General features: G+C 28.6%; 50 protein-coding genes, 1 riboswitch and 1 other annotated feature (2 of these 52 cut by a window edge). Of the genes, 11 read left to right on the plus strand and 39 right to left on the minus strand.

Translation table 11 applies throughout. From position 1 onward, the window contains the following. The 3 genes from BR69_RS0119095 to BR69_RS20905 form a co-directional block, all read right to left on the minus strand. Positions 1 to 2,297, minus strand: the 5' portion of a protein-coding gene (locus tag BR69_RS0119095; protein WP_027634632.1) for a sigma-54-dependent transcriptional regulator. It extends 454 nt beyond the left edge of the window; the window shows 2,297 of its 2,751 coding nt (coding positions 1-2,297); its start codon is at positions 2,295 to 2,297; its stop codon lies off the left edge, out of view. 84 nt (positions 2,298 to 2,381) lie between these two features. After that, positions 2,382 to 3,758 (minus strand): aldehyde dehydrogenase, encoded by a 1,377-nt coding sequence (locus BR69_RS0119100; protein ID WP_027634633.1) that lies wholly within the window; start codon positions 3,756 to 3,758, stop codon positions 2,382 to 2,384. A gap of 259 nt (positions 3,759 to 4,017) precedes the next feature. Further along, the gene (locus BR69_RS20905) at positions 4,018 to 4,752 is read right to left on the minus strand and encodes a DUF3298 and DUF4163 domain-containing protein (protein ID WP_051623699.1); all 735 of its coding nucleotides are present in this window, start codon (positions 4,750 to 4,752) and stop codon (positions 4,018 to 4,020) included. Positions 4,753 to 4,870: 118 nt separating this feature from the next. Between BR69_RS20905 and BR69_RS0119110 the strand changes: the two genes are divergently transcribed. Next, positions 4,871 to 5,869, plus strand: coding sequence for an anti-sigma-I factor RsgI family protein (locus BR69_RS0119110; protein ID WP_027634634.1), 999 nt, complete (start codon positions 4,871 to 4,873; stop codon positions 5,867 to 5,869). A 33-nt stretch (positions 5,870 to 5,902) separates the two neighbouring features. Here the strand turns inward: BR69_RS0119110 and BR69_RS0119115 are convergent, their stop codons facing one another. After that, entirely contained in the window at positions 5,903 to 6,130 is a 228-nt protein-coding gene (locus tag BR69_RS0119115) for a glutaredoxin family protein (RefSeq protein ID WP_027634635.1), read from the minus strand. A 533-nt stretch (positions 6,131 to 6,663) separates the two neighbouring features. Between BR69_RS0119115 and rluF the strand changes: the two genes are divergently transcribed. Next, a complete protein-coding gene (rluF, locus tag BR69_RS20910) occupies positions 6,664 to 7,482 on the plus strand; it encodes a 23S rRNA pseudouridine(2604) synthase RluF (protein WP_034850157.1) in 819 nt (272 codons plus the stop codon). A 19-nt stretch (positions 7,483 to 7,501) separates the two neighbouring features. Here the strand turns inward: rluF and BR69_RS0119125 are convergent, their stop codons facing one another. The 3 genes from BR69_RS0119125 to BR69_RS0119135 form a co-directional block, all read right to left on the minus strand. Next, positions 7,502 to 8,356: a polysaccharide deacetylase family protein gene (locus tag BR69_RS0119125; protein WP_027634636.1), complete on the minus strand. Its 855-nt coding sequence runs from the start codon at positions 8,354 to 8,356 to the stop codon at positions 7,502 to 7,504. Positions 8,357 to 8,367: 11 nt separating this feature from the next. Continuing rightward, on the minus strand, positions 8,368 to 9,273 hold the full coding sequence (locus tag BR69_RS0119130; RefSeq protein WP_051623701.1) for an alpha/beta hydrolase: 906 nt from the start codon (positions 9,271 to 9,273) through the stop codon (positions 8,368 to 8,370). A 79-nt stretch (positions 9,274 to 9,352) separates the two neighbouring features. Further along, entirely contained in the window at positions 9,353 to 9,943 is a 591-nt protein-coding gene (locus BR69_RS0119135; RefSeq protein WP_027634638.1) for a class D sortase, read from the minus strand. A 681-nt stretch (positions 9,944 to 10,624) separates the two neighbouring features. Here BR69_RS0119135 and ispF point away from each other — a divergent pair. After that, positions 10,625 to 11,098, plus strand: a complete 474-nt coding sequence (gene ispF, locus BR69_RS0119145; RefSeq protein WP_027634640.1) for a 2-C-methyl-D-erythritol 2,4-cyclodiphosphate synthase — start codon at positions 10,625 to 10,627, stop codon at positions 11,096 to 11,098. Between the two features lie 65 nt (positions 11,099 to 11,163). On the opposite strand, the gene BR69_RS0119150 is transcribed toward ispF, so the two are convergent. The 8 genes from BR69_RS0119150 to BR69_RS0119185 form a co-directional block, all read right to left on the minus strand. After that, the gene (locus BR69_RS0119150) at positions 11,164 to 11,547 is read right to left on the minus strand and encodes a response regulator (RefSeq protein ID WP_027634641.1); all 384 of its coding nucleotides are present in this window, start codon (positions 11,545 to 11,547) and stop codon (positions 11,164 to 11,166) included. A gap of 152 nt (positions 11,548 to 11,699) precedes the next feature. Beyond that, complete coding sequence (locus BR69_RS20915) at positions 11,700 to 12,722, minus strand: sensor histidine kinase (protein WP_051623702.1); 1,023 nt, start codon at positions 12,720 to 12,722, stop codon at positions 11,700 to 11,702. A gap of 153 nt (positions 12,723 to 12,875) precedes the next feature. Continuing rightward, positions 12,876 to 13,958, minus strand: coding sequence for an AI-2E family transporter (locus tag BR69_RS0119160; protein ID WP_027634642.1), 1,083 nt, complete (start codon positions 13,956 to 13,958; stop codon positions 12,876 to 12,878). A gap of 229 nt (positions 13,959 to 14,187) precedes the next feature. After that, positions 14,188 to 14,682 carry a hypothetical protein gene (locus BR69_RS20920; protein ID WP_051623703.1) on the minus strand — a complete coding sequence of 165 codons (495 nt, stop codon included), beginning with the start codon at positions 14,680 to 14,682 and terminating at the stop codon, positions 14,188 to 14,190. A gap of 15 nt (positions 14,683 to 14,697) precedes the next feature. Then, a complete protein-coding gene (locus BR69_RS0119170) occupies positions 14,698 to 14,982 on the minus strand; it encodes a hypothetical protein (RefSeq protein WP_027634643.1) in 285 nt (94 codons plus the stop codon). Continuing rightward, complete coding sequence (locus BR69_RS0119175) at positions 14,958 to 15,500, minus strand: RNA polymerase sigma factor (protein WP_027634644.1); 543 nt, start codon at positions 15,498 to 15,500, stop codon at positions 14,958 to 14,960. The genes BR69_RS0119170 and BR69_RS0119175 overlap by 25 nt, the downstream gene beginning before the upstream one ends. A 7-nt stretch (positions 15,501 to 15,507) precedes the next feature. After that, a complete protein-coding gene (locus tag BR69_RS0119180; RefSeq protein ID WP_027634645.1) occupies positions 15,508 to 16,545 on the minus strand; it encodes a DUF4097 family beta strand repeat-containing protein in 1,038 nt (345 codons plus the stop codon). A gap of 483 nt (positions 16,546 to 17,028) precedes the next feature. After that, a complete protein-coding gene (locus tag BR69_RS0119185) occupies positions 17,029 to 17,304 on the minus strand; it encodes a cysteine-rich small domain-containing protein (RefSeq protein ID WP_027634646.1) in 276 nt (91 codons plus the stop codon). A gap of 227 nt (positions 17,305 to 17,531) precedes the next feature. Between BR69_RS0119185 and BR69_RS0119190 the strand changes: the two genes are divergently transcribed. Continuing rightward, a complete protein-coding gene (locus BR69_RS0119190) occupies positions 17,532 to 18,749 on the plus strand; it encodes an MFS transporter (RefSeq protein ID WP_027634647.1) in 1,218 nt (405 codons plus the stop codon). Positions 18,750 to 18,838: 89 nt separating this feature from the next. Here BR69_RS0119190 and BR69_RS21735 read toward each other — a convergent pair whose 3' ends face one another. The 7 genes from BR69_RS21735 to BR69_RS0119220 all read right to left on the minus strand — a co-directional run bounded on the left by BR69_RS21735 (position 18,839) and on the right by BR69_RS0119220 (position 24,430). After that, positions 18,839 to 19,354: a hypothetical protein gene (locus BR69_RS21735; RefSeq protein ID WP_150112299.1), complete on the minus strand. Its 516-nt coding sequence runs from the start codon at positions 19,352 to 19,354 to the stop codon at positions 18,839 to 18,841. A gap of 333 nt (positions 19,355 to 19,687) precedes the next feature. After that, positions 19,688 to 20,314 carry a cyclase family protein gene (locus BR69_RS0119195; protein ID WP_027634648.1) on the minus strand — a complete coding sequence of 209 codons (627 nt, stop codon included), beginning with the start codon at positions 20,312 to 20,314 and terminating at the stop codon, positions 19,688 to 19,690. Positions 20,315 to 20,327: 13 nt separating this feature from the next. Beyond that, positions 20,328 to 21,038, minus strand: coding sequence for an ABC transporter ATP-binding protein (locus BR69_RS0119200; protein ID WP_027634649.1), 711 nt, complete (start codon positions 21,036 to 21,038; stop codon positions 20,328 to 20,330). Beyond that, positions 21,023 to 21,778 (minus strand): ABC transporter permease, encoded by a 756-nt coding sequence (locus BR69_RS0119205; protein WP_034850158.1) that lies wholly within the window; start codon positions 21,776 to 21,778, stop codon positions 21,023 to 21,025. Before BR69_RS0119205 ends, BR69_RS0119200 begins: the two co-directional genes overlap by 16 nt. Beyond that, positions 21,756 to 22,754 carry an ABC transporter substrate-binding protein gene (locus tag BR69_RS0119210; RefSeq protein WP_027634651.1) on the minus strand — a complete coding sequence of 333 codons (999 nt, stop codon included), beginning with the start codon at positions 22,752 to 22,754 and terminating at the stop codon, positions 21,756 to 21,758. The genes BR69_RS0119205 and BR69_RS0119210 overlap by 23 nt, the downstream gene beginning before the upstream one ends. A gap of 199 nt (positions 22,755 to 22,953) precedes the next feature. Then, the gene (gene mntR / locus BR69_RS0119215) at positions 22,954 to 23,421 is read right to left on the minus strand and encodes a transcriptional regulator MntR (RefSeq protein WP_027634652.1); all 468 of its coding nucleotides are present in this window, start codon (positions 23,419 to 23,421) and stop codon (positions 22,954 to 22,956) included. Positions 23,422 to 23,491: 70 nt separating this feature from the next. Further along, positions 23,492 to 24,430 carry a dipeptidase gene (locus BR69_RS0119220; protein ID WP_027634653.1) on the minus strand — a complete coding sequence of 313 codons (939 nt, stop codon included), beginning with the start codon at positions 24,428 to 24,430 and terminating at the stop codon, positions 23,492 to 23,494. Positions 24,431 to 24,585: 155 nt separating this feature from the next. Here BR69_RS0119220 and BR69_RS0119225 point away from each other — a divergent pair, with 155 nt between their 5' ends. After that, on the plus strand, positions 24,586 to 25,137 hold the full coding sequence (locus BR69_RS0119225) for a hypothetical protein (RefSeq protein WP_027634654.1): 552 nt from the start codon (positions 24,586 to 24,588) through the stop codon (positions 25,135 to 25,137). A gap of 250 nt (positions 25,138 to 25,387) precedes the next feature. Here the strand turns inward: BR69_RS0119225 and BR69_RS0119230 are convergent, their stop codons facing one another. After that, positions 25,388 to 28,582 carry an SNF2 helicase associated domain-containing protein gene (locus BR69_RS0119230; protein ID WP_027634655.1) on the minus strand — a complete coding sequence of 1,065 codons (3,195 nt, stop codon included), beginning with the start codon at positions 28,580 to 28,582 and terminating at the stop codon, positions 25,388 to 25,390. Between the two features lie 324 nt (positions 28,583 to 28,906). Here BR69_RS0119230 and BR69_RS0119235 point away from each other — a divergent pair, with 324 nt between their 5' ends. Both BR69_RS0119235 and feoB read left to right on the plus strand, forming a co-directional pair. Next, positions 28,907 to 29,131, plus strand: a complete 225-nt coding sequence (locus BR69_RS0119235) for a FeoA family protein (protein ID WP_027634656.1) — start codon at positions 28,907 to 28,909, stop codon at positions 29,129 to 29,131. A 19-nt stretch (positions 29,132 to 29,150) separates the two neighbouring features. Further along, a complete protein-coding gene (gene feoB, locus BR69_RS0119240) occupies positions 29,151 to 31,259 on the plus strand; it encodes a ferrous iron transport protein B (protein ID WP_027634657.1) in 2,109 nt (702 codons plus the stop codon). 157 nt (positions 31,260 to 31,416) lie between these two features. On the opposite strand, the gene BR69_RS0119245 is transcribed toward feoB, so the two are convergent. The 10 genes from BR69_RS0119245 to BR69_RS0119295 form a co-directional block, all read right to left on the minus strand. Then, on the minus strand, positions 31,417 to 32,037 hold the full coding sequence (locus BR69_RS0119245; protein WP_027634658.1) for a class I SAM-dependent methyltransferase: 621 nt from the start codon (positions 32,035 to 32,037) through the stop codon (positions 31,417 to 31,419). An 11-nt stretch (positions 32,038 to 32,048) separates the two neighbouring features. Next, complete coding sequence (locus tag BR69_RS0119250) at positions 32,049 to 33,152, minus strand: iron ABC transporter substrate-binding protein (RefSeq protein WP_027634659.1); 1,104 nt, start codon at positions 33,150 to 33,152, stop codon at positions 32,049 to 32,051. A 36-nt stretch (positions 33,153 to 33,188) separates the two neighbouring features. Beyond that, a complete protein-coding gene (locus BR69_RS0119255; protein ID WP_207640789.1) occupies positions 33,189 to 33,968 on the minus strand; it encodes an ABC transporter ATP-binding protein in 780 nt (259 codons plus the stop codon). Beyond that, entirely contained in the window at positions 33,968 to 34,972 is a 1,005-nt protein-coding gene (locus tag BR69_RS0119260; protein WP_242840724.1) for a FecCD family ABC transporter permease, read from the minus strand. The genes BR69_RS0119255 and BR69_RS0119260 overlap by 1 nt, the downstream gene beginning before the upstream one ends. A 616-nt stretch (positions 34,973 to 35,588) precedes the next feature. After that, entirely contained in the window at positions 35,589 to 36,053 is a 465-nt protein-coding gene (locus BR69_RS0119265; RefSeq protein WP_027634662.1) for a nucleoside deaminase, read from the minus strand. Between the two features lie 137 nt (positions 36,054 to 36,190). Next, positions 36,191 to 38,074 carry a ribosomal protection-like ABC-F family protein gene (abc-f, locus tag BR69_RS0119270; protein ID WP_027634663.1) on the minus strand — a complete coding sequence of 628 codons (1,884 nt, stop codon included), beginning with the start codon at positions 38,072 to 38,074 and terminating at the stop codon, positions 36,191 to 36,193. A 955-nt stretch (positions 38,075 to 39,029) separates the two neighbouring features. Beyond that, positions 39,030 to 41,669, minus strand: coding sequence for a magnesium-translocating P-type ATPase (gene mgtA, locus BR69_RS0119280; protein ID WP_034850159.1), 2,640 nt, complete (start codon positions 41,667 to 41,669; stop codon positions 39,030 to 39,032). Between the two features lie 155 nt (positions 41,670 to 41,824). Then, positions 41,825 to 41,947, minus strand: coding sequence for a hypothetical protein (locus BR69_RS22360; RefSeq protein WP_278246113.1), 123 nt, complete (start codon positions 41,945 to 41,947; stop codon positions 41,825 to 41,827). A 123-nt stretch (positions 41,948 to 42,070) separates the two neighbouring features. After that, a riboswitch (M-box (ykoK) riboswitch) is annotated at positions 42,071 to 42,226 on the minus strand. 274 nt (positions 42,227 to 42,500) lie between these two features. Further along, positions 42,501 to 43,883, minus strand: a complete 1,383-nt coding sequence (locus tag BR69_RS0119290; RefSeq protein ID WP_051623704.1) for a sensor histidine kinase — start codon at positions 43,881 to 43,883, stop codon at positions 42,501 to 42,503. Positions 43,884 to 43,886: 3 nt separating this feature from the next. Then, the gene (locus tag BR69_RS0119295; protein WP_027634666.1) at positions 43,887 to 44,570 is read right to left on the minus strand and encodes a response regulator transcription factor; all 684 of its coding nucleotides are present in this window, start codon (positions 44,568 to 44,570) and stop codon (positions 43,887 to 43,889) included. A gap of 223 nt (positions 44,571 to 44,793) precedes the next feature. Here BR69_RS0119295 and BR69_RS0119300 point away from each other — a divergent pair, with 223 nt between their 5' ends. Further along, positions 44,794 to 46,623 (plus strand): urease accessory protein UreH domain-containing protein, encoded by a 1,830-nt coding sequence (locus tag BR69_RS0119300; RefSeq protein ID WP_027634667.1) that lies wholly within the window; start codon positions 44,794 to 44,796, stop codon positions 46,621 to 46,623. 230 nt (positions 46,624 to 46,853) lie between these two features. Further along, positions 46,854 to 47,116: a binding site (T-box leader), on the plus strand. A gap of 179 nt (positions 47,117 to 47,295) precedes the next feature. Continuing rightward, positions 47,296 to 48,504: a tyrosine--tRNA ligase gene (gene tyrS, locus BR69_RS0119305; protein WP_027634668.1), complete on the plus strand. Its 1,209-nt coding sequence runs from the start codon at positions 47,296 to 47,298 to the stop codon at positions 48,502 to 48,504. A 53-nt stretch (positions 48,505 to 48,557) separates the two neighbouring features. Here the strand turns inward: tyrS and BR69_RS0119310 are convergent, their stop codons facing one another. After that, on the minus strand, positions 48,558 to 50,276 hold the full coding sequence (locus BR69_RS0119310; RefSeq protein WP_027634669.1) for a methyl-accepting chemotaxis protein: 1,719 nt from the start codon (positions 50,274 to 50,276) through the stop codon (positions 48,558 to 48,560). A 286-nt stretch (positions 50,277 to 50,562) separates the two neighbouring features. On the opposite strand from BR69_RS0119310, the gene BR69_RS0119315 reads away from it, so the two are divergent. Further along, entirely contained in the window at positions 50,563 to 51,930 is a 1,368-nt protein-coding gene (locus BR69_RS0119315) for an MATE family efflux transporter (RefSeq protein WP_027634670.1), read from the plus strand. A 219-nt stretch (positions 51,931 to 52,149) separates the two neighbouring features. Here BR69_RS0119315 and BR69_RS0119320 read toward each other — a convergent pair whose 3' ends face one another. Beyond that, positions 52,150 to 52,725, minus strand: coding sequence for a manganese efflux pump MntP (locus BR69_RS0119320; protein ID WP_027634671.1), 576 nt, complete (start codon positions 52,723 to 52,725; stop codon positions 52,150 to 52,152). Between the two features lie 747 nt (positions 52,726 to 53,472). On the opposite strand from BR69_RS0119320, the gene BR69_RS21320 reads away from it, so the two are divergent. After that, the gene (locus BR69_RS21320) at positions 53,473 to 54,000 is read left to right on the plus strand and encodes a GNAT family N-acetyltransferase (protein WP_051623705.1); all 528 of its coding nucleotides are present in this window, start codon (positions 53,473 to 53,475) and stop codon (positions 53,998 to 54,000) included. A 101-nt stretch (positions 54,001 to 54,101) separates the two neighbouring features. Here BR69_RS21320 and BR69_RS0119330 read toward each other — a convergent pair whose 3' ends face one another. The 4 genes from BR69_RS0119330 to BR69_RS20930 all read right to left on the minus strand — a co-directional run. Continuing rightward, positions 54,102 to 54,557 carry an AraC family transcriptional regulator gene (locus tag BR69_RS0119330; RefSeq protein ID WP_027634672.1) on the minus strand — a complete coding sequence of 152 codons (456 nt, stop codon included), beginning with the start codon at positions 54,555 to 54,557 and terminating at the stop codon, positions 54,102 to 54,104. A 396-nt stretch (positions 54,558 to 54,953) separates the two neighbouring features. Next, entirely contained in the window at positions 54,954 to 56,144 is a 1,191-nt protein-coding gene (mtnK, locus tag BR69_RS0119335; protein ID WP_027634673.1) for an S-methyl-5-thioribose kinase, read from the minus strand. An 8-nt stretch (positions 56,145 to 56,152) separates the two neighbouring features. Continuing rightward, positions 56,153 to 56,320 carry a hypothetical protein gene (locus BR69_RS21915; RefSeq protein WP_160169970.1) on the minus strand — a complete coding sequence of 56 codons (168 nt, stop codon included), beginning with the start codon at positions 56,318 to 56,320 and terminating at the stop codon, positions 56,153 to 56,155. Between the two features lie 48 nt (positions 56,321 to 56,368). Continuing rightward, positions 56,369 to 57,671: the 3' portion of a B12-binding domain-containing radical SAM protein gene (locus BR69_RS20930; protein ID WP_051623706.1), read on the minus strand. Its footprint extends 368 nt past the window's final position; the window shows 1,303 of its 1,671 coding nt (coding positions 369-1,671); its start codon lies beyond the right edge, outside the window; it ends in the stop codon at positions 56,369 to 56,371.

The raw sequence follows: 57,671 nt of genomic DNA on the forward strand, positions 1-57,671 counted from the left end.
CCAACTACCGATATTATTTTATAGTCTTCCTCATATCTATCTACCTGTTTTATAAAGTCTTCCCTATCTAATATGTTTAATGGAATAATATCCACAAGGCTTTTCTTATTTATTTGTACTTCTATTATTTGTTTTAATCTTTCTGATGCACCTTCACCCGTAAAGCATGCTGTTATTATAAGTAGCTTTTTATTGCTACTTCTCTCATAAGACAGTTGTATTCCGTATCTACAAAGTTCTACACAAGACTCATATATACTACTTAAATCCCTACCTGTAAGAGCCTTTCTAGTAGCCTCTAAAACCACAGGAGTACTTACCATATCTACTGTCTTAACATCTATTCCAGTTTCTTCTGAAATCATATCACCAAAGTTTGTTAATGAACCCATATCTACCAGTAAGAGTACTCCCTTTTCGTGATACATTTCTTGTACCTTTGATTTAACAACTTCATACATCTCTTCTGCTTTCATACTAAGGGGCATATCTAAGGCTTTTGTAAAATCCTCATCTATTAAAGAGTTAGCCACACTAACCATACTACTAGCTGTAGAATTACCGTGCATTATAACTAAAACAGATACCTTCCCAGTCTTTTTTACATCTATATCATATGGCTTAGATGATAGGAACATAGTTAAATATCCTATTTCATCTAAAGGAACTGTTATATGAAACTCCTTATCAATTATACTTGCAAGTTCCATAGCTACCATAAATTCTTCTGAATACTGGGCTCTTATTACATTTAATTTAGGATGGTAAACCTTATTTCCCTGTTTTATTCTCTCAATACTTCCTTGAAGATGAAGGGCTAATCCAAAATACACCTTCTCATCAAAGTCTCTATTAAGTCTTTCTTCTCCAAGCTTTAATAGTTTTTCTACTAGCTCTACTATTTTAGGGTCTACTATTTTACACAGCTCTTCTTTTCTAATCTTTTGAGGTAAGTCTTTTATATAATTTTTAAAGAATTCATCTATATCTATATTTAAAATCTCATTTATTTCTTTTTCCTCTATACCTTGGCTTTTAAGAGAATCTAATTTCTTTTCTATGTAATCATAAAAGTGTTCTTGATTATTATAGTTTTGAGAATCTCCTATGGTTTCAAGTATAAACTTTTCATCTGCATAGAAAAATCTAAGAACATCCCCCTTATTTTTTAGTAGATTTTCAACTTCCTCCCTATAGTCCTTGATCTTCATTAGCCCTTTCTTTACTCCAGCATGTAAATCCCCTTGCTCTATTAAAATATAATCCCTTGAATTAGTTTTATAGTTTAGAAAGGCTTTAGCACAAGACAATTGAATATCACTTTTTAATTGACCTATATTACCAGAACAATCGTATAATAAAAAGGATATTAAAGCATTCTTATTTATATAAATAGTTTTTGAAAGCCTCTTTGATTCTGACTTTATAAACTCTTCTAGTAAGTAATACCTCTCCTTTAAACTTCTTTCTCTCAAGGATGGAAGTGTTATTGTCATTGGTATTCTTCTTGTAAAAGTTTTAAGTAAGTAAGACTTAGGTTCTTCTGTAGTCGCTGCTATTATCTGAGCTTCTACCTTAATTGTTTTATCAGTTTCTCCCATAGGCCTAAGCATTCCCTTATCTATATAAGTAAAAAGCATCTCTTGCCCTTGAGGAGCTAACCTATGAATCTCATCTAAAAATAAAATTCCTCCATGAGCCTTTTTTAAAAGCCCTATTCTATCACTATCAGCTCCTGTATAAGCACCTTTTTTAACTCCAAATATCTGTGACATGACAAGTTGTGGATTATCTACATAGTCTGCACAATTGAATCTTATAAAAGGCGCATTATCCTCTATCATATTAGCTTCTTTTGCAAATTTATACATAAGTTCTGCAAACATAGACTTTCCTACTCCCGTTTCTCCTAAAATAAGAGTATGAAGTCCTCTAGGAGGATATAATATAGCTGCTTTTGCTTGTTGAATTGGCACCTGAAGACTAAGACCTGCTCCAACCATTAAGTCTAAGCTGTTAGATGCCTTAGTTATATTATTCTTAGTTTTAATATTTCCTTCATCAATGGATTCTATTTTATCCTTAAATTTTTTATCTTCCTCTAAGAAAGCTTTATATAGTACAGGTCTTCCCTCTATTTTTTCTACCTTATTCATACTATATAACTTATTTAAGTATCTACTTGCATTTGCCCTATCTAAGTTTAAATAATCACTTAAATCTACTGCTGAAATTCCTGATTTATTTTTTAAGGTTAATTCCCTTAATGCGTTGTATATTTCATCTATTTTTGCCATTACTCTCCCCCCTATAAAGTGATTCAACTTAATTTAAACCTTACCCTTAATAAAAATAATAATAAAATAAATTTAAAACATTTCCTACTTCATAATCTTCTTTAATAAAGAAATTTTATTTTTAAATGGTGGGTATCTAACATCTATATCAATAATATTACTCTTTTTTATTATTGACTTATAATGACTAAAGGTCTCAAAGCTTGCCTTTCCATGGTAGGCTCCCATACCACTTTCTCCAACCCCTCCAAAGGTTATATTAGAAGATGCCACATGTATCACTGTATCATTTATACACCCTCCCCCTGAAGTGGTTCTTTTCATTATATTATTCTGTCTTTCTTTTGATGTTGAAAAATAATATAAGGCTAAAGGCTTTGGCTTTTCCTTTAATAAGGATATTACCTCTTCTATATCATTAAAATCAATTACTGGCATTATAGGTCCAAAAATTTCATCCTTCATAACTTTAAAGTTCCAGGTTACTTTGTCTATAATAGTAGGAGCTATGTATCTATCTACTTCATAGCTCTCTCCTCCACATATTATATCTCCTTCTCCTAAGTATTCAGTGAGTCTACTCCACTGCTTATTAGTTATTATTTTAGGATACTCTGGATTATTTTTAGGGTTTTCACCATAAAATTTCTTTATATAATAACGCATCTTTTCTAAAAGTTTATGTTTTATATCCTTATGAGCCAAAAGATAATCAGGGGCAACACAGGTTTGTCCTGCATTTAAAAATTTTCCCCATACAATTCTTTTAGCCGCCAAGTCTATATCCGCATCCTTGTCCACAATACATGGACTTTTTCCACCTAGCTCTAAGGTTATTGGAGTTAAATGTTTTGATGCCTTCTCCATAACTATTTTCCCCACATTAACACTACCAGTAAAGAAAATATAATCATACTTTTCGTCTAATATTTTAGAAATATCTTCTCTTCCTCCAAAGGGTTTAACTACTTCTACATATCTTGGATCAAAAATCTCTTTTATAATAGAGCATATAACCTTAGTTGTTTCCACTGAATAAGCTGATGGCTTAATCATAACACAATTACCTGCAGATATAGCTCCAATTAAAGGTGCCATAGTAAGCTGGAAAGGATAATTCCATGGAGACATTATAAGAATCACACCATAAGGCTCTTTATAAACATAGCTTGAAGATAAAAAATGCATTAGTGGGGTTCTTTTTCTTTCTGGCTTACCCCAAGCTTTTAATTTTCTTATTGTAAGATTAAGCTCCTCAAGAACTATTCCTATTTCTGTAGCATAAGCCTCAAATTTTGACTTACCTAAATCTTTGTTTAGAGCTTCTAATATTACATCTTCCTTATTTTTTAGAACTTCCCTAAGTTTTTTTAGCATGGAAATTCTAAAATCAATACTTAATGTATTACCCTCATTAAAAAACTTTCTTTGACTATTTAAAATTTCTTTTATCTCACTCATAAATAATCTCCTATATTAATTATTTATATATACTTTATTAATTTACTAAATCTATTAAAATTCCTTCTTAATTTTATAATATAGCCTAATAAATACTTTTTCATCATTTAAAATCCTATTAAATTATAAACAAATTTACTAAGTCTTAAAGAAAGCTTCCATTAATTTAGTTAAAATTCCCCTCTTTAATAGAGTGTAACTAAATCGCTTTTTATTATTTATTCTCTTTATATAAGAGATACCACCTCAAGGAGTAAATTTAAATAATACTTTTTAAAGAGAGTTTAATACCACTTTCCACATCCTTTAAAGGTATTTTAAACTTTGGGAACCCGCTAGCATATGGTGTAATTTCATATAGTTGAAAATACACTACCATATTCTCCTTCTCTATATAAAAATTTGTATCTTCATTTATACCATGAAAAGAGTCTTGAAAAAAGCTTTCTTTATCTTTTCCTATTTCTTTTTTTATTATATTATTTATTATCTTTTCATAATCATAATTGTCTTTAAAAATATCCTTTAATTTCAATACATCTCCCGTTTTAGCATCTATGTTATAGTTTTTTCTATATGTTATGCCATGAGCCCCGCCAGTATAAGAATAATGGTCTACAAGTAAACTTAAAAACTCCCCATTATTATAAGGTATAGTAAAATTAACTAATGCCTCATAAACATTAGCTTCCTCATTATATCCTATATATTCCTTTTCTTCTTCTGATAATAACTTTATTTTATTTCCAAATTCCACGGCTTCCTTCTCTATGTTTTCATTAATAGCTTTTTCCTTATCCTTATTCTCTAACCCACTTATATTAGGTATACTAAGAAACATATCTAATACTTTGGTTTTTCCTTTTATGTTGTTTCCTACAACCCCTATCTTTCTATTTGTAGCCTCTACATTTATTATTGTTATATTTAAAAATATAATCATAATAACTAATAAAATTTTTATGGCTCTTCCCTTACTTTTACTACACTTCATTCCCTCACCTCCACTAATTAATAGTATTATCTTCCTAAATAAAAAATATCCACTCTTGATTTAAATCCCAGTACCCTTTAACATTAAAGTATATGTATGTAATGGAGGTGATTATGTTATGAAGATTTTATCACTATATGAAAATAAGTATAGCTTTTCTTATAAGAACAAAATTCACGTACTAAGTAAGGATATAGATGAAATTCGAAAGAAGGAAGTGTACTTTTTTCATAAAGAACTTAAAGTCTATGGTTTTAATATAAAAGATTTATCTGTAGATAAACCTAATCTTACCACAAGAAATGAACTGCTAAACATAGCATTTTTTATAAAAAATAATGAGAGTATTTTAAGCTTTCTAGAAAGCAAAAGGACTCTCCCTATAAAAAAATTATCCTTTGAGACTGGTCAGACCCCACTATTCATTAATAAATGGCAAGGATATATAACTGCATATCTTATAATAATTAATAATAAAAGATATCATAATATGAGAAACTACTTAAATACTAATGAATATGAAGACGTTACTGAGGATGTTAATTATGAAATGAAGGAAAATAATATAACTGGATTAAATTTAATGGTTAATAAAAATAACTCTTGTTTTATATTAACCTCCTATGGATTATTTTTAAATATACTTCCTCATACATCCTGTGAAGTTGGGGAGATAATAACAGGTAAGAAAGGTAGAAGCCTTAAACATATAATAAAGTTAGGCATAATAGTATCAATAGTATTATTAATAGCCTATGGAGTTTATAACTTTACATATAAGAGCTCTAATACTACCATAGTAATCGACATAGGGACAACCATTACTATGGATGTAAATAAACTTAATAAAATTATAAATGTTGATACTAGTTCTTCAAAAGGTAGAAAGCTAATTAATAGTCTTTCATTAAAAAATTCTAATTTAGATGAAGGATTATCTTCTCTTATTAATTCTTCTATACAAAATAAAGTTATAAATGATGATAAAAAGGTGTCAATGTTTATTACTAAAAACCCATTGAATTTTGATTCTCTACCAAAAACTAAAGAGGTAATCATAAATAATAAATTAAATCCTAGTATAAATAATAATGGAAAAGATTTTTTTGTAAAATAAAAAGGTAGGACTCCCTACCTTTTTACTAATTTTCTATTTAAGTAATGCTTCTACTTTTTCTTTATCGAAGCCAACAACTACTTCTTCGTCTATCTTTATTACTGGAACACTCATAATCTTCATTGCCATTAATTCTTTTCTATATGCAGTATTCTCATTTACATTTTTCTCTTCATAAGAAACATTATTAGCCTTAAAATATTCCTTTGCAGTTACACAATGTGGACATGTATTTGATGTATAAATTGTTACGTTTTTCATAGTTTTTTCCTCCTCATATACCCTACTACCGTATATTTTAATTTTATTATACACTTATACATAGGTTGTTGCAATATCTTTTTTTTATTCATAATAATTATTATTTAGATTTATTTACTATTAGCTCCTATAACAACCACAGTTCTCATTAATTCTAAGTATATTAAAAATTACTTTTATCTTATAATATTGATTTTAAATTAACTTATTGTGTTATCTAGTTCAAGTTATTAAAATACCTAAACTTCTATTAGGCATTGTATATCCTGTAATTTAAAAATAAAACCTTCTCTTCTTTTAACACTTAACTGCTTACCCATATTAAATTAGGTGTCTTAAAGTTATAGTTATGGTAAACTCTTATAAGGAAAGTATTTTAATATTTTAAATAGGTTATTCTGTAATTAAAGATTATACTTCCTATGTTAATATATAATATATTATATAAATTTTAAAATTATAGGTTTTTAAAAATACTTTCTTAAATCTATAATTTCTTATTTATAATTAAATTCTTAGAAAGGTGTACTCCAATGAATAGGTATAAAAATAATAAATATAAAAAAAATGATACTGATAAACCTAAAGAAAAACTAATAGTTCATAATGACTCAAAGGATTCTGTAAGGTTAAACAAGTTTATAAGTGATAGTGGAATCTGCTCAAGACGTGAAGCTGATAAACTCATTGAAAATGGAAAAGTAACTCTAAATGGCTCTATTGCTTCAACTGGTATGAAAGTAAGTAAAGATGATGTTGTTAAAGTTAATGGCAAATTGATTTCTAAAGACAATGATCTTATATATATAGCTTTAAACAAACCTGTAGGAATAACCTGCACTACAGAGGAACATATTAAAGGAAATATTGTAGATTTTATATCTCATAAAAAAAGAATTTTCCCTATAGGAAGATTAGATAAGGATTCCCAAGGCTTAATACTCTTAACTAATGATGGAGATATAGTTAATAAAATTCTTAGAGCTGGAAATAATCATGAAAAAGAATATATAGTAACCGTTAATAAACCCATAACTGAAGATTTTATTAAGAAAATGAGAAATGGAATTCCCATATTAGATACTGTAACTAAGAAGTGCTTTGTACAAAAGGAAAGTAAATATGTTTTTAGGATAATCTTAACCCAAGGGCTAAATAGACAAATAAGAAGAATGTGTGAATATCTTGGCTATGATGTAAAAAAACTAGAACGTATACGAATAATGAATATCTCCTTAGAAAACCTAAAAATTGGTTCCTGGAGATATCTCTCTAAAGCTGAACTCCTTGAAATAAATAAACTTATAAGCTCCTCATCTAAAACAATAGATTCTATGAATATATTAAAATAAGTGGTGGATAATCCACCACTTATTTATAATTAGGGTTATTAAGTCTTTCTTTAAATACATCCATATTAGCATTACCATTTACATATACCCTTTTTATCTTAAATAAATCATTTTTTCCATTTCCCCAGCCTTTATCTGTAGTAAATCCAAGGGTGTATCCTAACGCTTTACTATCCTTTAATACATCATTATTATATGTTCCAAAAGGATAAGCTATAGATGTAACCTGTTTTTTTATTATGTCCTCTAAAGACTTCTTTGAATCCTCTAGAGTCTTTTTTCTCTTTTCTTTAGATATTTCTATTAAATTATCATGGTTTACTGTATGACTACCTATTTCTATTCCATTCTCACTCATCTCTTTTATTTCTTTAGACTTTAAATAAAGATGGTGGTTATCAACCATTGATGTTATAACAAATATAGTAGCATTAAAACCATACTCTCTTAATACTGGATAAGCATTCTCATAATTATCTCCCCATCCGTCATCAAAAGTTATTGCTACAGACTTTTCTGGAACCTCTTTATTATCTCTTATATATTCTTGAAGCTGAGTTAATGTTAAAGTTTTATAATTATTATCTTTTAAATATTTCATCTGCTCTCTAAACATTTCTTTAGATACTATAAGTTCATCCTTTTTAGGATTATCATATATAGAATGATAGTAAAGCACTGGGACTCCTATGGAATTATCTTTTAGCTTTACTTCTTCCTTAGGTTCCTCTTTCTCTTTTATAATTTCTTTTTTTTCCTCTTCCTTAGCTACATTTACTGTATTATTAACTCTTTCCTTCCACTGAAATCCTAAAAATCCTATAACACCTATTATTATAATAAGGCCTATATATATTATATTTTTTCTCCTCAAATCTTCTCCTCCTAACCTTTCTTTAAGACCTCTTCTACAAAAAGCATAACCTCTTTTTCGTATCTTTCCTTATCCACTTCTATTGCTCTTGCATGAGCTGCTCCTTCTGCTATATAAAGTCTTTTAATCCCCTTTGACTTAGCATTATACATAGAGATGCTCATATCCCAAGGTACAAAATAATCCTTGTTTCCATGTATAAACATTACCGGAATAGTAGATTTCTTTACAGATTCTATTGGTTTTACCCATTGATAATAAAATTTTGCTTTAATTTTAGTTAATAGATTACTTAGGTGTAAAAGTGGATATAATATTATATTATAATCCTCTTTAATTTTCCTTGATAAAAGTTCTGTAAGATCAGAAAAAGCACAGTCTGCTATTATAAATTTAACATACTTATTTATCTCTAAATATTGTAATGTTGTAGCCGCTCCCATAGATTCCCCGTGCAATCCTATTATAGAATCCTTCCCTTTTTTATCTATTACCCAATTTACCCATAAGTCTAAATCTTTCTTCTCTAAATATCCATAGGTTGAATATTTTCCTTGACTTTGTCCATGCCTTCTATGGTCATATAGTAATATATTCCATCCCCTTTTCTCAAATATTTTTATATACTTTAATGACCATATTAGTCCTACAGTAATTCCATGACAAAATATAATAGTATTCTTTGATCCCTTATCTATAAAGATTCCTCTTAATTTTAATCCATCGTGAGATGTTAGGGTAACTTCTTCTTTATGTAAATTATCATAGTATTCTTTATCAACTAACTTTCTATTAACTTGGTCTTCTAGCATTGATTCTTCATCAGCTACTTTTCTCGTAATAATTTGATTAAAGTAATAAGCTGTTAAAAAGTATATTCCTAAAATAACTAACACTATTATTGAAATATAAATCATATATACTCTCCTTACACTTTATGGTAATTATTAACATTATCCACATCTACCTGTTGATAAGTTCCATATTCTGTAAATATTATTCTTTAACTAAAGTTCCTTTTACTATTAACCTTCTTTTACTATCCGTTGTACAAGTCACTAAAGTTATTGTTGCATCTTCTGTTTTATCAAGGACATGTATATCCTCTGGGTTTACTACAAAGCTTTTATCTACCTTATACTTAAATTCTCCCTTTTCTGCCCTAACTAATATTTCATCACCATTTTCAAGCTTGTCTACATCTCTAAAGAACTCGTTATACACATAATTTCTATGGCCTGCAACTGAGAAATTCCCATTCTCTCCTGGGAAAGCTGTATTTTCAAAATGTCCTAAATAATAATTTAAAACTTTTTCTTCTGTCCCTGACCCTATTGCTGCCTTCATATTAATCTTAGGAATTATCATTATCCCTAAAGCCTCAACTTTATCATCATCGCCCTTTCCTTCTGGACTCTTTTCTTTTTCCCCATTTTCACTTTTATTCTCTAAGTTCTTTAAAGCACTTTCAAACTTTTCTCTCATATCCTTTTCCTTTTTGAAAGAATCATATTTTAAATATCCTGTTATACCAATAATAATTACTCCTATTAAAATTAAAATCCCGCCTAATGTTTTTTTATTCATGAATTCCCCTCCTTTTACTAATTTAATAACTAAACTTAATATTACTCTAAAATTCATTAACAATTATACTATAGTATAGTATAATAATTAATAACAACATTGAAAGGTGGTTCTTAAATGAAGAATAAAGTCATTTATGTGGATTTTTCCTCTAAGAAAAAAAAGAACCAAAAGATTAAATCATATACTAGGCTATATTATAAATTAAGAAATTATATATATTATCCATTTAAAAAACTAAAGTCCATATTTTTTAAACCCTCTAAAAACCCTAGTAATAAAACTAAAGAGAACTTTTACCGCAATAATTTTTTCAATATTTAAACTATTTCTCCAATTTAACAATATTCAATTCTATATTGTATGTTTTTTAGCAAAAGCTTATTAAGCTTTTGTCTTATTTTTGTTGCCACATACTTATTTTTTAATCCTCTACCTTTAATACTAAAAATATAAGTTATAAACTTCATAACTTCCTTTACTAAACTCTCTAGGATAAAAACTTGTTAGTAAATAAATTCACCTTTGTTTTATTCTATTATACAATAAGTCCTATTATTTTTTATACCTCATTATACTTAAAGTTTTGTTTATATATTTTTATAAAATTCTAAGCTTATGTTATAATCTCTTTAAAGATTCATTATATTTAAAGTAAAAATTTTAGGAGGTACATAAAATATGAGAGTTGGAATGGGATATGATGTACATAAACTAACTACTAATCGCGACTTAATTATAGGTGGAGTAAAAATTCCTTATGAAAAAGGCCTTCTTGGTCATTCAGATGCTGATGTATTAACCCATGCTATAATGGATTCTCTTCTCGGTGCTTGTGCCTTAGGAGATATAGGAACTCATTTTCCAGATACAGATTCTAGATTTAAAGGTGCTTCTAGCTTAGATCTTTTAGTCCATGTTAATGAGCTTATAAAAAAAGCAGGATATCTTATCTCAAACATTGATGCTACAATAATCGCACAAAAACCTAAGATGGCACCACATATACCTTCTATGAAGGAAATCTTATGTAAAATACTAAATATAGACTTAAATCAGCTTAACATAAAAGCTACAACAGAAGAGGGTCTTGGTTTTACTGGAACTGGTGAAGGTATTTCTTCTCAGTCTATTTGTTTATTAATAAAAAAATAATTCTACCTTCTATGAAAATAAAAGCTTTAACACTAAATTCATTACAAAATTAGTGTTAAAGCTTTTTAAACATAATTTATATTTAGCATATCGCAAAGTTTTTCTAATAAAAATTCTGGATCAAAAGGTTTATATAAATATAAATCTACCCCTGTATTTTTCTTATGATTATCACCGCAAATCTCTTCCCTTGTAGTCAATAAAACTACTTTAATTCTTTTTAACTTAATATGTGTCTTTAATACCTCATGAATTCTAGTATATTCTACCCTCCTATCCCCTCCATGTATAAATACTATGTCAGGAACCTCAGTATTTATAATTTGAATTGACTTCTCTACATCTTCCTCTTCTATTATATTAATTTCCTCTTCCTCAATATCTTCAAGAATACTTATTAGCAGTTTTTTTAAATTTTTATTACTCTCTATTAAAAGTATTTTTTTCATATTCCCACCCTTTTTCTTGATAAACCAAGTTTCAACCCCAAACCTTACCCAATTCTCACTGTATTCTAGTTTCCTTCTTCATAGCCTGTTTGTACCCTAAAAATAATATGTTATTAAACTTTAAACATAAATTCTATATATCATCAAACCTTCTAAAAACATGACTTACATGGAATAGTAAATGTAAACCTACTTCCAGTATTCTCCTCAGACTCCACCCAAATGGCTCCTCCATGACTTTCTACTATCGATTTTGAAATAGCTAGTCCAAGTCCACACCCTTCATTATAACTAATTCCATCATTATTCCCTTGATAAAACTTATTAAATAATAGAGGTATTTCCTCACTCTTCATTCCTCTTCCTGTATCTTCTACAGAAATAATTATATTATCCCTATGTGCTCTAGCTTTACATATAACTTTTCCAACCTTTGTGAATTTAACTCCATTATGTACTAAATTAATCATTAACTGAATTAATTTATCTTTATCTCCTATTATATTAGGAAGTTCCCCTTCTATCTCTTCTATAATCTCTATATTTTTCTCCATAGCTACTTTATAGCAAGTGATTATAGATCTATTTATTACTTCTTCCATAGAAACTTCTTCTTTTTTATATGTTACTTCTCCTCTTTCAATTTTAGTTAGAGAAAATAAGGAGTTCATCATTGATGTCAACTTCTCTCCCTCTTCTATTACTATATCTATCTTTTCTAAAATTTTTTTCATTTCATTTTCTATTGTAATTAACCTTTTATCCTCATTCTCTTTTTTTAACTCATTAATCTCATATAATACTGTTTTATTTAATTTCTTTTTAATTATTTTAGAAAATCCAAGTATACATGTTAATGGTGTTCTAAACTCATGAGAAATTATAGGCAAATAATTTTTTTCATCTTCTTCTTTTTTTAAAGTTATATTTTTACCTTCCCTTACTTCTTTTCTTTCTTTTTCCTTATAAAACTCTAATTTTTTCTCTAAATCTTTTATTTTTTTATAATAAGTACTTTCTCTATAACTCTTAAGAATATATATTCCCATAATTATTCCTGTAAAAATTATTTTAATATATACGCTTTTTAAAAATATCCCTAGTAATAAAACCATAAAAAATATTATGATTTTAAAAATAATCTTATAATTATTTTCCAAATAATCTGTAATCATTACTCCCCACCTCTTATACCCCATAATTACTTTTACATATTTATCATATAAGTTTATTATATTACATTAAAACTAATCATTGTATATAATTTCTTATTAAAAAACAAAAACAGTCTAATATTTTATAATATTAGACTGTTTGCAATATATCCACTACTCTATAGATTTATTTAAAAGCTTATCTAGGTAAATTTTCACCACTGCCATTATAGGCACTGCTAAAATCATTCCTAAAACCCCATATAGTCCTCCACCAATGGTTACTGCTAGTATTATAAGAAAAGGACTTAATCCTACTTTTCCACCTATAAGCTTTGGATCCAAATACCATCCATCAAACTGCTGAAGAAGGAATAAAAATACAAGAACTAACAAGGCTTTAAATGGACTTATAAATATATTTATTATAAAGGCCACACTCATACCTATAAATGGTCCAAAGTATGGAATCATATTAGTAATACCAACTACTAATGCTAGTACTAAAACATATGGTGAACCTAATATTGATAATCCAATAAAGGCTATAATTCCTATAATCATTGAATCTATAGCTTTTATACCTATATATACTCCTATCATTCTATCTAGATTAGAAACTAACTTTATTATGTTATTCCCATTTTTTTCTTTAAATATAAAGATAGTGATTTTCTTTATTGCTTTTATAAACCTTTCCTTATCCGCAAGCACATATATAGATATTATAAATCCAAAAACCCATTTTATGATGATATTTGTAAAAGACAAAATTCTTTCCATAAAAGTATTTAATATATTTATAACTATGGTAGTTCCCTTGGAAGTAATAAAGCTTGTATCAAAATTTAGGTACTGCTTTATATTTTGTACATCCTCATGCTTTAATATATTATCTACCCAGCCTTGGAAATCTGTCATAAACTGTGGTGCATTCTTTATCATATCTAAAATACTTGTAACTAATTCTGGTATAAAATATATGGCTAATAATATTATTAAACCTATTATCATTGTATAAGTTAATATCAAACTATATATCCTTTTAAGTTTTAAACGCCTTTCGAAAAAACTCATTAAAGGATTTAATATATATGCAATAATAAAGGCATATATAAAAGGAGATACTATTTTAACTACTGACGAAATCTCCTGGAAAAAATAAGAGTAGTTATCTATAAACTTTACTAGCACATATCCTATGACTACTGCTATAATTATGTCTAAATATTTTTCTATGTTATTCCAAAACCTCACCTAATCCACCTCACTCAAAAAAATCTATTACTTCAATTTTCTATTACTATGTACAACTTGTCAATATGATTAATGAAACATATTTAACTAACTTAAAATTCAAATTTTAAAACTAAAGGAATATAATAGATATCTTTATTATATCCACTATATCCCTTAAATAAGCTTAATCCTATAATTCTTTATATCTTTATCATGTTAACTCTTAATTAATGTAAACTGGACTTTTTTATTCCTCATTACTTATATCCCTATTATCATTTTTATTTAAACTAAATATAAGTATTATTACTCCTAAAATTATAAAAAGGATTGGTCCTAAATATCCTCTTATAATTCTTAGCATTCTATAATCCAAAAATTCATGTAATGTCCTGTTTAATAAAGCCACACCTCCTAAGATTATAAAAACTACTCCCAATACTTTAGTTGAATCTGCTTTTATATTTATATTAGAATCTTCTACAAATATAAACTTATCTTCTATAAATTCACCATTTAATATTCTTCTATTTACTTCAAAAGTTTTAAAGAAGCTATAAAACCATAATGGTACGATAACAACCGTAGTAAGATCATTTAACCCTATAAAATCTAATAAATTAATTGAAAGCATAAAAAGTATTAAAATACTTAATCCCATTTTTATTAGTCTGTTATACATAAGCCCAACCCCTGGTATACAAGCAAATATAAAGTTTAAAAATCCATTATTCCTATTCATATATTTTCCTCCTCATCACTTCCATATATTATAGATAAAATTAAATATCATGTCTTTTGAGTTATTCAAGGCACTAATCACTTCCATATTTAAGTTATTGAAAATCATTATGATAATCCCACTTACTAAAAAACTTGCTCCTAAACTTCTATTTGAAATCCAATTAGTTTTATCTTCACTTATACTTGGTTTATTACTTTCTTTTAGCTTATACAATAATTCCTTATTATAATTTTCTTTAACTTCTACAGTCCCCGATATAAAGATAAGATCATCTAAAATATCCTGTTTTCTTTCCATAAAAGCGCCTCCTCTCCCTTAAATTTTTCTTTTAGTATTTTTTTAGCTCTATAAATTCTTCCTTCTATTGTTCTTTCTGTGGTTTCAAGAACCTCTGATATTTCCTTGTAACTAAGCCCCACATAATAATATAATACTAAAGGTGTTTTTAAATCCTTTGATAATTTCTTTATCTCTTGTCTAACATAGGTTTTTAACTCCATGTCCTCTTCTACAGCCTTTTCCTCTATAAAGAAATTAAGTAGCATAGACTTAAAACTCTCCTTCCTTTTGTAACTTAAACATTTATTGATACTTATTCTATACAAGTAGGTAGACAGAGAGCTTTCTTTTCTAAAGGTTTTGATATTTTTATAAACTGCAATAAAAACCTCTTGGGACATGTCCTCTGCTTCATGTACATCTTCAGTGTAAGAGTAACATAGGGATATTATTTTGCTTTTATATAGATTAACAAATTCAATAAAAGCTTCTTCATTGCCTTCCTTTAGACTTTCTATAAAATCATCCTCCAGCATTACTAATTCACTCCTCACACCTTATATAAACACTTCCTTTATCAAGTTCTATATTAATCTTATTTTTTCCCACACCTATAATTTCCTTAATTTTTCCATTTACTGTTTTATCATTAAATCTTATATCTCCTGCCTTTACTTCTCCTGTTAATATAAAATTCTTTTCCTTAGAATTTATCTTTACCTTCCCCCACTTAGAATCTATATTTAAGTTAGAAAATGTATTTATCTTTCCATTTACCTCCCCGTCTTCCCCCTGTAAGTTCAATTTATCTATATATCCTTCTAGGGATATGTTCATATTCTTACTTTTAATTTCAGCATCTTTTATATCCCTTATATATATTTGTCCTGAAGTATTTTCTAATTTTAATTTTTTAATCTTTCTAAAATCAAAATTACAGTAGTCGCCTTTAGCACTTATCTCTGTATCTTCTAAAGGATCTATATTAATAATTCTTCCCCCATTAATGTCCATATTTACCTTAATTCCTTTTGGTACATATAAATCTCCTTTTATACTTTTAGCATTAAATTTCCTAAAGTTTAAATTAAGTTTTCCATTCTCTATATAATAAAAGTTATCTTCATATTCCTTTACTATTTCTTCTACGGTTTCTACCTCTCCATTAAAAGTTAAACTGTCATCATTAGCCCTATATAATTTTATATCTAATGAATTAGAACCTATGTTTATCTCTTTAATTCCTCTTGTATCTATGGTTTTACTTAAGTCTATTTTTTCTGTAAACATCTTAATCTTAAAGCTCTTAATAAAAGTATGCTGGTTTACCACATCCCAATTTTGCATAAGACCTTCTGAAAATCCTGCAATAATTAATATGATTATTATTCCAAAGTTAAATTTTTTTCTTATCTTATGTTTTTTATAATTAATAAGTATTTCTATACCTAAAACTATTAATATAATTGGCCAAAACCAAATAAGCTTTAATCCAACCCCTTGATTATAAATAAAAATAATCCAAATTATTACAAGGAGCATCAATGATATTGCTATAGTTAAACTTCCATTTCTCTTCATCTATTCTTCTCCTCACAGTAAATAAAACTTTATTACCTATATAAATAACTCTCTATAAGTACTTAAGTTCATAGAATAAAACTCTTTTCATTAATTTAGACTCATTATGTATATGAAAACCCACAAACTTTTTTATTATTTTTTAAATTTATTTATTATAAACCTTATGTCATACATTTATCCATAAATTTCATCGTCCTTATCACTAGTTAAAATATAATTTATTTAAGGTAAAAACTATAGGGTTTTAAGTTTTAAAGTTAATTTATCCACCTGGCTAAAGCAAGACAAGTCAATGATATTTTTAATGTATAAGTTAAGGACTTATATTAAAACCCTAGAATTAAATTTCATCTTTACTTACCACCTATTATATTAAACTGCTAAATAATATTATTATATCTGGGCTTTAATGAATAAAGAAACCCTATAGAACAGACTTTTTAAATGTCTAGACTATAGGGTACATTTTTTATTTCTTTTTTATTTCTTTTTCTCCTTAAATATTGCTTCTCTTTTTACATCATTTACTTCCACTATCTTTTTTATTATATAATCATAACCTTTAGGATTATGAGGTATCATGCAGCTCGAGCAATCTTTAACTCCATAGACTACCTTATTATTTCCACCACAGTTTTCTAAAAAATATAAAGGACAGTAACAAAACAAGCAATTAAAGTCTTCCTCATTCTCCACCTTATGACATGGAAAATATTCACACTGTTTATTGCTGAAAAACCTATAATTATTATTCATATTCTCCCCCTAAAAAGCATTGTATTATTTCTTATAAAATATATTTTAATTTAATCATATATAAGAAACCTTTATTACTTATAGTTTAACATATATGAATTATTAATTATCAACTAATTTATATAAAATCTGTTACTACCTTTTTAAAATCTACTATGAATATTTAAATTATATGTTATTAAACTGGTATAATTATCATTGATATAAGAACTTTCAGGGGTGATTTCATGAGATTTATAAAAAATTTAAAGGCCCTTCCTAAGAACGCTAAAATATACTTATTATCAATTTCATTTTTTTATGTATCTATGGGAGCCTTTAGCATGCTTCAAGGAATATATATAAAGGAACTTAATATTGACGAGGGGTTTCTTGGCCTTATATTAAGCTTTAAAACCTTCGCTATTGCTTTTGCCTCAATACCTTGTGCTATGATAGTAAATAAAATTGGTAGAAAAAAAGGGATTCTTCTAACTATGAGTATAGTCCCTCTTCTTACCATACTTCAGGGTATTATTCCTAACAAATATGTAATTTTATTTCTAGCAGTACTTCAAGGGGCTTCCCAAGGATTCTTAATGGTATCAGAAGGTCCCTTCTTAATGGATAATAGTACTTCTAAAAATAGGATTAAACTATTTAGCTACTCTTTTGCTGATAATGTTTTTTCTACTATGTTTGGTTATTTTGTATTTGGTGAACTCTCAAACAGATTGAGTAATAAAGTAGGCCTTTTAATAGCATTAAAATATTCTATAATAGTTTGTGGGTTTCTAGGTCTTATTTCATGTATATTTATTCTTTCTATAAAAAATACAAAAGGCTCTGTTAAAAATCATGATAATTTTTTTAAAGACATCCTTATATTATGCAAGGAACCTTACCCTAGAAAATTTATTATATATAATTTACTAATAGGTTTCGGGGCTGGTCTTGTAGTTCCCTATTTCAATATATATCTTCGTTATAAAGTTCATGCTTCTACTAGTGATATCGGTGTTATAATGTCCTTGGCTCAATGCTCTATGGGACTTGGAGGACTTATTACCCCTTATATGGCTGCAAAATTTGGTAGAATTAAAACTATTTTAATATGCCAAAGTGTTTCTATACCCTTTTTAATGCTAATTGCCCTCCCCCCAAATATTTATATAGTTGCCTGTGCCCTTTTATTTAGAAATGGTCTTATGAATATGGCCGGTCCTGTTATAAACAGTTTATCTATGGAACTCATAGAAGATAGTAAACGTTCAACATACTCTAGCCTAAATAGTATTTCAAATAATCTATCAAGAGCTTTTAGTGCTATGCTAGGTGGATATATTATGAAAAACTTACCCTTCGGTTATGAAATACCTTATTTTATAACTGCCACCATATACCTATTATCCACCATATATTTTTATAAAACTTTTGGCTCAATGGAAAAGACAGTTATAAAATAATATTTAACGTAAAGATAGGTATTTTAACTTTTTAAAGCTAAAATACCTATGGTATTATCTATGAATATCTATTAATTATATTCTACTAATTACATATAACATTTATTCTCTTTGTGACACTTACAGCGTTCTTCTTTCCTGCATTTACAACATTCTTCTTTATGACACTTACAACGCTCTTCCTTATGGCACTTACAGCATTCCTTTTTATGACACTTACAACGTTCTTCCTTGTGACACTTACAGCATTCTTGCTTATGACACTTACAATGTTCTTCCTTGTGACACTTGCAACGCTCTTCTTTATGGCACTTACAATATTCCACATCATAGTACGTATAATATCTTACTTTATAACACTTACAACGTTCTTCTTTATGACACTTACAGCATTCTTGCTTATGACACTTACAACGTTCTTCTTTATGGCACTTACAGCATTCTTGCTTGTGACATTTACATTTTTCTTCTTTATGGCACTTACAATGTTCTTCTTTATGACACTTACAACGTTCTTCCTTACGACACTTGCAACATTCTTGTTTATGGCACTTACAACACTCTACGCTATGATACTTACAACATTTATCACACCAACGCCACATACTAATCACCTCACATATTCTATATAATACATAATATGATTAATAATCTATTTATGTTACTTCATTTATCACATAAATCCATATTTATATAATATCTATGTCATAAAAAGTAAAATTTTCTTATATGTCCTAATTGACCTTATTTTTATAAAACTAAAATATTTATCAATTATAATATAAAAAACTTTCTTAATTTTACTTTTATATAGATAGGTTTCAATTTATCTCTGCATGTAAGTTAAATATAAAAAATTATAAAGTTCATGGATTATTAAAGCAAAACTAAGCTGGAGTAAATCCTCCAGCTTAGTTAAATTCTATAATATACAATTATTATGTCCAAAGTATCACTCTTGCGGGTGCCCCATCTCCACCTTTTATCTTAAGTGGTAATGCTGACATATTATACTCTCCATGCGGAACATCTAATAAATCTACCCCTTCAATTATAACTATATTATTCTTAAGTAATAAAAGATGGACATCATTAAACTCCGAATTTATCCCCTCAATGGATAAGTAGTCTATTCCGACTAACTTAATATTTTTTTCTATTAAATATTCTGCTCCATCCTTAGTTAAACTAACAAAATTTTCTTCATATCTATTTTCTCTAAGAATTTTAGAATTTCTCGTTTTAAATAGTATTCTATCTCCTTCTTCTATATAAAACTTTTCTAAGATTTCTTTGTTTATTTCTTCTGCTTCCAATAAATCTATTACCTTTGCTTCTCCAATTAACTTTTCTATTTCTATAGAATCAATAGTATCTCCATCCTTATAGAAATGCCTTGGAGCATCTATATGGGTTCCCGTATGACTTCCCATAGCTATGGAACTTATATTAAAGCTATCCCCCATGTCTATAGAACAAATATATTCTTTTTCGAATTTTGGATCCCCTGGATATATTATTGTTTCCTCACTTAAATCCAAAGTTACATCGAAAAATTTTTTCATATATTCCTCTCCCCTAACTCATAAGTTTTAGTATGTTGGTCTTTAAGATTTTATATTTTTCATCTTTATCTTTTATGTCCCCAAAAGTTAATTTATTATTTATTACATCTATTACTCTTGTAGGTTTATTAGAGAGTATTACAATGTAATCCCCAAGTTCTAAAGCCTCCTCAATATCATGAGTTACTAGTATAACACTTCTTTTTTCCTTATCTCTTATATGTTTAAATCCTTTTATAACCTCTTTCTTAGTCTTTATATCCAAGGATTTAAATGGCTCATCCATTATCAATATATCACTATTATATGCAAATGCCCTTGCAATATTAACTCTTTGCTTCATTCCTCCACTCAAGTCCTTAGGATACATATGATTACAACCCTCTAATTGTACCATAGATATGTATTTGTTAATATATTCTTTCATATTTTCCCTTGATACTTTTCTCTTTAAAATAAATTTCATATTTTCTTCTACTGTTTTCCATGGAATAAGTCTATCCTCTTGAAAAACAAAAGCTATATTGTTAATTCCTAAAACTTCACCTTTATCCTCATCTACTTCTCCAGTAAGTATTCTCAAAAATGTGGTCTTACCACAACCTGATGGTCCCAATATACATGTAGTTTTAAATGGTTGAAACTCAATGGTTAAATCCTTTAAAACTTCTATATTCTTAAAGGATTTATATATATGATATCCTCCAATTAGTTTTCTTTCCATATGCTTACCCCTTTATATAAAACTTCTATAAGTAATTCTATTATCCAATTTATTAAAACAACTATTATTATCCATGAAAAAACTCCACTAGTATTTAAATAAAGCTTTTCCATTTGAAGGCTTGTTCCAATAGCATAGGATGGTTGCCCTAATACTTCCCCTGCTATTATGACCTTCATCATAAGACCTAATGCTGACGGAAGTATAGGTATTAACCCATTGATTATATGAGGACCATATATGTATATTATTTGATCTATTCTTTTAACCTTATAAAGCTTAGCCATGGATATTATTTTATAATCTAAATTGTTAAGAGCATTTAATACCCCTTCATATATTATAGGAAATACAACTAAAAATCCAATAAAAATAGGAGCTAGATTATTACTAAACCATATAAGAGTAAGAACCACTATGCCCATTGTTGGTACAGCTCTCATGAATGACACCATAGGCTTTAATATATGATATACAAAATTATAATAATATGATACTAAAGCTATAATTAGTGCTACTACTAAAGTTACTATTCCCCCTATAAAAAACCTTAATATAGTACTAAAAATTACCCTTAAGAACTTTTCATCCTTAATTATATTAACAATTGATTTTAAAGTAGAGGGAATAGCTGGAACTATAACTTCATTTTTTACTATGATACTTAGTATCTGCCAAAGAACAAGTAAAAGTATAAAAGATACTATATTATATCTTTTATTCCATATAAAGTTTTTCATCTGGTATCTTTCCTCCAATAGATTTGCCTTGAAAATCAAATAATACCTTATAAAAAGTTTTATATTCCTCCTTAGAATTCTTTGCTTCTATATAATTTAAATTAGATCTTTCCATAACTGTTTTAAGATTTTCCTTATTTAAGGATAACTTTAACTCTTCTGAATAATCTCCAAGTTTATCTATGTTATTTTTAGCCCACTCTATACTTTCCACTAAGTTCTTTATAAAATCATCCACAAACTCCCTATACTCATCCACTAATTCTTCCTTAATTATTAAACTAGATTGTGGATATCCATAATTATTCTTAGTTATTTCCTTCCACTGATCATTTAAAGACCCTATGATTTTTGCACTTTTACTCTTCATAAGAACATTAGATAACATAGGTTCAGGAATTACAGCATTCTTTGCCTTTCCACTTATAAAGGTTGGTGCCAGCTCTGTAGCTCCTACTAAATAATTTATATTTACATCCTTATCTGCATCTATATTATTGTTTTTTAGTATATATCTTAATGTTATATCAGGTGTTAGCCCTTTTCCTATTGTGTACAGGTCTTTTCCCTTTAGCTCCTTTATTATGTCTATTCCCTCATTAGATACCATGTACATATTTCCCCATCCTACTGTACCAGCTAATTTATACTTAAGTCCTTTATTATAACTTTGAGCTGGAAGATTTGATGGTACAATAGCAATTTCAGCCTCATTATTTAATACCTTAGATACTAAAGCATCTGAAGTATTAACTATCTCATATTCTATTGAATAATCTTTATTAACTTGGGTGTTCTCTTTTTTAAGTTTTGCTATAGCTATAGATGGAATTCCCTCTGGTACAAATACCTTTATACTTTTTGGATTTTTATTTTCATCTTTACTTCCTTCTTTAATTTTATTTCCACACCCAACTAATAATGAAACACCTATAATTAATATTAATAAAGCACTAAAAATTTTTCTGTTTCTCATAAGCTTCACTCCTTATTAAGTTCTTACATAAATATTTTATACGTACTAAGAGCTACTATACCCCATAGATAATCTTATAGTATGTTAAATAATCTTATGTAAACTTTTAAACTTATATAGAATATTAAATAAAATTAGATTTAATTACAACATGAACTATACCCATCATTTTCATGATGGGTATAAATGTTTACTTTAACTATTTATTCATTCTAAATTTATTATACCCTTCCATAAAATTATTATCATTCTTTACATACTCTATAAAATCTTCTATACAACACAAAGTTTCTTTATTTATTGTATGCTCTATTTTTTCAGTTTCCTCTAGTATATAATTTTCTTTAACTCCTAAAAGCTTTAAAAAATATTCTATAGTTTTATGTCTATTTAAAAGTTTTTTTCCTATTTCATCCCCTTCTATACTTAGGGTTATAGCTCCATACCTTTCATAATTTATAAGGTTTAAATCCCTTAGTTTTTGAACCATTTTTGTTGCAGATGATGGCTTAACATTCAATGACTGGGCAAGTTCATTTATCCTTACGTAACCATTAACTTCATAAATTCTATATATCATCTCCAGGTAATCTTCCATAGATGCTGTTAGTTTATTATCATCACACTTCATATACTCATTAAAGGTATAAAATACATTATCGGCCATATTAGTATATCCTCCTAATAACCATATAATAATATATATTCATACCCTATGTTTATTATGTTTTTTCCTATTATTTAAGAATCTCTTTCATTACCCTTAATGCATTTTTATGAAATATTTTCTCTATATCCTCATATGAAAAACCTTCTTTTTGTAGTTTAAATGATAATTTGTTCATTTCTGAAATATCCTTTATCTCCACTTCATTTCCTATACCATCAAAATCACTACCAAGAGCTATTACATCTATTCCTCCAACATTCTTAATATGTTTAATATGACTAACCATATCATCAAGGGTTGCTTTAGAGGAATCTCCAAGAAAACTGCTACAAAAGTTTATTCCCATAACTCCACCTTTTTCTCCTAAAGTTTTAATCATTGAATCAGTTAAATTTCTCCTATGGTCTTTTACATACCTTGCATTAGAGTGTGATGCTACAAAAGGCTTTTCTGAATACTTTGCTACATCATGAAACCCTCCATCTGAAAGATGAGATACATCAATTATAACTCCTAATCTATTCATCTCCCTTACTAAGTCTATTCCAAAATCCTTAAGCCCCTTATTCATAAACTCTTCATTAAAATTAGGATATCCTATGGAATTCTCAAAGTTCCATGTTAATGTTATAAGTCTTACCCCCTTATTATAAAAGTAATGTAAGTTCTTCATATCTCCCATTAAGGCTTCACCTTCCTCAATGGTTATTATTCCTGATAACTTGCCACTGCTACTGTTTTCAATAACATTATTGTATGTTAATGCTAAGGATATTTCACTTTCATTTTCCTTTAACTCCATTAAAAGATTATCTAACATTTCATCACATGTATTAAATAAATTCTCGCAATGATCTTTAGCTATAAACAAGGCAAAAAATTGTGCCATAGCTTGAGCTTTTTTAAGTTTTTCTATATCAACACTTAAGTTATTCTTTTTAAGTTTTTCTTCCTTTCCATAGTATAGCTTACCTGCGGTGTCACAATGTAAATCAACAAACTTCATAACTTCTCCCCCATAATGTATTTTATATCATTAATTCATCACTTATTATATAAAATCCTTTTTAAAATATTACAATTAATTGATTTAATATAATTCTTTTAGTTACATAATTAAGAAACCTATAATATAATTATCCTAAGGGGGAAGTATATACTATGAAATTATCTAAGTTTAAAATAATTCTTATAATACTGATTATATCAGCGTTAACCATTACTTCTTTAATATCCTACGAATTTATTAAGTATATAAAAACATATAATGAAATATCTAATAAATCATTATACTTTTCATTTTATAAAATAAAAACTAATGGGGATGAAATAAAAAATTCAATAGATTCTACTAAGGATAAAGATTTTATTAAAGATATAGAACTTATAAAAATCTACAGTAACTTAAACCTTATGAAATCAGAACTCTATATATTATTCCATACTGCTGAGAATCGTGGTCTTTCTTATGAAGAATATAAGGATTTTACCTATTTTGATTCTATATTATCTAAATCTAAAGAAAATAATCATCTTATTTCATTAGATGAAGACTTAAAAAAACAATTAAACCTTATATATGACTTTGCCCTAAATTTAGTTAAAATTCTAGATACAATCCCTGATAAACCAACTAAGAATAACTCATGGATTTCTCTTTATAAAAATGTATATTCTAAATATAAAGAACTATTGGTAGGTTTATCTACTTAAAAATATCTTATAAAAAACTCAAAAAAATATTTAAATTTTCCTAAATAGAAATGATGCATAGGTTGGAACTATTTTTTTCCAATCCATGCATCATTTTTAAGCTTTGTAATTTTTGTATCCATTCCTTATTAAACCTTTTAATAATTACAATATGTACCCATTAAAAAATTATAAAACTAGTCTTTTTTAAATTATATTCGAAATTATGCCATCCTCATGTCTATTATAAATAGCATAAACTTCTATATAATTAAGTAAATAAATCTTCTATATCTTCAATGGACATACTAGATAATACATCCTTATCTAAATCTTCATTATCCATAATACTATTTATTATGTTTTGTTTTTCTTCTTGTATTTTTAAAATCTTCTCCTCTATTGTGCCCTTGGTTATAAGTTTTATAACCTCTACTGTATTCTTTTGACCTATTCTATGAGCTCTATCAGTGGCTTGACTTTCTATTGCAGGATTCCACCATGGATCAAAATGTATAACTATATCCGCTGATGTTAAATTAAGTCCTGCGCCTCCAGCCTTTAATGATATTAAAAACACTTTATCTTCGCCTTCATTGAAATTTTTAACTAAGGTCATTCTATCTTTAGAACTTACAGAACCGTCTAAATAAAGATGACTTATATCTTCTTCATTTAACCTAGAAGATATATTTTTAAGCACAGTAACAAACTGAGAAAATACAAGAATTTTATGTCCTCCTTCTATAGAGTTATCAATAAGATCTATAAGTGCATTCATCTTAGCACTTTCACCAGCATAATCCTCTATAAATGAAGATGGATCACAACATATTTGTCTAAGTCTTGTAAGTGCTCCTAGTATTTTTATTTTACTCTTTTCAAAACCATAGAGATTAATTTCTTCTTTTATCTGCTTTTTAAACATGGTTACATAAGAAGCATAGATGTTCTTTTGGGTAGAATCCATATTAAGACTTAAAGTCTTTTCTATTTTAGGTGGTAACTCCTCTGCAACATCCTTTTTAAGTCTTCTTAATATAAATGGAGCTATTCTCTTTTTTAAATCCTCTAATGCATGTTTGTTATCATGTTTAACTATAGCTGTTTCATATAAGTTTAAAAATTTTGAATGATTTAAAAGGTATCCAGGCATTACAAAATCAAAAATTGACCACAGTTCGCTTAAGTGATTTTCCACTGGAGTTCCTGTTAATGCAAATCTATTTTTAGCTTTAATCTCCTTCACTGCCTTTGCATTTTGAGAAGTGAAGTTTTTAATATTTTGTGCCTCATCTAATATTACGTAATTAAAGGTCATGTTTTCTATAAAGTCTATATCTCTTCTAATAAGCGGGTAAGAGGTTATTACAACATCATAATCCTTAGAAGTTTTCCAAAGTTCCTCCCTCTGATTTCTACTTCCTTCTACTATGACTATTTTTGCTAACTTCGCAAACTTTTCGAACTCTTCCTTCCAGTTATATACTAAAGAAGTAGGACACACTATTAGAGAAGGGCAATCTTCCTTACTAGATATAACAAAAGCTATGGTTTGTATGGTCTTTCCAAGGCCCATTTCATCAGCTAGTATTCCCCCAAACCCATAATTACTTAAGGTTTTAAACCACTTATATCCAGTTTTTTGATAGGATCTTAGGCTTCCACTTAAGTCTTCTGGAACATAATAATCCATATGTTTTATATCCCTAAGGTTATTTATTAATTCCCTAAACTCCCTATTACTCTCAGCTTCTTCCCCTATCTTATCATTGACATAAGAGGCAAAAAACTTAGGAATTATTATTTTCTCACTTACAAGATTTTTCTCTTCTATCCCTAGATTATTTACTAGTGTTATAAGGTCTTTAAGATCCTTATTATTAAGTAATACAATCCCATCACCTTTTAACTTATAATACCTTTTTCCTTCTTTTATATTATTAAGGAGTTCTAAAAGCTCCCCCTCATTTATTCCTTCTATACTAAAAGAAAACTCTAACATATCTTCCCTATTAAGCTTTAGTTTATATTTAAAGTCATTTTTACTATAAACCTTTATATTCTTAAATTCCTCTGAATAATAAACTTCTCCTAGACCTTGCAGAAGATTAACGCCCTCCACAATAAAATCTATTACTGCCTCATCCCCTATTAAAGTAAACCCTTCTTCCTCCTGTGAAAAACCTAATCCTTCTATAGCTTCTAATATATCCTTTTCCTTATCCACTTCTCTTATAAGTATTCCATTAGATGAACTGAGTTTATTATCATTATGGAGTGGATTAAACTTCATGTCTTCATAAATAAATATTACCCTAAGCCCTATGGTATCTGCATTTTTATCTATATAAAATTCACACTTTAACTCTTCCTCATAGAAAAGCTTCTTTACTCCTTCTTCAAAAAATACTCTTCCTATATTTTTTATTTTAGGAAGTATAAAAGAAGCAAAGTTTGTGCTATCCTCTTTATCTATTTCAAGATGACCTCTCCTATCTTCCAGCATTAGATCAAATAAAGGAGAAAAAATCCTTTCCTTTTCCTCTTTTATAAAGTAAATTCCACCCTTATAAAAGTAGATTCCACCTTCCCCTAATAAAGGATATGGAATTTCTCTATCCTTAAATCCAAGGGCTATTTTATTTCCCTTATCTATAACTAAGAACTCTAAAACTACATCATCTTTTTTTATTGTTACATCAAAATATGTTCCTATAGGTAAATTTACTGTTATACTTTTATCTCCTATAAGCTCTAATAAGTCCTTAAGCTTTCTATTAGGTATAAAAACCTCTCCCTTATTAAAAAGTTTCTTTGAAAAGTTGTTATATCCCATAAGCTTTTCTTCAATTTCTAAGAGATCTCTTATAAAATCTATGATTCCCTTATATTCTTCCTTAAAATCTTCCCTTGAGAAGTCTAATATATTGCTCCTATACAAGGTAAATAAATCTTCACTGTTATATGAGGTTATAAAAGTTTTTATATCTTTAATTGGATAAAGCTTATCTTTACCTACTCTAAGCTTCACAGAATTTACTAAGGAATTTAATGAGCTATGACTAAGTTCAATCTCCATATTAAGTACAGCTTCTTTATTATAAGTAACTGTGTACCTAAACACCTTTAAAAGCCTATCTACATTAGACTCTCCCTTAAAATACTCATTTATATATTTTAAATAAGCCGCCACTATATGAGGACATATTTTTTTCTTCTTTTCAAAGTCCTCACAGGTACACCCATACTCTATAAGATTTTTATCTTTATCTATTAATAGTTTACAAAGATATTCACTATATGTATTAGATGCTACTTGTGCTTTAATAAGCTCTTTATCATCTTTATTTAGTATGTGTTCAATATTAAACACATAATCCTGAAGATAATAATCTTCTCCAATAAGATATATGGTTTTAGTTTTGCAAAGGCTTAATATATTCCCTTTATCTACTACTGCCATATAATCCCTCCTTTTTTATAACTTATGACAAGTAACTTTTTCAAAAGTCTTCCATAGTATATATAAGAATGAAATTTTAGCCTAGAGAAACTTTTTATCCCATAATTATAATAATTAAGTTAATAATTAATTTTCTATTTTATATCTTAATACATTTTATCATATATTAAGATTTTATTTAAAAGGATCATAAATTTAGAGACTCACTTTCAATAATCCCTATAAAAATTATAAACTACAGCCCTTATATGTAATCTATATAAAAATCTATAATAAAATTTTGTATTAAAAAACACAAGAGAAGTTTAAAGGAGGTAAGCTAAAATGATAAAACTTTGTGATATAGGAATTGGTAAAGTGGCTAAGGTAGAATTTATTCTTGCTAAAAATCTACTTAAAGAAAGATTTTTAGCCTTAGGTCTTACTAAGGGTTCAGCAGTTGAGGTGATACGTAAGGGACCAAAGGATAATCTTACTTTATATAAAATTAGAGGAGCTATGATAGCCTTAAGAAAAGAAGAAGCCTCTCTTATTCTAGTTAAGGCTTAACTTTAGGAGGTGTATAGATATGGGTTTAACTTTTTCTTCTTCTCAAAAAGAATCCATGACAGATATATTCAATATAAATAAGAAAAATAATGAATTTGTTATTGCCCTCTGTGGTAATCCAAATACAGGTAAAAGCAGTATATTTAATATATTAACTGGTCTTAACCAACATACAGGAAATTGGCCTGGAAAAACAGTGGTTAATGCTCGAGGTGCATTCCCTTATAAGGATAAAGATTTTATATTAATGGACCTTCCTGGAACCTACTCTCTTTTTTCTACCTCTGTAGAAGAAGAGGTTGCAAGAGACTATTTATGCTTTGGTAATTCAGATCTTGCCGTGGTAGTTACAGATGCTACCTGTCTCGAAAGAAATCTTAATTTAGTATTTCAGGTCATGGAACTTAAAGAAAAGGTTATATTATGTATAAATCTTATTGATGAAGCTGAAAGGAAGCATATAGAAATAGATGCTGAAAACTTAAAGAAATCCTTGGGTATTCCTGTGGTATTAACTTCTGCAAGGGATGGACGAGGAATAGAAGAATTAAAAGATACATTAAATAAAGCTGTAGAAAATAATATTACCTTCACTCCAAATATTATAAAATATGATTCATCCATCGAAAATGAGGTTTCTCATATTGTAAATAAACTAAAGGGTTTAAAATATCCTTTAAATCTTAGGTGGCTAGCTTTAAGGCTTATAGATGGGGAGCCAAAACTTTTAGATTCCCTCTATTCAAGACTGGAGGAAAATGATCTTTCATTAATTAAAAATATAAATTCACAATTAAATTCTTCAAAATCAAAGGTAAGAGAAATAATCGTAGAAACCAACTATAGATATGCTGAAGACTTGAAAAATAGATATGTAAAAGAAAAAGACTCAAAAAAGATAAGTAGAGATATAAAGATTGACAATATATTAACCTCTAAAACTTTTGGACTTCCTATAATGTTAATAATACTTGGAACTATATTCTGGTTTACTATAAAAGGAGCTAATTATCCATCCCAGCTACTGGCAGATATACTCTTTTCCTTTGAAGCTACACTTACTAAGTGGTTTACCTACTTAGGGTCACCCTCATGGCTACATGGTATATTAGTTCTTGGTCTTTATAGAACCTTAGCTTGGGTGGTTTCTGTAATGCTTCCACCTATGGCTATATTTTTCCCCATATTTACCCTTCTTGAAGATTTAGGCTACTTACCTAGAATTGCATTTAATCTTGATCATTTATTTAAAAAGGCTTGTGCCCATGGTAAGCAATGTTTAACCATGTGTATGGGACTAGGATGTAATGCTGCTGGAGTTATAGGCTGTAGAATAATAGAGTCTCCAAGAGAAAGAATCATTGCAATTGTTACAAATAACTTTATCCCTTGTAACGGTAGATTTCCAACCTTAATTGCTATTTCTACTATTTTCTTCTCATTAAAGGTAGCTAAGGGTTCCTCCGTGATTCCTGCACTTTCGGTAACACTAATTGTTATTCTCGGGGTTTTAATAACTTTACTTGTATCTTATATTCTATCTAAAACTCTTCTAAAAGGAATCCCATCTACTTTCACCTTAGAACTCCCCCCTTACAGGAAACCTCAAATAGGACGAGTTATTTATACTTCTATAATAGACAGAACCTTATTTGTCTTAGGTAGGGCAATATTAGTAGCAGCTCCCGCTGGCATTCTTATATGGATTCTTGCAAATGTAACCATTGGAGATACTAATCTTGTAACTCATGCTGCAAACTTTTTAGATCCATTAGCTAAATTTATAGGATTGGATGGTTTTATATTAATGGCATTTATACTAGGTATTCCAGCTAATGAAATAGTTCTTCCTATTCTTTTAATGGCATACCTATCTACTGGAACAATGATAGAATTTGATAGTTTAGATTCTCTTAAAGAGGTTCTTCTATCAAATGGTTGGACATCATTAACAGCTTTAAATACTATGCTATTTACCCTTCTTCATTGGCCATGCTCTACTACTCTTTGGACCATAAAAAAAGAAACTGGAAGTATAAAATGGACAATCTTATCCGCTGCAATCCCTACTGCTATTGCCTTTATAATATGCTTTATTACAACTACCATATATAAACTGGCATTTTAACATTAAAAATAATCTTAAGTCATATAAGATTAAATAATCCTATTCCTCAATATATTTTATTTTTAAATTATATATAATCCTATACTGATATAAATAAATTTAACTCTAGATATAATTACTATCTAGAGTTAAATCTATTTTCTATTAAATATAATTGTTACTTCTTGAATATAACCCAAAAACCTCTATGGTCATCTACTATGTTAAAATCTTTAATTCCTATGTCCTTTAATATATTAGTAAACTCTTCTTTTGGATCAACCCCACTAAATTCCTTTTTTTTATTTTTCCAGTTAGTATCTATCTCTAGCATTTTCTTATCTATTTCTTCCTTAACCTCTTTAGAACCAAATCCACACCCAAGGTATGCATATCCATTATGTTTTAATACCCTTTTTATTTCTTTAAATGCTGTTTTTTTATCATCCCAAAACCATAAAGACCCTCTACTTATAACTAAGTCCATGGTATCTTCATTTAAAGGAATATTATGAACATCTCCAAAGGTAGCTTCTACCCTAGAAGAAAGATTCCTGTTTTTTATCTTATCTTTAGCTATGTCTATAGCTTCCTCTTCTATGTCCATCATACAAACCTTTGTATTTGTAATATCTAAGTAAGCAAAGCCCAGATGCCCTGATGCACTTCCAATATCTAAACAGTTTCCTTCTAAAATTCCTGTGGTATCTACTATATCTTTAGCGATTAGAGGATATGCTGGAGCAAATATATTATTAGCAATATAGTCAAATTCCTTTATATCTCTTTTTTTCTTCATAATTTACCCCTTTATTCTTTTACTGCGTCCTTTATTACTTCCTTTAGCTCCTCATCACTAAGATCCTTATGATAAAACTTCTTAAAGAATTCCTTTACTTCTTTATTTAAATCCATATTGGATTCTTCTTTATATAAAAGATTCGTCATCCATTTTACTCCTAATATTCTATTTACAGCTGGTGGTCTATCAAACCAGTTAAATGGTGCTAATGGAATTGTATATACTTCCTTATCCTTTACTGCCTTAATATTTTTCCATGAATCACTAGTTAAAATCTCATTTCTTAAAGCTTCTGGCTTAACTCCTTTGTCAGGGGATATTATTATAACTTCTGGATTCCAATTTAGAACTTGTTCTATTGACACTTGGGTTCTTCCATAACCTGACTTACTTTCTACTTTAGCCACATTAATTCCACCCACAACATCTAAAACCTCTGCATGAGGAGATCCTTTAGGATCTGTCTCTAACCCCTTTTGTCCTTCTGCGTAGTAAACTTTTTTTCTTTTATCTTCTGGAATTTTACTTTCTACTTTCTTAGCCTCTTCAATTGTATTTTTGCAATAATCTCCAAGGTCCTTAGCTCTTTCCTCAACTCCTAATAAGTCTCCTAAGAATTTATAGGTTTTATCCATTTCTTGAAGCTTACTTTCCACTAATATTACAGGAATTCCTAGTTGTTCTTGTATCTTATCTGCTTGTGACTTTGCTGTATCATTCACATCCCCTATAGAAAGTACTACTTGAGGCTTTGCCTTTATTATTTCTTCTATATTTCCTTGATTATCTTTACCAAACCATCCACCTAACACAGGTAGGTCTTGATATTCCTTTGTTAAATACTTTTTCTCCATATCTGATAACTTTGAATGTATTCCTACTAGCTTTTCTTGAGCTAGAGTATACATGATGATATTTCCTACAGGACTTGTACAATAAACCTTATCTATCTTACCATCTACAGTATGCTCTCTTCCTGCCATATCAGTTATTTTTCTTTTAGTTTCTGCTACATTTGTATTTTCCTTCTTATTAGTACAAGCTAACAAAAATGAACTTACAAGTATACAAGTTACCATTAAAAAGATACACTTTTTTAAATTTTTAAACATGATTTTTACCCCTTATTTCATCTAAAATAATATTTTTTATTTTAATTTAGGTATACATACTTTATATTCCTCATGAGTTTCATCAATAACTATATTCTTTATTGCCACATCTAGGTTATATAGTTCTTTTAAAGTCTCCTCTGTTAATATCTCACTACACTCTCCTACTCTTATACTATGTCTTCCCATGGCTACAACCTTATCAGCACACATAAAGGCATGATTGGGAACATGGGAGGTCATTATAATCCCCATATTCTTCTTAGAAAGAGACCTTACCCTTTCTATAACCTTTATTTGATTCCCAAAATCTAAGTTAGATGTAGGTTCATCCATTATAAGTAGGTTAGGCTCTTGTATTAATGCTCTAGCTATTAATACTAGCTGTCTCTCTCCCCCACTAACTTCTGTATATATTTTATCCTTTAAATACGCCACGCCTAAATCCACTAATACCTTTTCAGCCTTGTGATAATCCTTGCTAGATGGAGAAGCAAAACTCCCTAAGTGAGCTGCCCTCCCCATTACCACAACATCTAAAACCTTATATGGAAATGGTGGTACATGAGCCTGAGGTACATAAGCTACCTTTTTAGCAAATTCTTTCCTTGCCATAGTTATTGCATTATTTTTATCTAAAATAATCTCTCCTCCTAAAAGTGGAAGAAATCCTAGTATGGTTTTAAATAAGGTAGTTTTTCCAACCCCATTAGGCCCGAGCAAACAAACTACATCTCCATCCTTAACATTAAAACTAACATTGCTTATAATGGGTTTCTTATTATATCCACAGGTAACACTTTTAACTTCAAGCATTAAACCCACCCCTTCCTAGCATTAATTAATAAATATATAAAGAAAGGTGCTCCTATAATAGAAGTTAATATTCCAAGAGGAATTTCCATAGAAAAAAGAGTTCTAGAAAGGTTGTCCACCATAGCTAGATAACTTGCTCCTATAAGCATAGTTGTAGGTAATAATATCTTATAATTAGGTCCCACAATCATTCTAGATAAATGTGGCACCACAAGTCCTACCCATCCAACAAATCCACATATGGATACACAGGACGCGGTCATAAGAGTTGAACTAGTTATAACTATACCTCTAATTAGTTTTGTATTTATCCCAAGGGCCTTTGCCTCTTCTTCTCCTAAAGACATTATGTTAAGCTTCCATCTTATTAACATTAAAGGGATTACTCCTAAAACAAATGGAATAATTAGTATATATAAATCATTCTTATTTACAGAAGCTATACTTCCCATAAGCCAAAAAGTTATGGCTGGTAACTTACTATATGGATCAGCTACATATTTTATAAGGGATATGAACGCTGAAAATAATGTGCTTATAAGCATTCCTGCTAGAACTAAAACAATTGTAGATGTGTTATTTCTATCTACCCTATTACTAATAAAATAAGCTAAAAATACTGCTAAAAGTCCAAATGAAAAAGACAATACTTGAATATAAAAAACGTCTAGGGATAATAAAAGTCCTAATGCCACCCCAAATCCAGCTCCTTGTGATGCCCCTAATATATCTGGTGATACCATGGGATTCTTAAACATCCCTTGATAAGCAGCCCCTGATGCTGACAATGCCGCACCAACTATCATAGCAATCAATACTCTAGGAAGTCTTACATTGAAGACCACTGTGCTTTGAACCGATGAGAGTATATTTTCATCCCCTTTAATATATCCTCCTATTATTTTAAAAATATCCCCTAAAGGTATTACATACCTTCCTATACACATGGAAAATATAAAAATTAAAATAGGAATAAAAATTAAAATTACCTTCTTTTTATTCATATATACCATCCTTATTTTCTTATTTAAATCTTATTAAAACTTCATATAAAACCTTTTCAAATGAAGTATATCAGACTTTTTAAAAATTTGTCAATAAAGGTATAATTTCACTAAAGAATCGTGTCTTTATATGTAAAATATTCGTACATTAGCGAATATTATATTGCATTAGTCTTTTATATAGCTTAAAATAATTTCTTTATTTCTAGCACTTACAATAATGATTTTCATGTATTCAATTTAAAGGCTCTATTGGTAAAATATTTATTTAATTTCTCAGTAATCTTCCTAGAATTTTTCTAAAAATATGATATTTTCTCCTCAGGGATCTTCTAATAATAGTTACTATAGAAAATTACTATAAGATTTTTTATATTTTATAGTAATTTTTAAATTTATAGTATTAAAACTTGGTAGTTGTTCCTACATATACCCAGCGAAGTCTAAGCTTATCCAAAATTCTTATAACCATAACATCATTTATGGATTACAGCTTTTCCTTTATAAATAACAATGCAACAACTCCCACTATTTTATACCATAGGTATGTAGGTCATTGTTGCATTATCGGTTATTTTTATTGCTAATATATTTTATATTTATTTCTTCAATCTTATTACTTTTTATTCCTAAATAGGTTATATGCCTCTATTGCATCATTCCTATCCATTTGAATATATTTGACCTTTTCGCTATTAGCTTCTCCTTTTAACTCTTCATATATAAACTTATCACTAAAGCCTTCTCTATGACCATCATCTGAGGATGTGCCGTAATAAACTACTGGTATCTTTGCCCAAAGTATAGCCGATTTACACATAGGACATGGCTCAGCACTGGAATATAATATATATCCGCTAAGATCTAAAGTTTTTAGTTTTTCTGTAGCATTTCTTATTGCTTCAATTTCCCCATGGGATGTTACATCAAACTTTTTATCCATCATATTACGTCCAGTAGCAATTATATTATTCTCCCTATCTACTATAACTGCTCCAAATGGTGATCCCTCTCCTAATAATACTGACTTCTTTGCTTCCTCTATTGCCAGTTCCATAATTTTTTTGTTGTATTTAACCATTTAAAAAACCCCCTATTAAAAATTAAATAATTATTTGTTTCTATTTTTATATTATAAATTAATCTTCCTAATTTTACTTATAAATTTATTTAGGTTTATGAGAAAATTGAATTATCCTAGCTATAAACACTGCTATATTATGTGGCACAATCCTCATATAGCTTATCATAAAGACCCTCTATTTTATCTATAAGACATTGATATTCTAGATATATATCTTTTGATGTATTTTCATCAAATTTCTCTTCCATCTTCCTAGCCTTATCTTCTAAATTAATTATCTCAAACTCAATACTTTCATTACTTTTCTTATTATCTTCTCTTTCCTTTTTTGGCTCTCTATCTTTTTCTTTGTTCTTATTTAATTTTTTATTATTATATAAATCAACAATCTCTCCATTAGATTTAATATTTTTATAGTATTCAAAATTTCCATTATAAGTTTTTAAACTTTTATCCTCTGTAATTTCAATGATTTTATTTACACAATTACTTAAAAAATACCTATCATGGGATATAGAAATTACAGTCCCCTTAAAGTCTAAAATTGCATTTTCCATTGCCTCCCTTCCTTCTATGTCTAGATGGTTTGTTGGTTCATCTAAGATTAAACATGAGGGGTTATCTAAGATTAACTTTGATAAATAAAGTCTTACTTTTTCTCCACCACTTAATATAGATATTTTCTTATTGCACTGTTCCCCATAGAAGTTATATCTAGCTAAATACTTAAGAGCCTCATCCTTTGTAAAATCTTTTTTATTTAATATTTCTTCTATTACTGAGTTATCTTCATTGCTAAAACTCATTTCTTGACTTAAGTATCCATACTTCACCCAAGTTCCTAAGATAAGCTTTCCACTATAGTTAGTATCCTGTCCTAAAAGCATTTTTATAAGGGTTGTTTTACCACTTCCATTGGCTCCTATAAGCCCTACTTTTTCTCCTCCTCTTATGTGAAAACTTCCATTTTTTATAATCTCTATTTCATCAAAGCTTTTGTTAATATATTCTCCTCGTGCAATATCCTTACTTAATTTGTTTACATTAGTAAATTGTAAACCCAATTTATTTTTTTCTATATGATAATTGCTTTTATCTTTTTTAAGTTTTTCCACCTCCTCTTTATATTTATTTTCCATTATTTTCCCTCTACTCTTAGCAGTCTTTATTTTCCCTTTACTTTTTAAACTCTCCATAATTTTTCTCTCTTCTCTTATTCTTATACTTAAATTCTTAGATTCCTTCCTTATATAATCTTCTTTTATCATCTTTTGAGTTATAAAACTACTATAATTACACTTTCCTTCTACTAAAGTTCCACCTCTTAGTTCAACAATTCTTGTGGCTACATTATCTAAGAAATATCTATCATGGCATATAAATATTACTCCCCCAGTAAATTTTTTTAAGAAATCTTCAAGCCATTCAATTCCACTTAAATCTAAATGGTTAGTAGGTTCATCTAAAATTATTAAATCAGGCTCCTGTAATAGAATTCTAGCCAAAGCTACCCTCATCTTTTCTCCACCACTTAAAAACTTTGTAGGAGTATCTAATGATTCCTTCCTTATTCCTAGCCCTAAAAGTATTTTCTTTATCTTACTTTCTAGCATATATCCATCCATAGCTTCAAACTCATTAATGAGCCGTAAATACTTATTCATAACCCTACTATATTCTTTACTACTGGCATCTAAATTTTCCATACTATTTTCTAATAGTCTTATTTTTTCTTCCATATTTAAAATCTTATTGTACTTTAGAGGAGATTCATTATCATCTTTTAGCTCCTCCATATCTTGTGATAAATAAGCAGTTTTTATATTTCTTGCAAATATAATTTCTCCCCTGTCTTCCTTTTCAATGCCCATGGCAATTTTAATAAGTGTTGTTTTTCCTGCTCCATTAGGACCTATAAGTGCAACCCTATCCCCCTTTTCTACTCTTATGGTAACCCCCTTTAATACTTCTTCATTCCTATACTCCTTTTCTATATTTTCCATAATTAATAAACTCATCTTAATTCCTCCTATAATAAATTTATAAAATAAAAACAGTCGCAATATAATTGCGACTGTTTCTAAACTAAACTCATTTAAAATCTTATACAAACATAAAAACTATGGAAAAACTTATACTTCCTTTCTCCATTTCTTAATATAAGTATAAAATCTTAAATAAAAATATAAAAAGCCGCAGATAAGCTTAATCCGCAGCTTTTATTTTTTAAATAAAGCTTATGATAATAGTGTTTATCATACTTCTCTTTACTATAAATTAAAAGAAAAACATATATCTTTTGGTGAGTTTATAAATTAACTTTATATAATATTTACTAAATAGTAAGTACTTCTAAAATATTAACATCACAAAAAGACCCAAACACCTTATGCATTTGAATACTAGAATAAAAGTCCAAACAAAAAATTTTTGACTTTAAGTAGTTTAATTTTTTATTTTAGGACTCGGCTAACTCTAGTAACTTAGCTCCGGACAAAGCATAACCGATATTCTTTTCTTGTCTTTGTTCGAAGCTGCCACCGTAGTATGGCATAATCAAATGATTTATTATCATAAGTCTTTCCTCCTATTTTCAATATAATTACATTATATTCTAATTTTTACTAATTGTAAACTTATTATCTTTTATATACTATAATATACATTCTATTATTTATTCCTTAATGTGAAACCATATTCTTTAATTATTTTAAGTAATATTAATTTCTCTACTCCCCTACTGAAACTTCTTTACTAGTTCCAAAAGACAAAATTAAAATTTATTTATAATTAAAAATAGAAGTGCCTCATAATATAAATATAGCTATCCTCAGTTAAATCTAAACTCCCCTTAAATTTCCTTAACCATTATGTTAAATTGCCGAAGGAAACTTTAAGAAATAATTTAAATTTAGATTGTAGATATTTATATAAATTATGAAACACTCCTTAATATACATTCTACTATAGTATTTATATCCAACTATTAAATTTTCTTATATAAAATCTCTTAACCAATTGAGTTAAGACACAATATCCTAATAAAATTAATATAAGATATGGGAAATAACTTAATGGTAGAGGTACTAATCCAATGTATTCTCCAAAAGATGTAAATGGAATTGATATTCCAATTATCATAATTATTGAAGTCAAAATAAGCACTGGCTTTGTTGCTCTACTTTGGATAAATGGTATCTTTTTAGTTCTAATCATATGAACAATTAATGTTTGGGATAATAAACCCTCTATAAACCATCCAGATTGGAATAAGCTTTGCATATCCATAGAATTTGCCTTAAATATATAGAACATTAATAAATAGGTTGCTATATCAAAAATTGAACTTATAGGTCCTACATATACCATGAACCTACCTATATCTTTAGCATTCCACTTTTGAGGCTTTTCTAAATAATCCTTATCCATAGTATCCCACGGAATAGCTATTTGAGAAATATTATAGAGTAAGTTCTGTGTTAATAAATGTATTGGTAGCATAGGAAGAAATGGTAAAAATATACTTGCCACTAAAACACTAAATACATTTCCAAAGTTTGAACTTGCTGTCATTTTAATATACTTTACTATATTTCCAAAGATATTTCTTCCTTCTAAAACACCTTTTTCTAGCACCATAAGATCCTTTTCTAATAAAATTATATCAGCACTTTCTTTTGCTATATCAACAGCTGTATCTACTGATATTCCAACATCAGACTCCTTCAAAGCTGGTGCATCATTTATTCCATCTCCCATATATCCTACTGTATGTCCTTCTTCTTGCAAAACTCTTATTATTCTAGATTTTTGCATAGGAGAAAGTTTAGCAAACACTGTTGTATCTTCTGCTTCAATTTTAAGATTCTCATCACTTAAATTTTCAATATCACTTCCTAGTAAGATCTTATCTATATGGAGTCCAACTTCAGTACATATCTTCTTCGTAACTATATCATTGTCTCCTGTTAGAATCTTTACATCCACCCCATGGGTTCTCAACGCCTTTATGGCAGCCTTAGCACTAGCCTTTGGTGGATCTAAGAATCCTATATATCCCATAAGAACCATATCACTCTCATCTTCTATTGAAAATTTATTTTCATCAGGTATATCATTCTTTTGAGCCACAGCAATAACTCTCATACCTCCTTCATTTAAACTATAAACCATTGCTATAACTTCTTCTTTTATTTCTTCTGTAAGCTCAACTATCTTTCCTCTATACTCTGCAAAAGAACAGCTTCCTAACATCTCTTCTACAGCACCCTTAGTTATAAGTTGTCTCTTTCCTTCCTTATCTTCTAATACTACAGACATTCTACGTCTTGTAAAATCAAAAGGAATTTCATCTACTTTCTTATACTTATCCTCAAGTTCATTAAATCCCTTTTTAGCTCCAAACTCTAAAATAGCTATATCCATTAAATTTCTAAGTCCTGTTTGATAGAAGCTATTTAGATAGGCATGTCTTAATATTCTACAATCTTCATTTCCATGAATGTCTAAGTGTCTTTCTACAACTATTTTATCTTCTGTTAAAGTTCCTGTTTTATCTGTACAAAGTATATCCATTGCTCCAAAGTTTTGTATGGAACTTAAATTCTTTACCACAGTCTTTTTCTTAGATAAAGCTATAGCTCCCTTTGCAAGATTAGTTGTAACTATCATAGGTAACATTTCTGGAGTTAATCCTACTGCAACAGAAATAGCAAAAAGTAAGGCTTGAAGATAGTCTCCCTTGGTTACAGCATTAATTAAAAATACTATTGGAACCATAATAACCATAAACTTTATCAAAAGAAAACTTACACTATTCACTCCCTTTTCAAAGCTACTTTCAGCTCTATTTCCAATTAAACTTTCTGCCATAGCTCCAAAATAAGTTTCATTTCCTGTAGATATAACTACAGCTTTAGCTGTACCACTAACCACATTTGTTCCTAAAAGACATATATTGTTTAGTTCTCCTATAGAACTATTCTCTTTAGAATTATTAATCTTAGAAAATTTTTCAATTGGTTCTGATTCTCCTGTTAAGGAAGATTGACTAACAAATAAATCCTTAGAAGTTATAATTCTAACATCCGCTGGTACCATATCTCCTGCTGCTAAATGAATTATATCTCCCTTTACTATATTTTTCATATCTATTTCTTCTGGTTGATTTCTATCACGGATTACCGCTGCTGATGTCTTTATAAGAGCCTTTAAACCCTCCGCAGCCTTTGAAGCCTTGTATTCTTGAACAAAGTTTATAACACTACTTAAAATTACTATGGTTAAAATTATTATTATGGTCTCATAACTTCTTTCTCCCCTAGGTGGAAGTATAACGTCTGTAAATAAAGAAACTAAAACCAGTGCTAATAAAATTAAACTAAATGGATTTATAAAAGTCTTTATAAATTGGATAATTACTGGATCCTTTTTTTCACTTTCTACTTGATTTAGTCCATATTCTTTAATTCTTCTCTCTGCTTCTCTAGTGTCTAGTCCATAATCTCCTGTATTTAATATAGTATATACTTCATTAATAGACTTTCTTGAAATATTATTTAGGGAATTTACTATTCTTTTTTCGTCAATTCCATTTGCTTTTCTCATCTTCATGTAACTCACCCTCCTAAAAAAGGCAACAGAAAATTAAAGGTTATAAAAATATATTTTTTTTACCCTTTATTGCCTTATTCTTAAATTTTAAATTCTGTGAATTAAATGTAGTAAGAAACAGTGGAATGTTTCAATGATTTGAATTTTAGAAATGCTTATATAGATGGCTTTTTATTAAGATTCATAGAATACAATAGTATATGAGATACTATAATATTCTTACACCGTCTATATAAGTTTCTCCCTCCACTGTCCATATTACTACTGCTACCTTCCATGAATCCTCACCTCCGAAATTTTAACCTATTATCATATAAGATTTATAACTATCCATATTATAGATAGCTTAAAAACAAAAAATCCTCGTCAAAACTTGAACTTTGACGAAGATATAATACTCCATTAAATCTCGTTCAAGTTTTGGCTCTGCAAGGCATTGAAGTTGCATTAGGTTAAGCCTTAATTTCGACCAAACCTGCTAACCAGTGCAGAATGTTTCCATCCTTTTACGGCAGCAACCCATATCCTTGTAGTAACCTCACCTACCGAGGCTATTAACATTTACACTAATATACTATTCTCTACAGCACTAAAAGTCAACCAATATATATGTTAAGTTTATGTTAATTACATAAATATGTAATTGTTTCATTCTTTAAATCATACTCATTTACATAAAGTTTTGTAATATAATCTTTATGCAAAAAGATTTATTGACCCTTATATAAGTATATAATATTCCAATATAGATTTGTTGTATCAAACATATAAAGTAATAGTTTATTCCATGCATCCACTTTAGTTCCAATAGCATAATCTTATATATTAAGATTATGCTATTGGAATTTTAATAATAAACTCTGTTCCCTTTTCCAAATTACTTAAAACCTCTATCTCTCCATTATGAGCTTCTACTATTGCCTTAGTTATAGAGAGTCCTATTCCTGATCCTCCAGTGATTCTAGCCCTTGACTCATCAGCTCTATAAAACCTTTCAAAGATATATGGAAGATGTTTTTCTCCTATTCCAATTCCATTATCTTTAATAGAAATCCTTATTTCATTATTTAAATTGTACCAATTAATATTTATGATCCCACCATAATTTGTATATTTTATTGCATTAGAGATTATGTTTATAATACCTTGGCTCATCTTATCTCTATCTACATTTAAAATATAAGATTCTCCCTCTACTACAGTCCTTATGTTCTTGTCCTTTAGACTCTTTTCAAAGTTAATTAATATACCATTAAATATGTCTTTTATATCCTCTTTACTTCTTTTAAGATTTATATCTTCTCCTTCAAATTTTGAAAGTTTATCTAAATCTCCAATAAGCCTATAAAGTCTTTGGATTTCTTCATGAATACTAGATAACCTCTCCTTAGAAGGTTCCCAAATTCCATCCATTATAGCTTCTAAGTGACTTTGTATAGTTGTAAGAGGTGTTCTTAATTCATGAGCTATATCCTTTGTTAGGACTTTTCTAAGAGTTTCCTGTTCATCTAATGATTTAGCTAAATAATTTACAGAGGCTATAAGGCTATTTATCTCATATATATTTGTATTTTCATCTATAGGGTTTTTATAGTTATGAGCTGCTATAAGCTTTGATGTATTAATTACCCTAACTATTGGCTTAACTATAGACCCTGAAATTAAAATTCCTACAAATACTGCAAGTATTATACCAACAAAGGCTACTATAATTAATATTCTATTTAGCATCTTAAAAAATAATATTTCTGATTCACTATAATAGTAGGGTCCATAATATCCTATATATGCTACCCCTACTTTATTTCCATTATCTAAAATATCATAATTATTCTCTATGTAATTCCCCTGGAACTTTGGGAATAAGTCTACCATGTCCTTATTAATTCTTCTAATCATAGATTCACACATGCCGCTATTATATTGCCTGGCATTCCATATTATGCTTTTATTAGAACCCTCTACTCTTACAATAATTCCATTTTCCAAGGCATTAACTCCAATACTTTCAAGCCCCTTAATATCCCATCCACCGTTATGATACTGACTTGTAAGAGATGTTATTATAGAAGTTTTCTTATTTTCTAAATTAGTTACTATATATTTATCAAAACCTTTTTTAATAAATATATTGGCCATTATGCTTATTAAAGCTATTAATATCATAGATAAAATTACAAAATATGCTGTTATCTTGTTTTTTAACTTCACCACTATCTATTCACCGCCAAATTTATATCCAATGCCATGGACTGTCTTTATATATGATGGTTTTTTAGAATTAATTTCTATTTTTTGTCTTATATTTTTTATATGAGAATCAATAACCCTATCATAAACTTCTAGGTCATCTCCCATACTTCTATCTAATAACTCTCCTCTTGTAAATACCTTATTATTAGTAGCAAGTATAAGTAATATCTTAAACTCAGTTGCTGTTAAATTAATTTTTTCTCCACCTTTTACTACCTCATAATTTCCTGTATCTATTATGAGGTCCCCTTGATTAAAAGATAATATCTCCTCTTTACATTTCACACTCCTTTTAAGTACTGCATTAACCCTTGCAACTAGCTGTCTTGGACTAAATGGTTTTGTTATATAATCGTCACTACCTATGCTAAAACCATTTAATATATCATCCTCCTGCACCTTAGCAGTTAACATAATTATTGGAACTTCTGATTCTTCCCTTATCTCCTTGCAGATATCTTCACCCTTAATGTCTGGAAGCATAAGGTCTAATAGTATTAAATCTATATCTTCTTTATGAAATATCTTCAGAGCATCATTTCCATTGTACGCCTTTAATATATTATAATTTTCTTTTTCTAAATAAGCCTCTATTACCTCTACTATTTTTCTCTCATCATCCACAATTAAGATATTTTTATTTTTCAAAGTATTTCACTCCTATAATCTAAATTATATTCATAGATATATCTTATATTAAATTTATGAAGAAACTTTGTAAACCTTATTCCTTTAGTGTAAATTTTATTTTTTATTCCCTAATCACATAAATTCTTCACATGAGATATTTATACTTTTAAAGATATAAGAATATTTTTACCTTAATATTTATAATTCTTATATTTTTAATATTTATTAAGGGGGAATTTTATTGGCTATTCAGGCTGTAAATCTAAATGTTGATGGAATGATATGCACATCTTGTGAAAAAAGAATTAAAGACTCCTTAGAAAAAATAAGAGGTATAAGTGAAGTATCTCCCAGCTTTAAAAAACAAAGGGTTTTTGTTGAATATGATGATACTAAGGTATCCCTTGAAACTATTGCAAAAAAAATTGAATCTGAAGGCTACAGTGTATTAAATTCAACTTCTCAGAAAAGCAAGGCTAAAGAGATTATATGGATTATTGGAATTATATTAATTGCACTTGCTATTATAAGACTTTCTCTGGACTCCGGCGCTTTTAATATGGAGTCTAAGTTAAGTTCTAGTACATCCTATATTATGCTTTTTGTTATAGGTATCTTTACCTCACTCCACTGTGTTGGAATGTGTGGTGGAATATTAATGAGTCAAAGTATAATAACCTTAGAGAAAACTTCTGTCTTTCAAAGAATAAAACCAACTATTTTGTATAACCTAGGCCGGGTTATATCTTATACCCTCTTAGGTGGAATAGTGGGTGCCCTTGGTTCTGTGATTTCAGTATCATTAAGTACCCAAGCATTTATATCCATATTTGCAGGGCTATTTATGGTTATTATGGGATTTAACCTTTCAGGCTTTAGTTTATTTAGAGGATTTTCTGTTAAACTCCCATTTAAAAAATCATTAAAAAGTAAAGCTTCAACTCCATTTTTAGTTGGCCTTTTAAATGGAATTATGCCTTGCGGTCCGCTTCAAACCATGCAATTATATGCTTTAGCCTCTGGTAGCTTTACTCGTGGAGCATTATCCATGATGTTTTTTGCCTTAGGTACAATACCTTTAATGCTTACCTTCGGCTTATTAGTAAATTTTATTAACAGTAAAAATACTAGATATCTAATGAAAACAAGTGGAATATTAGTAATTTTACTTGGTTTTATAATGACAAATAGGGGACTTACCCTTCTTGGAATAAATATTTCACCTAAAGCACTGTTAGGATTTACTTCTAATAATTCTAATATAGAGGTTACAGAAGAAAATAAGGCAATTATTAAGGATGGAAAACAAATAATTAAGATAAAGGCTGATTCCTCTGGTTACTCTCCTAACGTGGTTTTTATACAAAAAAATATGAAAACAGAAATGATAGTTGAGGGAACACAACTTACCTCCTGCAACAACGAGGTTGTAATACCATCCTTAAACATAAAACAAAAATTAAAAAAGGGTGAAAACATAATATCATTTAATTCAAAAGACAGCGATATAAATTATAGCTGCTGGATGGGTATGTTAAAAGGCTATATAAAGGTTGTAGATGATATAAATAACATAACAAGTTCTGATATAAATAGTGCTAAGGATTCTGCACCTAAAAGTTCTTCTCCAAGTTGTTGCAGTGGTCCAGTATCTTCTGACGAAGGCTCCGATAGAACTATATATGGACTTAATCTTTCTGATATTCCTACTGAAAGACTAGTTAAAAAAGCTACTAAAAAGGGTAATAGTCAAAGCTTTACTATAAAAAGTCTTGGGGATGACTTAGAGCCTCTAGTTTTAGTGGTAGAAAAAAACTTAGATACTAATATATCTTTTGATTTTAGTACAATGAAGTCCCCTGATGGCGACTACTACATTTATAATGATACTCCACCTTCTGATAAACTTAAGGTTACTGTTAAAAATTCTAAGGCACAGTTCTCTAAAAACTTTACCAAACCCGGAACCTATATAATTGTTAATGATGACCTTATTTTAGGAGTAATAGAGGTTGTAGATGATATATCTAAGGTAAACCTAGAAGAATTAAGAATAAAGTATATACAATAGATTGTATTTTTATTATAACTATAGATTGAATCTTCCTTCAGATGGTGTTCTTTCCATCATCTGAAGGTTAGATAAGCTCCTCTAGGGTTGTGGCAACTGTTATCCTCCACATAGTAGAGGATGAGGGTATTAAAGCTTATAGCCATCAGAGAAAATTTAAAATACATGAAGGTGAAAACTTTTACTTGACTTCCTAAGGACAATTTGTTATACTATTTTAAAAATTAAGTTTAAATGCTTTGATGAGAACTAGTAAGTTATCATATTCTTTTAAAGAGAGTTCCCGGCTGGTGAAAGGGGCAAAGAAGGATAATCTGAATACATCTCTGAGCATCCCATGGAACCTTTAAGTAGTACATGAGAGACGGAAACTTCCACCGTTAAAAGGATAGAGTATCACATATTTTATTATGTCGTACTTGATAAGGTTAATATAGTGATATATTAACGAACTAAGGTGGTAACACGAAGTATATATGCTCTCGTCCTTATATTTTATAAGGATGAGGGCTTTTTTTATTTTTTATTCTTAAGAAGATTTTATTAGTCCACTTAAGTTAAACCTTAAAACATTGTAAAAATAAAGGGATTAGCTACCCCTTTTTAATATAACCATGGTTTTTAATTAGGTATACCTAAGAAATTATAATAATAATTTTGGAGGGAATCATTATGAAATCAATAGATGAACAAATTAAAATAATATCAAAAGGTGTAGATGAAATTATAAATACTGAAGAACTTTCTGAGAAACTTAAAAATTGTATAGATAATAATAAATCTTTAGTTGTAAAATTAGGTCTTGACCCTAGTGCCCCAGATATTCATATTGGTCATGCCGTAGTTCTTAGGAAAATCAAACAACTACAAGATCTTGGTCATAGATCAGTTATTATAATTGGGGACTTCACTGGTATGATTGGAGACCCTACTGGTAAGTCAAAGGCTAGAAAACAGCTTACTAAGGAGCAGGTTTTAGCAAATGCTAAAACCTATGAAACTCAAATATTTAAAATTTTAGATAGAGATAAGACAGAAGTTAGATTTAATAGTGAATGGCTAGAAAAGCTTAATTTTAGAGATGTTATCGAATTAACTTCTAAATACACAGTGGCTAGAATGCTGGAGAGAGAAGATTTTAAAAATAGAATGGTTAACCATCAGCCTATAGGTATTCATGAGTTCTTCTACCCTTTAATGCAGGCTTATGATTCTATTTCTATAAATGCAGATATTGAACTTGGAGGAACTGATCAAAGATTTAACCTGCTTATGGGAAGAACTATGCAAAAAGAATTTCATAAGGAAGCTCAAATAGCTATAATGATGCCTATACTTGAGGGATTAGATGGTATTGAAAAAATGAGTAAAAGTCTTGGAAACTACATTGGTATTACTGAACCTGCTAATATTATGTATTCCAAAACCATGAAAGTTCCAGATGAGCTTATTATAAAATACTTTAACCTAGCAACAGATATTCATCCTGATGAAATAAAGATTATAGAAGATAACCTTGAAAATGGAAGAGTAAATCCAAGGGATATAAAAATGGACTTAGCTCACGAAATCGTAAGACTGTACCACGGAGAAGAAGCTGCTTTATTAGCAGAAAAAGAATTTAAGGCGGTGTTCCAAAATAACTCTATACCAGAAGATCTTAAAATAGTATCCCTAACTAAAGAGGATAACCTTATTAATGCTATTTCACTTTCTACCTTTGCCTCATCAAATAGTGAAGCTAGAAGGTTAATATCCCAAGGTGGAGTTAAAATAAATGGGGAAAAAGTTTTAGATGTTAAGGCTGTTAACCTATCTAATAATGATATAATTCAAGTTGGTAAATATAATTTTTTCAAGGTATCCATTAAAAATAATTAATAATATTTAAACTTAAAGCCATCTACAATAAATAATATTGTAGATGGCTTATTTTATAATTTAAACCTTTGAGTTATTTCACTTAAGTTTTGAGCTAAATCTGCTTGAGATCTTGCTGTCTCTGTTACACTTCTCATAGCTTCTGTTGCTTCACCCACACTACTTAATATGCTTGAAGAATTCTCTGCTGCATCTTGAGTATTATCTGCTACTCCTTGTATTGCGGAAGCAACTTGATCTATTGTTGCATTTATTTCTTGTGACATGGCTGCAATATCCTCTGACATTACATTTAGGAAGGTTGCATCCTTATTATACTGCTCTCCTATCTTAACAAAGCTTTCATAATCCTTTGTAACTTTTTCATCTATAAATTTCAGGATTCCTTGAGTATTTACAGATAAATTATCAAAGGCCTTCTTAACCTTATCCACAGTAACTTGTATTGTGCTTACTGTATGAGAAGATTGTTCTGCAAGTCTTCTAACCTCTTCAGCAACAACTGCAAATCCTTTTCCATGTTCTCCAACCCTAGCTGCCTCTATAGCTGCATTTAAAGCTATAAGGTTTGTTTGATCGGATATACTTGAAATAGCATCTGCCATTACACTTATTTCTTCAACTACTTTTCCTTCTTCAATAGCCTTTATTATCCTCTCATGCTTTTCTTCATACAGCTTTGTAGCTTCATAGTTAAATTCTTGAGCCTTATTTTTTACCTGAATTGCTCTTTCACTTATATTAGAAGACTCTGTACTACCATCTACTGCTTTAGTTGAAAGTTGAACTGAGCTTGAAGCTATTTCTTCACTAGATGCAGTAACTTCTTCTGCCACAGCACTGGATTCAAGTGTTGAAGTAGCGATGATTTTGGCACCATCATTTATGCTATCTAACTTAGATGTCATTTCCTCTGATACAGCATACAATTCTTCGCTTCCTGCATTTAAGTCCTCTGAATTCTCTATAATAACTTTAACTAAAGTCTTTATATCTTCATGAGCCTTATTTAAGGATACAGCTGTTTCACCAAATTCATCTTTTCTATCATTCTCTATAGGAGTAGTAAAATCATAGTCTGCAATCCTCTTAGCAAAGTCTTTTATCTTATCTAAGGGATTTGTTATATCCTTAGTTATTACATACATTAAGAATATACTTAGCAGTAATATAACTACAACTGCTCCGATTATTATAGACTTTGTAGCAAGAACTAAATTATTAACATCTTCACTTTGTTTATCCTTATATTCTATTGTTACATCTATTACCTTATCTATAAGACTTAACCAATCATTTTGAGTATTTTCTAATGTATTAACAGCATTTACAGTTTCTTCATCTGTACGATCTGCCTTCTTAGCAATTTCTTTAAAATCACTTAATATTTTTTTAGCTTTTTCAGCCTCTTTTCCTATGGCCTCTAAGGAATCTTTTCCTTTTGGAGTAACAAATGCAGTCTTCATGTTACTATAAATTTCATCATATTCCTTCATACTCTCATTAAAGGCTCTTTCTTCTTCCATCATTTTATTTTGGTCATCACTAACCAGTAAAAGCATATAAGAAGCAAATGCCTTATTTATCTTACCTTTAATGTCGTATGAGTACTGAACTTTTTTAACACTATTTTCTGATACATCAGTAAACAGGTCCTGAATCTTATTTATTCTACTTACTGATAAAAGCGATAATATAAATATCAATAATATTATTATTGAAAAGGACAGTGTCATCTTTGTTTTCACCTTAAAATCTTTAAACTTCGCCATTAATTTGCCCTCCTTATTTTTTATTGACATTAATTTATCGTCAAAATCATTATTTTCTTTACATATTTTTTAACATTTAATTAAAGAATTTGCTATTAATAGTTAATTTTTAAAATTTAATTTATTATAATCAACTAATTTTTAAAATATAAAAAGGTTAGTACAAATATGGATTCTACTACTCTACAATATTTCATTTATTATATAAATTAACTTTACCTATTGACCTTATAGTTACTATAAGCCTTACACTTGTATAAGGCTCATTATAAAAGGAGGGATTTTAATGAGTAAGAATCTTGATTTGCTTAATGACAATGTTAGTGGAATTTTTTTCAAATATTTAATTCCAAGTATAGGAGGTATGCTAGGAACTTCTCTATATGTACTTGCAGATACATACTTTGTAGCTAATGGTATAGGTAGTACAGGCCTTACAGCTTTAAATATTTCTATTCCAATTATGAATCTCTTTAATGGTTTAGGATTACTCTTTGGAATAGGCGGAGCCACAGCTCTTTCCATAAGTAAGGGTAGAAAAAAATATAATGAACTAAATGATATTTTTACTGATTCTATTACCCTATGTTTAATCACAGGAATACTCTTAACTTTAATAGGATTACTATTTTTAAATCCTATTGTCTCTTTACTGGGTGGTTCTCCTGACACATTTAGCATGGCTAAGGAGTATTTAAAAGTTATATTTACCTTTACCATAGCTTTTTTTCTTAATAGTACTATGACAGTTATAGTTCGTAATGATGGTGCACCAAAACTTGCTATGTGGGGTATGCTATCTGGTACTATTTCTAATATATTTTTAGACTATATATTTATATTTATATTCGGTTGGGGTATGTGGGGAGCTGCTTTTGCTACTGCTTTATCTCCAGTTATAAGTTTATGTATTCTAAGTACACACTTTATTAAGAAAAATAATAATATTAATTTTAAGATTCCTAGTATAAATAGAAATAGAATTCAAAGAATTATATCTAATGGTTTATCAAGTTTTGTCACAGAGCTATCTTCTGGTATTGTTATATTCGCATTTAATACTGTAATATTGGCTCTTAAAGGAGATATAGGAGTTGCTGCCTATGGAATAATAGCTAATATTTCTCTTATATGTGCTTCTATATTCACTGGAGTTGGACAGGCTCTACAACCTATAACTAGTGTAAATCATGGAGCAGGTAAAACTAAAAGGGTAGAAGAAGCCTTAAAATTTGCTATTTTCACAGCTTTAAGCCTTGGGATTATATTCTTACTAATTGGATATGTGTTTCCTGAAACCATTACGTCCTTATTTAATAAAGATAATAATCCTGAACTTACAGCAATAACAGTGAAAGGTATATATCTATATTTTATAGCATTTATATTTATGGGATTAAATATTGTAGTAATATCCTATCTTCAATCTATTGAGAATGCTAAAATATCTACTATTATATCCATGTGCCGTGGACTCATATTTATACTTATAGGATTATTCATACTTCCACGATTTATGAATATTCATGGAGTTTGGCTTACAATGCCCTTTGCAGAAATAGGTACCATTGTATTATCTCTTACCTGGTTTAAAAATGTACGTAATATATTATTTCATAGTGCAAAGACTTTTAGAAAAACAAGCTTCAGATAATACTTTAATCCTATTTAAAAGATATGCTTTTATAATCAGTTCACTATTAAAATATTTTAGCAATATTGATTTAATCCTAAAAGCCATGTTTTAAAGCCATTATAAGAGAATACAGAAAATTTTTAAGTATAAACTAAAAAGAGAATGTACCATGATGAATATATATTATGGTACACCCTTTTTATTAACGAAAATTTATTATCTTAATTACTAATATCTTTATAAAATATTGGTATGCTCTATAAATATTCTTACTCCTATAATTATAAGTATAAATCCACCTATTATTTCAGCTTTACTACTAACTAAATCTCCAAATTTCTTTCCAATTATTACTCCTATGGAACATATAATAAATGTGACTATAGCTATAATACATGAAGAAGCTATTATTGACATATCTAAAAATGCAAAACTTATCCCTACAGCCAATGCATCAATACTTGTAGCTATAGCCAAAATAACTATCTCTTTATTATTTAATACTTGTACACATTCCTCTTCTATTGTTTCTTCCTTTTTAGATTTAACAGCTTCATAAATCATCTTTATACCTAAGACACTTAAAAGTATAAGAGCTATCCAATGGTCCAAGCTAGTTATATAATCTTTAAACCCTACTCCTAGTATCCATCCTATAATTGGCATTATCCCTTGGGCTAAGCCAAAACATAAGGCTATCTTTAAATTGTCCTTGAGCCTTATATCTGTAATAGTCATCCCCTTAGTTACAGCCACAGCAAATGCATCCATTGATAGACCAACAGCAATTAATAATATTGATAAAATACTCATTTTCACACTCTCCCCTAAAACTTATCTTCTATTTTTCATGTAAATACCTTCCCTCTCCTAATATGCTATATAAAAATTATTCTTTATAACCTTTTCTCAATTAAAAGTTCGCAATCATCTTACTACAAATAAAATATTCACTCCCCTCTTTGAATATATTTTGTAAAATGATTCTAAACTTCAATATCCCCCTCTAAAAAATCATAAGAAGTTTCTTTAAACATAATTATTTTATAGCTATTATTAATTATCTAATTCTTAAGTAAATTAAATAATTAGGGATGGAATTTATAAATAAAAAAATAAAGACCTTTAACACAAAGATATAATTATATCCTGTGTTAAAAGTCTCACCGTGACAATGTCATGATAAAGCCAGGTTTAAAACCATTATGTTGACTTTATCTCCCTATTTGGGTGGTTACTCCCTTTTAAAATCAATTGTATAAAATTTTATTTTTTCTTATATTATATAAATATTGTATTCTAATAAAATTTAACTGTCAATTACCATTTGCCATGAATATATAAATACTGTAAACTTACCATCTATAATTTCATAATTTTTAAGTGACTCTATGGCTTTATCTAAGTTACTTTTCTTAGAATAAAATATCAATAGATTAGAATCTTTATCTATAATAAAATTATATATTCCGCCTTGGAAAATATGCTATAATTGGAATATTAATAGAAATATTTTGCGACACAATTGTAAAATCTACCGACTTAAAGGAGGATTTAAAATTGGAAGGTATTCGTATTGAAACACCTAATCTAATTCTTAGAAATTTTTCACCATCAGATTCCAAGGATGTATCATATTATAGTCAGCAGCCAAATGTATCATATTGGATGTCTGATATGATTTTCCTTAATGAGTCTGTTGCACTTTCTTGGATAAATCGTGTAAATAAAAACTTTAATACCACTGATCCTTTTATAATATTAGCAATTGAACATAAAATTGATGGTATATGTATTGGTGTTGTTGGAGTTCATCCAAAAGCTGAAATAGATGATGAAGTTGAGATCTTATATGGTATTTCTGATAATCACCAAAGTAAAGGATATGGAACTGAAGCATCTAAAGCACTAATTCAATGGGTTTTTGAAAATACTCAATTAAAATCCCTAACTGCAATTGTAAAACCAGATAATACTCCATCTAAAATTGTAATTGAAAAGCTTGGCTTTAAACATGTTGATACTAAAATGGTACACTATGATGGTGCTATGTGTAAATTTAATTATTATAAGTTATACAATAATTAAACCCAGTAATTCTTACATTTAAGATTTATAGATGGACAACCCCACCTATAAATCTTAAATATTATTTTAAAACTATATTAATATATGATTCTTAATATTCTTTATAATATTGGTACACAAATTTCACAATAATGCTTATTTACCATCTTCATTGAATAGCGTTCAAAAATAGGTCTTCTATCATCAAACTCATAATTTCTTTTTGATAACTCAGGAAATATCTCCATCCATGCTTTTTGCATAGCCTCCCCCGTATGACTTATTTTGAATACACAATATTTTCCACCCATAGTTCTTCCAAAATTAATATGCTTATTATCACTCTTAAGTTCATCCGAAATAACTAAACATGTATCATATCGACAATATTTAGATTCCGTGAATTGAGGGTTATCTTGAGCTATTCCTAATATGATTGACCTTTCATTAAACAAGCCTTTTTCTCTAGCCCAACTTTTTAATTTTTCCATTACTTGCACATTTTCTGAACCATAAGGACCTGTTTTTCGTATATAAGCAATCTTATATGATGGTATCATTTCAATATTAATATTCATAGTCTACCTTCTCTTTTTTATAGAGTACATCGATGCCTGAATTTATCATATAATGCTTTAAAATGTATTTCAACTTATTTTTTAAAATTACCAACTTCTTATTTATTGAGCTATTTACATAATACAATCATCATCTTTCATCTATAAATACTTTACTATATACTGAAAATCAATAAAAATATTTCTTTACTTATTTTTACTTAGAAAGAAAAAATAATAGATATCTAATATTAATTTAGTAATATTAGATATCTATTCAAGCATTAAATACTTTAAGTAGATTATATACTTTTAGGTTTATCTAATCACCTTTTATACCTTTAAATTAACATAAAAATATTTATATATTTATTATAAAATATAACTTTTAGCTACTAAGAAAGCTCATAAAATAACCTAATTTCTCTCTTCTATTAAATCTATAAACTCATCAATATGTTTTAATTCTTTTCTTTTCATTATTAGCTTTCTTGCTAAATTTATAGACTTTTTCTGCACATCCTCCCTTTCCTTTTCCTCTATTAAGGTAATATCAATTACAGGAGCTAGTCCATATATTCTTCTTATTATTTTACATGCTGCATATCCTATAGATGATTGCATTATAGATAGAATGTATTTTTCCATATATATATTATTCATCATTATTGGACAACTAACATATCTCTCCCATAGATTTATAAATTCTCTTTGAAAAACATTCCACATATCTCTTATAACATTTAAAAGATACCCTTCCATTTCTCTTCTTTCTTCTAAGTTGCTTCTATGATAATTTTGTGACTCATAACTTAATATTATGTTAGCCCAAAATGCTCCTATATCAAACCCTATGGGACCATAGAATGCAAATTCACCATCTATTATCTTTAGTTCCATATCATTAATTAGAATACTTCCTGTATGAAGGTCTCCATGAATTAAACTCTGAGCTTTAGTCATAAATTCTTCTCTAAGCTCTGATACTTCACTTTGCAATCTCTTATCATTAATTAACTCTTGTACAACTGGCTCTAACCATGGATTAATCTTATTTTTAGGACAATTATAATAAGGATTAACAAAAACTAATTCCTCAGTAATTCTACATAACTCTGGATTTATATACATCTTCACCTTTTCTTTTTTCTTAAGAGGGTCTAAATATAAATCACTATTACAAAATGTAGTTTTTGCTAAAAATTCTCCTATGCCTTTTCCTAAATGCTCATATTTTTTCCCACTGATTAATTCTTTTCTTAGAATTATATGCTCATTAAAGTCTTCCATTATAATAAGATACATATTTCCATCATAATGATATACCTTAGGAAGAAACTTAGGCACAAGATTTCCTTGATCCCTTAGATATTTATTTTCTATATCTATCCTTTCAAGACATAGCTTCATGGTTTCATCTATCCTTAAAGTTGGCAATGACTGCTTTAGTATTACACTTTTATGTTTATCTTCCTTACTTTTAATCCTGAATACCTGATTTAAGTTACCGTCACTTATTTCCTCACATATTAAATCCTCTTTTTCTAAAAACTTAATATGCTCCTTTACATAGTCTAAGGCTGTGCATATATTCAATCTCTTATACATATGCTTCACTACTCCCTAACCCTATCTAGTCCTTTTAATCCAAGAGCTGCTACCCCTATGGCAAGTAAAATGATAGCCTCTTTTATATTTAACGAATTTAATATGTTTAATACTATAACTGCAACCCCAGTTCCTAATGCAATGGCAGAACATATTGTGTTTAGTATGTTTTTCATATTAACACTCCTTTAAATTTTTAATATATAAAAAGTACTCTTTAGTAATTACTTAAAACCTTGTTTTAAATTGTTTAGTTTATTATAGAAATCTCTTACTAAGGTAAACTCCTTATTTTGAATTAAGCTAAGCTCTTTTAACTTTTTCTTATTCTCTCTTTTTATCTCCTCATAATCTCGTCCTTCTACCTCATCAAAGCCATATATTCTTGCATTATGGGTAAATTCACTATTCTTATTTTTAAACCTATCTTTATTCCACTCTAAAAGACCCTTGTAATCCACCAAATCTTTTCGTATCTCTATGTTATATTTTTCTGGATATTTACCAATTAAGCTATTAGGAACTAAGAAATATTCATTAAGCCAGAAGTTATTTATCTTTTCTATATTTTCTTTTATAAAGTTATATGTGTCTTTAAAATCCTCATGAAACTCATGGGGTAATCCAATTATAACCTCTAGTTCTGCCCATATTCCTATATCTTTGCACCATTCTAAAACCTCTTTTAATTTTTCAAGATCTAGTCTCTTGTCAACTAAATCTAAAATCTTCTTACTTCCTGATTCAAAACCAAAAACTAGTTTTTCACATCCTGCTTCTTTCATAAGTTTTAATCTTTCATATGTCATTCCATTTACTCTTGCACAATCAGACCAATAAATCTCTAAGTTTCTATCCTTTACCTCATTACAGAACTCTTCAATAAAGGTACCTGAAAAGTTAAAAGTATTATTAAGAAAATAAAAATAATTTGTGTTATATTTACTTTTTAAATACTGAATATCATCTACTATTTCCTTAACCCTTCCCCCTACAACTTTTCCTCTATCATAATCACTTTGAGTACAGAAAGCACAATTATAAGGACAATTGTAATTAAATATATAAGGTAGAACTACCTTTCTTTCAATATTAGAGTTCTTCTCCTTATTATGTCTATATGCTAAGGATGAAACCCAATCTGGCCACTTATATATCTGGGTGCAGCCCTCTTTATTACTTTTAGGCAATACCCTCTCATAGTTCTTCATGTTTAAATTTTCCCAGTCTGGTCTTATAATACAAGGAGTGTTCTCTCCATTATCTAGAATTTCATCATTATTTAGTCTTAAGAGACCTTTTAAATTAATTAAAGTTTCTTTTTCTTCTCCCTTGTTTAAAGAATTAATTATATTAAATATAGTCTTTTCTCCTGGACCTTTTATAATATAACTAAATTCTTCTAAAACTCCCTTCCATAACTCCTTGTAAAACTCCTTAAATATATAAAGATATGAAATGTTATTTCCTCCAATAAATATTGGCTTTTCTGTTTTTCTCTTTAAATAAGCTGCTATTATAAAACCT

The organism is Clostridium hydrogeniformans DSM 21757, assembly GCF_000686705.1.
Classification (GTDB): domain Bacteria; phylum Bacillota; class Clostridia; order Clostridiales; family Clostridiaceae; genus Clostridium_Z; species Clostridium_Z hydrogeniformans.

What these genes read in the sequence shown, in the direction of transcription:
- BR69_RS0119230 (WP_027634655.1), bottom strand. Translation starts at nt 28,582, where the DNA reads ATGGCAGTAGTAGATAAAGGGAATATATTAAGCCTTTGCAAAACTAAA.
- BR69_RS22360 (WP_278246113.1), bottom strand. Translation starts at nt 41,947, where the DNA reads ATGGAAGGTAGCAGTAGTAATATGGACAGTGGAGGGAGAAACTTATAT.
- BR69_RS0119235 (WP_027634656.1), top strand. Translation starts at nt 28,907, where the DNA reads ATGATAAAACTTTGTGATATAGGAATTGGTAAAGTGGCTAAGGTAGAA.
- BR69_RS20920 (WP_051623703.1), bottom strand. Translation starts at nt 14,682, where the DNA reads ATGAATAGGAATAATGGATTTTTAAACTTTATATTTGCTTGTATACCA.
- mgtA (WP_034850159.1), bottom strand. Translation starts at nt 41,669, where the DNA reads ATGAAGATGAGAAAAGCAAATGGAATTGACGAAAAAAGAATAGTAAAT.
- BR69_RS0119175 (WP_027634644.1), bottom strand. Translation starts at nt 15,500, where the DNA reads ATGCTGGAGGATGATTTTATAGAAAGTCTAAAGGAAGGCAATGAAGAA.
- rluF (WP_034850157.1), top strand. Translation starts at nt 6,664, where the DNA reads ATGAATAGGTATAAAAATAATAAATATAAAAAAAATGATACTGATAAA.
- BR69_RS0119135 (WP_027634638.1), bottom strand. Translation starts at nt 9,943, where the DNA reads ATGAATAAAAAAACATTAGGCGGGATTTTAATTTTAATAGGAGTAATT.
- BR69_RS20905 (WP_051623699.1), bottom strand. Translation starts at nt 4,752, where the DNA reads ATGAAGTGTAGTAAAAGTAAGGGAAGAGCCATAAAAATTTTATTAGTT.
- BR69_RS0119200 (WP_027634649.1), bottom strand. Translation starts at nt 21,038, where the DNA reads ATGGAAAGAAAACTAATTGGAGGATATCATATATATAAATCCTTTAAG.
- ispF (WP_027634640.1), top strand. Translation starts at nt 10,625, where the DNA reads ATGAGAGTTGGAATGGGATATGATGTACATAAACTAACTACTAATCGC.
- BR69_RS0119130 (WP_051623701.1), bottom strand. Translation starts at nt 9,273, where the DNA reads ATGATTTATATTTCAATAATAGTGTTAGTTATTTTAGGAATATACTTT.
- feoB (WP_027634657.1), top strand. Translation starts at nt 29,151, where the DNA reads ATGGGTTTAACTTTTTCTTCTTCTCAAAAAGAATCCATGACAGATATA.
- mntR (WP_027634652.1), bottom strand. Translation starts at nt 23,421, where the DNA reads ATGGCCGATAATGTATTTTATACCTTTAATGAGTATATGAAGTGTGAT.
- BR69_RS0119150 (WP_027634641.1), bottom strand. Translation starts at nt 11,547, where the DNA reads ATGAAAAAAATACTTTTAATAGAGAGTAATAAAAATTTAAAAAAACTG.
- BR69_RS0119250 (WP_027634659.1), bottom strand. Translation starts at nt 33,152, where the DNA reads ATGTTTAAAAATTTAAAAAAGTGTATCTTTTTAATGGTAACTTGTATA.
- BR69_RS0119185 (WP_027634646.1), bottom strand. Translation starts at nt 17,304, where the DNA reads ATGAATAATAATTATAGGTTTTTCAGCAATAAACAGTGTGAATATTTT.
- BR69_RS0119310 (WP_027634669.1), bottom strand. Translation starts at nt 50,276, where the DNA reads ATGGCGAAGTTTAAAGATTTTAAGGTGAAAACAAAGATGACACTGTCC.
- BR69_RS0119180 (WP_027634645.1), bottom strand. Translation starts at nt 16,545, where the DNA reads ATGAAGAGAAATGGAAGTTTAACTATAGCAATATCATTGATGCTCCTT.
- BR69_RS0119170 (WP_027634643.1), bottom strand. Translation starts at nt 14,982, where the DNA reads ATGGAAAGAAAACAGGATATTTTAGATGATCTTATCTTTATATCGGGG.
- BR69_RS0119110 (WP_027634634.1), top strand. Translation starts at nt 4,871, where the DNA reads ATGAAGATTTTATCACTATATGAAAATAAGTATAGCTTTTCTTATAAG.
- BR69_RS0119225 (WP_027634654.1), top strand. Translation starts at nt 24,586, where the DNA reads ATGAAATTATCTAAGTTTAAAATAATTCTTATAATACTGATTATATCA.
- BR69_RS0119190 (WP_027634647.1), top strand. Translation starts at nt 17,532, where the DNA reads ATGAGATTTATAAAAAATTTAAAGGCCCTTCCTAAGAACGCTAAAATA.
- tyrS (WP_027634668.1), top strand. Translation starts at nt 47,296, where the DNA reads ATGAAATCAATAGATGAACAAATTAAAATAATATCAAAAGGTGTAGAT.
- BR69_RS0119115 (WP_027634635.1), bottom strand. Translation starts at nt 6,130, where the DNA reads ATGAAAAACGTAACAATTTATACATCAAATACATGTCCACATTGTGTA.
- mtnK (WP_027634673.1), bottom strand. Translation starts at nt 56,144, where the DNA reads ATGTATAAGAGATTGAATATATGCACAGCCTTAGACTATGTAAAGGAG.
- BR69_RS0119320 (WP_027634671.1), bottom strand. Translation starts at nt 52,725, where the DNA reads ATGAGTATTTTATCAATATTATTAATTGCTGTTGGTCTATCAATGGAT.
- BR69_RS0119315 (WP_027634670.1), top strand. Translation starts at nt 50,563, where the DNA reads ATGAGTAAGAATCTTGATTTGCTTAATGACAATGTTAGTGGAATTTTT.
- BR69_RS21735 (WP_150112299.1), bottom strand. Translation starts at nt 19,354, where the DNA reads ATGTGGCGTTGGTGTGATAAATGTTGTAAGTATCATAGCGTAGAGTGT.
- BR69_RS0119220 (WP_027634653.1), bottom strand. Translation starts at nt 24,430, where the DNA reads ATGAAGTTTGTTGATTTACATTGTGACACCGCAGGTAAGCTATACTAT.
- BR69_RS0119260 (WP_242840724.1), bottom strand. Translation starts at nt 34,972, where the DNA reads ATGAATAAAAAGAAGGTAATTTTAATTTTTATTCCTATTTTAATTTTT.
- BR69_RS21915 (WP_160169970.1), bottom strand. Translation starts at nt 56,320, where the DNA reads ATGAAAAACATACTAAACACAATATGTTCTGCCATTGCATTAGGAACT.
- BR69_RS0119245 (WP_027634658.1), bottom strand. Translation starts at nt 32,037, where the DNA reads ATGAAGAAAAAAAGAGATATAAAGGAATTTGACTATATTGCTAATAAT.
- BR69_RS20915 (WP_051623702.1), bottom strand. Translation starts at nt 12,722, where the DNA reads ATGATTACAGATTATTTGGAAAATAATTATAAGATTATTTTTAAAATC.
- BR69_RS0119205 (WP_034850158.1), bottom strand. Translation starts at nt 21,778, where the DNA reads ATGAAAAACTTTATATGGAATAAAAGATATAATATAGTATCTTTTATA.
- BR69_RS0119255 (WP_207640789.1), bottom strand. Translation starts at nt 33,968, where the DNA reads ATGCTTGAAGTTAAAAGTGTTACCTGTGGATATAATAAGAAACCCATT.
- BR69_RS0119265 (WP_027634662.1), bottom strand. Translation starts at nt 36,053, where the DNA reads ATGGTTAAATACAACAAAAAAATTATGGAACTGGCAATAGAGGAAGCA.
- BR69_RS0119210 (WP_027634651.1), bottom strand. Translation starts at nt 22,754, where the DNA reads ATGAGAAACAGAAAAATTTTTAGTGCTTTATTAATATTAATTATAGGT.
- BR69_RS0119195 (WP_027634648.1), bottom strand. Translation starts at nt 20,314, where the DNA reads ATGAAAAAATTTTTCGATGTAACTTTGGATTTAAGTGAGGAAACAATA.
- BR69_RS0119100 (WP_027634633.1), bottom strand. Translation starts at nt 3,758, where the DNA reads ATGAGTGAGATAAAAGAAATTTTAAATAGTCAAAGAAAGTTTTTTAAT.
- abc-f (WP_027634663.1), bottom strand. Translation starts at nt 38,074, where the DNA reads ATGAGTTTATTAATTATGGAAAATATAGAAAAGGAGTATAGGAATGAA.
- BR69_RS0119330 (WP_027634672.1), bottom strand. Translation starts at nt 54,557, where the DNA reads ATGAATATTAATATTGAAATGATACCATCATATAAGATTGCTTATATA.